Source organism: Bacillus sp. FSL R5-0447 (assembly GCF_038606125.1).
Lineage (GTDB): Bacteria > Bacillota > Bacilli > Bacillales > Bacillaceae > Bacillus > Bacillus velezensis.
Window position 1 is genome coordinate 2,366,594 of record NZ_CP152012.1, and the last position, 55,837, is coordinate 2,422,430.

General features: G+C 44.1%; 63 protein-coding genes, 1 other RNA gene, 7 pseudogenes and 1 riboswitch (2 of these 72 cut by a window edge). Of the genes and pseudogenes, 23 read left to right on the plus strand and 48 right to left on the minus strand.

Annotation, left to right across the window (positions count from 1 at the left end):
• Together NYE68_RS11755 and NYE68_RS11760 are read left to right on the plus strand one after the other, a co-directional pair.
• Positions 1-162, plus strand: a protein-coding gene (locus tag NYE68_RS11755; protein WP_254003395.1) for an IS3 family transposase; it begins 989 nt to the left of the window's first position. Within the gene, positions 1-162 belong to an annotated coding region that runs on past the window's edge; the region does not span the whole gene.
• Between the two features lie 22 nt (positions 163-184).
• Positions 185-304 (plus strand): annotated as a pseudogene (locus tag NYE68_RS11760) (hypothetical protein); the annotation flags it as partial.
• A gap of 59 nt (positions 305-363) precedes the next feature.
• Here NYE68_RS11760 and NYE68_RS11765 read toward each other — a convergent pair.
• From NYE68_RS11765 to NYE68_RS11780, 4 genes and pseudogenes are all read right to left on the minus strand, one after another.
• Positions 364-723, minus strand: a pseudogene (locus NYE68_RS11765) (hypothetical protein).
• A gap of 379 nt (positions 724-1,102) precedes the next feature.
• Complete coding sequence (locus NYE68_RS11770; protein ID WP_094032087.1) at positions 1,103-1,561, minus strand: SMI1/KNR4 family protein; 459 nt, start codon at positions 1,559-1,561, stop codon at positions 1,103-1,105.
• Between the two features lie 2 nt (positions 1,562-1,563).
• Positions 1,564-3,372 carry a T7SS effector LXG polymorphic toxin gene (locus NYE68_RS11775; RefSeq protein ID WP_199021991.1) on the minus strand — a complete coding sequence of 603 codons (1,809 nt, stop codon included), beginning with the start codon at positions 3,370-3,372 and terminating at the stop codon, positions 1,564-1,566.
• 36 nt (positions 3,373-3,408) lie between these two features.
• Entirely contained in the window at positions 3,409-3,843 is a 435-nt protein-coding gene (locus tag NYE68_RS11780) for an SMI1/KNR4 family protein (protein ID WP_094032326.1), read from the minus strand.
• A 264-nt stretch (positions 3,844-4,107) separates the two neighbouring features.
• Here NYE68_RS11780 and NYE68_RS11785 point away from each other — a divergent pair, with 264 nt between their 5' ends.
• From NYE68_RS11785 to NYE68_RS11795, 3 genes and pseudogenes are all read left to right on the plus strand, one after another.
• Positions 4,108-5,073 (plus strand): thermonuclease family protein, encoded by a 966-nt coding sequence (locus tag NYE68_RS11785; protein WP_324636841.1) that lies wholly within the window; start codon positions 4,108-4,110, stop codon positions 5,071-5,073.
• 215 nt (positions 5,074-5,288) lie between these two features.
• Positions 5,289-6,973 (plus strand): annotated as a pseudogene (locus NYE68_RS11790) (recombinase family protein).
• Positions 6,949-7,569, plus strand: a pseudogene (locus NYE68_RS11795) (polysaccharide biosynthesis protein); the annotation flags it as partial. The pseudogenes NYE68_RS11790 and NYE68_RS11795, both read left to right, overlap by 25 nt.
• A gap of 40 nt (positions 7,570-7,609) precedes the next feature.
• On the opposite strand, the gene msrB reads toward NYE68_RS11795, so the two are convergent.
• Positions 7,610-8,044: a peptide-methionine (R)-S-oxide reductase MsrB gene (gene msrB / locus NYE68_RS11800; protein ID WP_007409536.1), complete on the minus strand. Its 435-nt coding sequence runs from the start codon at positions 8,042-8,044 to the stop codon at positions 7,610-7,612.
• Between the two features lies 1 nt (position 8,045).
• Entirely contained in the window at positions 8,046-8,579 is a 534-nt protein-coding gene (msrA, locus tag NYE68_RS11805; RefSeq protein WP_003153641.1) for a peptide-methionine (S)-S-oxide reductase MsrA, read from the minus strand.
• Between the two features lie 128 nt (positions 8,580-8,707).
• Between msrA and NYE68_RS11810 the strand changes: the two genes are divergently transcribed.
• Complete coding sequence (locus NYE68_RS11810) at positions 8,708-9,133, plus strand: MarR family transcriptional regulator (protein ID WP_012117803.1); 426 nt, start codon at positions 8,708-8,710, stop codon at positions 9,131-9,133.
• Positions 9,134-9,183: 50 nt separating this feature from the next.
• On the opposite strand, the gene NYE68_RS11815 is transcribed toward NYE68_RS11810, so the two are convergent.
• From NYE68_RS11815 to ilvA, 5 genes are all read right to left on the minus strand, one after another.
• Complete coding sequence (locus NYE68_RS11815; protein ID WP_061860650.1) at positions 9,184-9,747, minus strand: DUF2140 family protein; 564 nt, start codon at positions 9,745-9,747, stop codon at positions 9,184-9,186.
• Between the two features lie 9 nt (positions 9,748-9,756).
• Complete coding sequence (locus tag NYE68_RS11820; RefSeq protein WP_061890668.1) at positions 9,757-10,512, minus strand: SGNH/GDSL hydrolase family protein; 756 nt, start codon at positions 10,510-10,512, stop codon at positions 9,757-9,759.
• 77 nt (positions 10,513-10,589) lie between these two features.
• Positions 10,590-11,171 (minus strand): SCO family protein, encoded by a 582-nt coding sequence (locus NYE68_RS11825; protein WP_032870010.1) that lies wholly within the window; start codon positions 11,169-11,171, stop codon positions 10,590-10,592.
• Between the two features lie 98 nt (positions 11,172-11,269).
• Positions 11,270-11,521, minus strand: a complete 252-nt coding sequence (locus NYE68_RS11830; protein ID WP_007409532.1) for a DUF2535 family protein — start codon at positions 11,519-11,521, stop codon at positions 11,270-11,272.
• Positions 11,522-11,613: 92 nt separating this feature from the next.
• Positions 11,614-12,882: a threonine ammonia-lyase IlvA gene (ilvA, locus tag NYE68_RS11835; RefSeq protein ID WP_007612085.1), complete on the minus strand. Its 1,269-nt coding sequence runs from the start codon at positions 12,880-12,882 to the stop codon at positions 11,614-11,616.
• Positions 12,883-13,066: 184 nt separating this feature from the next.
• Here ilvA and NYE68_RS11840 point away from each other — a divergent pair, with 184 nt between their 5' ends.
• Complete coding sequence (locus NYE68_RS11840) at positions 13,067-14,059, plus strand: sigma 54-interacting transcriptional regulator (RefSeq protein ID WP_061890669.1); 993 nt, start codon at positions 13,067-13,069, stop codon at positions 14,057-14,059.
• 16 nt (positions 14,060-14,075) lie between these two features.
• Positions 14,076-14,714, plus strand: coding sequence for a hemolysin III family protein (locus tag NYE68_RS11845; protein WP_033574696.1), 639 nt, complete (start codon positions 14,076-14,078; stop codon positions 14,712-14,714).
• A 39-nt stretch (positions 14,715-14,753) separates the two neighbouring features.
• On the opposite strand, the gene NYE68_RS11850 is transcribed toward NYE68_RS11845, so the two are convergent.
• The 10 genes from NYE68_RS11850 to NYE68_RS11895 all read right to left on the minus strand — a co-directional run bounded on the left by NYE68_RS11850 (position 14,754) and on the right by NYE68_RS11895 (position 23,206).
• On the minus strand, positions 14,754-15,377 hold the full coding sequence (locus tag NYE68_RS11850; RefSeq protein WP_040238023.1) for a lysophospholipid acyltransferase family protein: 624 nt from the start codon (positions 15,375-15,377) through the stop codon (positions 14,754-14,756).
• Positions 15,378-15,398: 21 nt separating this feature from the next.
• Positions 15,399-15,884, minus strand: a complete 486-nt coding sequence (locus NYE68_RS11855; RefSeq protein WP_040238022.1) for a dihydrofolate reductase — start codon at positions 15,882-15,884, stop codon at positions 15,399-15,401.
• Positions 15,881-16,675, minus strand: a complete 795-nt coding sequence (locus NYE68_RS11860) for a thymidylate synthase (protein ID WP_015417677.1) — start codon at positions 16,673-16,675, stop codon at positions 15,881-15,883. Before NYE68_RS11860 ends, NYE68_RS11855 begins: the two co-directional genes overlap by 4 nt.
• A gap of 100 nt (positions 16,676-16,775) precedes the next feature.
• The gene (locus NYE68_RS11865) at positions 16,776-17,384 is read right to left on the minus strand and encodes a YpjP family protein (RefSeq protein WP_007409526.1); all 609 of its coding nucleotides are present in this window, start codon (positions 17,382-17,384) and stop codon (positions 16,776-16,778) included.
• A gap of 262 nt (positions 17,385-17,646) precedes the next feature.
• Positions 17,647-18,417 carry a class I SAM-dependent methyltransferase gene (locus NYE68_RS11870; protein ID WP_015417678.1) on the minus strand — a complete coding sequence of 257 codons (771 nt, stop codon included), beginning with the start codon at positions 18,415-18,417 and terminating at the stop codon, positions 17,647-17,649.
• 39 nt (positions 18,418-18,456) lie between these two features.
• On the minus strand, positions 18,457-18,891 hold the full coding sequence (locus NYE68_RS11875) for a BrxA/BrxB family bacilliredoxin (RefSeq protein WP_003153619.1): 435 nt from the start codon (positions 18,889-18,891) through the stop codon (positions 18,457-18,459).
• Positions 18,892-18,972: 81 nt separating this feature from the next.
• Complete coding sequence (ilvD, locus tag NYE68_RS11880; RefSeq protein ID WP_007409524.1) at positions 18,973-20,649, minus strand: dihydroxy-acid dehydratase; 1,677 nt, start codon at positions 20,647-20,649, stop codon at positions 18,973-18,975.
• 252 nt (positions 20,650-20,901) lie between these two features.
• Entirely contained in the window at positions 20,902-22,035 is a 1,134-nt protein-coding gene (locus NYE68_RS11885) for a conserved virulence factor C family protein (RefSeq protein ID WP_229041340.1), read from the minus strand.
• A gap of 68 nt (positions 22,036-22,103) precedes the next feature.
• Positions 22,104-22,712, minus strand: coding sequence for an HD domain-containing protein (locus NYE68_RS11890; protein WP_033574698.1), 609 nt, complete (start codon positions 22,710-22,712; stop codon positions 22,104-22,106).
• An 11-nt stretch (positions 22,713-22,723) separates the two neighbouring features.
• The gene (locus tag NYE68_RS11895) at positions 22,724-23,206 is read right to left on the minus strand and encodes a glutathione peroxidase (protein WP_061860654.1); all 483 of its coding nucleotides are present in this window, start codon (positions 23,204-23,206) and stop codon (positions 22,724-22,726) included.
• Between the two features lie 283 nt (positions 23,207-23,489).
• On the opposite strand from NYE68_RS11895, the gene metA reads away from it, so the two are divergent.
• The 4 genes and pseudogenes from metA (at position 23,490) to cspD (ending at position 26,184) form a co-directional block, all read left to right on the plus strand.
• Positions 23,490-24,395: a homoserine O-succinyltransferase gene (metA, locus tag NYE68_RS11900; RefSeq protein WP_015417682.1), complete on the plus strand. Its 906-nt coding sequence runs from the start codon at positions 23,490-23,492 to the stop codon at positions 24,393-24,395.
• A 224-nt stretch (positions 24,396-24,619) separates the two neighbouring features.
• Positions 24,620-25,762 carry a diglucosyl diacylglycerol synthase gene (locus tag NYE68_RS11905; protein ID WP_022553174.1) on the plus strand — a complete coding sequence of 381 codons (1,143 nt, stop codon included), beginning with the start codon at positions 24,620-24,622 and terminating at the stop codon, positions 25,760-25,762.
• Positions 25,763-25,856: 94 nt separating this feature from the next.
• Positions 25,857-25,968: pseudogene (locus tag NYE68_RS11910) on the plus strand (hypothetical protein); the annotation flags it as partial.
• A gap of 15 nt (positions 25,969-25,983) precedes the next feature.
• On the plus strand, positions 25,984-26,184 hold the full coding sequence (gene cspD, locus NYE68_RS11915; RefSeq protein ID WP_003153604.1) for a cold-shock protein CspD: 201 nt from the start codon (positions 25,984-25,986) through the stop codon (positions 26,182-26,184).
• A gap of 51 nt (positions 26,185-26,235) precedes the next feature.
• Here the strand turns inward: cspD and NYE68_RS11920 are convergent, their stop codons facing one another.
• Positions 26,236-26,418 (minus strand): hypothetical protein, encoded by a 183-nt coding sequence (locus tag NYE68_RS11920; RefSeq protein WP_012117812.1) that lies wholly within the window; start codon positions 26,416-26,418, stop codon positions 26,236-26,238.
• Positions 26,419-26,580: 162 nt separating this feature from the next.
• On the opposite strand from NYE68_RS11920, the gene NYE68_RS11925 reads away from it, so the two are divergent.
• On the plus strand, positions 26,581-26,838 hold the full coding sequence (locus NYE68_RS11925; RefSeq protein ID WP_007409519.1) for a DUF2564 family protein: 258 nt from the start codon (positions 26,581-26,583) through the stop codon (positions 26,836-26,838).
• Between the two features lie 26 nt (positions 26,839-26,864).
• Here NYE68_RS11925 and NYE68_RS11930 read toward each other — a convergent pair whose 3' ends face one another.
• Positions 26,865-27,047: a zinc-finger domain-containing protein gene (locus tag NYE68_RS11930; protein ID WP_033574700.1), complete on the minus strand. Its 183-nt coding sequence runs from the start codon at positions 27,045-27,047 to the stop codon at positions 26,865-26,867.
• A gap of 2 nt (positions 27,048-27,049) precedes the next feature.
• Positions 27,050-27,721: a ribonuclease H family protein gene (locus NYE68_RS11935; RefSeq protein ID WP_015417684.1), complete on the minus strand. Its 672-nt coding sequence runs from the start codon at positions 27,719-27,721 to the stop codon at positions 27,050-27,052.
• 81 nt (positions 27,722-27,802) lie between these two features.
• On the opposite strand from NYE68_RS11935, the gene NYE68_RS11940 reads away from it, so the two are divergent.
• The 3 genes from NYE68_RS11940 to sspL are packed head-to-tail and all read left to right on the plus strand — an operon-like array spanning position 27,803 to position 29,062.
• A complete protein-coding gene (locus NYE68_RS11940; RefSeq protein WP_015417685.1) occupies positions 27,803-28,483 on the plus strand; it encodes a queuosine precursor transporter in 681 nt (226 codons plus the stop codon).
• Between the two features lie 6 nt (positions 28,484-28,489).
• Positions 28,490-28,882 (plus strand): reverse transcriptase-like protein, encoded by a 393-nt coding sequence (locus tag NYE68_RS11945; protein ID WP_025649782.1) that lies wholly within the window; start codon positions 28,490-28,492, stop codon positions 28,880-28,882.
• A gap of 51 nt (positions 28,883-28,933) precedes the next feature.
• Positions 28,934-29,062: a small, acid-soluble spore protein L gene (sspL, locus tag NYE68_RS11950; RefSeq protein ID WP_003153575.1), complete on the plus strand. Its 129-nt coding sequence runs from the start codon at positions 28,934-28,936 to the stop codon at positions 29,060-29,062.
• A gap of 5 nt (positions 29,063-29,067) precedes the next feature.
• On the opposite strand, the gene NYE68_RS11955 is transcribed toward sspL, so the two are convergent.
• The 7 genes from NYE68_RS11955 to NYE68_RS11985 all read right to left on the minus strand — a co-directional run bounded on the left by NYE68_RS11955 (position 29,068) and on the right by NYE68_RS11985 (position 36,136).
• Positions 29,068-29,955 (minus strand): 5'-3' exonuclease, encoded by an 888-nt coding sequence (locus NYE68_RS11955; RefSeq protein ID WP_033574702.1) that lies wholly within the window; start codon positions 29,953-29,955, stop codon positions 29,068-29,070.
• 95 nt (positions 29,956-30,050) lie between these two features.
• Positions 30,051-30,194 (minus strand): hypothetical protein, encoded by a 144-nt coding sequence (locus tag NYE68_RS11960; RefSeq protein ID WP_003153570.1) that lies wholly within the window; start codon positions 30,192-30,194, stop codon positions 30,051-30,053.
• 76 nt (positions 30,195-30,270) lie between these two features.
• Positions 30,271-30,528, minus strand: a complete 258-nt coding sequence (locus NYE68_RS11965) for a YpbS family protein (RefSeq protein WP_007409514.1) — start codon at positions 30,526-30,528, stop codon at positions 30,271-30,273.
• Between the two features lie 68 nt (positions 30,529-30,596).
• Entirely contained in the window at positions 30,597-34,178 is a 3,582-nt protein-coding gene (locus NYE68_RS11970; protein WP_040238007.1) for a dynamin family protein, read from the minus strand.
• A gap of 183 nt (positions 34,179-34,361) precedes the next feature.
• Positions 34,362-34,457 (minus strand): Fur-regulated basic protein FbpC, encoded by a 96-nt coding sequence (fbpC, locus tag NYE68_RS11975; RefSeq protein ID WP_025284905.1) that lies wholly within the window; start codon positions 34,455-34,457, stop codon positions 34,362-34,364.
• A gap of 72 nt (positions 34,458-34,529) precedes the next feature.
• Positions 34,530-35,036 (minus strand): isoprenylcysteine carboxyl methyltransferase family protein, encoded by a 507-nt coding sequence (locus tag NYE68_RS11980; RefSeq protein WP_003153565.1) that lies wholly within the window; start codon positions 35,034-35,036, stop codon positions 34,530-34,532.
• On the minus strand, positions 35,036-36,136 hold the full coding sequence (locus NYE68_RS11985; protein WP_061890673.1) for a 3-oxoacyl-[acyl-carrier-protein] synthase III C-terminal domain-containing protein: 1,101 nt from the start codon (positions 36,134-36,136) through the stop codon (positions 35,036-35,038). Before NYE68_RS11985 ends, NYE68_RS11980 begins: the two co-directional genes overlap by 1 nt.
• A 165-nt stretch (positions 36,137-36,301) precedes the next feature.
• Between NYE68_RS11985 and NYE68_RS11990 the strand changes: the two genes are divergently transcribed.
• Entirely contained in the window at positions 36,302-36,910 is a 609-nt protein-coding gene (locus NYE68_RS11990; RefSeq protein WP_015417690.1) for a GNAT family protein, read from the plus strand.
• Positions 36,911-36,938: 28 nt separating this feature from the next.
• On the opposite strand, the gene NYE68_RS11995 is transcribed toward NYE68_RS11990, so the two are convergent.
• Complete coding sequence (locus NYE68_RS11995; protein ID WP_015417691.1) at positions 36,939-37,247, minus strand: MGMT family protein; 309 nt, start codon at positions 37,245-37,247, stop codon at positions 36,939-36,941.
• A 222-nt stretch (positions 37,248-37,469) separates the two neighbouring features.
• On the opposite strand from NYE68_RS11995, the gene NYE68_RS12000 reads away from it, so the two are divergent.
• Complete coding sequence (locus tag NYE68_RS12000) at positions 37,470-37,733, plus strand: hypothetical protein (RefSeq protein WP_032866282.1); 264 nt, start codon at positions 37,470-37,472, stop codon at positions 37,731-37,733.
• A 776-nt stretch (positions 37,734-38,509) separates the two neighbouring features.
• Positions 38,510-39,028 (plus strand): annotated as a pseudogene (locus NYE68_RS12005) (YetF domain-containing protein).
• A gap of 255 nt (positions 39,029-39,283) precedes the next feature.
• Here the strand turns inward: NYE68_RS12005 and NYE68_RS12010 are convergent.
• The gene (locus NYE68_RS12010) at positions 39,284-39,850 is read right to left on the minus strand and encodes a cysteine hydrolase family protein (RefSeq protein WP_061860659.1); all 567 of its coding nucleotides are present in this window, start codon (positions 39,848-39,850) and stop codon (positions 39,284-39,286) included.
• A gap of 345 nt (positions 39,851-40,195) precedes the next feature.
• Here NYE68_RS12010 and NYE68_RS12015 point away from each other — a divergent pair, with 345 nt between their 5' ends.
• Positions 40,196-40,471, plus strand: coding sequence for a hypothetical protein (locus NYE68_RS12015; protein ID WP_039254755.1), 276 nt, complete (start codon positions 40,196-40,198; stop codon positions 40,469-40,471).
• Positions 40,472-40,716: 245 nt separating this feature from the next.
• Here NYE68_RS12015 and pbuX read toward each other — a convergent pair whose 3' ends face one another.
• The 5 genes from pbuX to NYE68_RS12040 all read right to left on the minus strand — a co-directional run bounded on the left by pbuX (position 40,717) and on the right by NYE68_RS12040 (position 46,763).
• The gene (pbuX, locus tag NYE68_RS12020) at positions 40,717-42,021 is read right to left on the minus strand and encodes a xanthine permease PbuX (protein ID WP_012117824.1); all 1,305 of its coding nucleotides are present in this window, start codon (positions 42,019-42,021) and stop codon (positions 40,717-40,719) included.
• Positions 42,018-42,602, minus strand: a complete 585-nt coding sequence (xpt, locus tag NYE68_RS12025; protein WP_012117825.1) for a xanthine phosphoribosyltransferase — start codon at positions 42,600-42,602, stop codon at positions 42,018-42,020. Before xpt ends, pbuX begins: the two co-directional genes overlap by 4 nt.
• Positions 42,603-42,701: 99 nt before the next feature.
• Positions 42,702-42,801: riboswitch (purine riboswitch) on the minus strand.
• A 133-nt stretch (positions 42,802-42,934) separates the two neighbouring features.
• On the minus strand, positions 42,935-44,437 hold the full coding sequence (locus NYE68_RS12030; RefSeq protein ID WP_324636785.1) for a carboxypeptidase M32: 1,503 nt from the start codon (positions 44,435-44,437) through the stop codon (positions 42,935-42,937).
• A gap of 111 nt (positions 44,438-44,548) precedes the next feature.
• Positions 44,549-46,468, minus strand: a complete 1,920-nt coding sequence (locus NYE68_RS12035; RefSeq protein WP_254003264.1) for an ATP-dependent DNA helicase — start codon at positions 46,466-46,468, stop codon at positions 44,549-44,551.
• Between the two features lie 103 nt (positions 46,469-46,571).
• Positions 46,572-46,763: a hypothetical protein gene (locus NYE68_RS12040; RefSeq protein ID WP_003153550.1), complete on the minus strand. Its 192-nt coding sequence runs from the start codon at positions 46,761-46,763 to the stop codon at positions 46,572-46,574.
• A 165-nt stretch (positions 46,764-46,928) separates the two neighbouring features.
• Here NYE68_RS12040 and NYE68_RS12045 point away from each other — a divergent pair, with 165 nt between their 5' ends.
• Positions 46,929-47,081, plus strand: coding sequence for a YpzG family protein (locus tag NYE68_RS12045; RefSeq protein WP_003153548.1), 153 nt, complete (start codon positions 46,929-46,931; stop codon positions 47,079-47,081).
• Between the two features lie 40 nt (positions 47,082-47,121).
• Here the strand turns inward: NYE68_RS12045 and NYE68_RS12050 are convergent, their stop codons facing one another.
• The 9 genes and pseudogenes from NYE68_RS12050 to NYE68_RS12090 all read right to left on the minus strand — a co-directional run bounded on the left by NYE68_RS12050 (position 47,122) and on the right by NYE68_RS12090 (position 54,496).
• The gene (locus NYE68_RS12050; protein WP_015417697.1) at positions 47,122-48,288 is read right to left on the minus strand and encodes a class I SAM-dependent RNA methyltransferase; all 1,167 of its coding nucleotides are present in this window, start codon (positions 48,286-48,288) and stop codon (positions 47,122-47,124) included.
• 96 nt (positions 48,289-48,384) lie between these two features.
• Positions 48,385-48,766: RNase P RNA component class B (rnpB, locus tag NYE68_RS12055), an RNA gene on the minus strand.
• A 55-nt stretch (positions 48,767-48,821) separates the two neighbouring features.
• Entirely contained in the window at positions 48,822-49,121 is a 300-nt protein-coding gene (gpsB, locus tag NYE68_RS12060; RefSeq protein WP_003153541.1) for a cell division regulator GpsB, read from the minus strand.
• 79 nt (positions 49,122-49,200) lie between these two features.
• Positions 49,201-49,749, minus strand: coding sequence for a DUF1273 domain-containing protein (locus NYE68_RS12065; RefSeq protein WP_033574708.1), 549 nt, complete (start codon positions 49,747-49,749; stop codon positions 49,201-49,203).
• A gap of 88 nt (positions 49,750-49,837) precedes the next feature.
• Positions 49,838-50,074 carry a spore coat protein CotD gene (gene cotD, locus NYE68_RS12070; RefSeq protein ID WP_003153539.1) on the minus strand — a complete coding sequence of 79 codons (237 nt, stop codon included), beginning with the start codon at positions 50,072-50,074 and terminating at the stop codon, positions 49,838-49,840.
• A gap of 83 nt (positions 50,075-50,157) precedes the next feature.
• A pseudogene (locus tag NYE68_RS12075) lies at positions 50,158-50,265 on the minus strand (hypothetical protein); the annotation flags it as partial.
• Positions 50,266-50,386: 121 nt separating this feature from the next.
• Positions 50,387-51,625 (minus strand): ribonuclease H-like domain-containing protein, encoded by a 1,239-nt coding sequence (locus NYE68_RS12080; protein ID WP_113766751.1) that lies wholly within the window; start codon positions 51,623-51,625, stop codon positions 50,387-50,389.
• A gap of 19 nt (positions 51,626-51,644) precedes the next feature.
• On the minus strand, positions 51,645-53,891 hold the full coding sequence (locus NYE68_RS12085; protein WP_014418230.1) for a DEAD/DEAH box helicase: 2,247 nt from the start codon (positions 53,889-53,891) through the stop codon (positions 51,645-51,647).
• Between the two features lie 98 nt (positions 53,892-53,989).
• On the minus strand, positions 53,990-54,496 hold the full coding sequence (locus tag NYE68_RS12090) for a PTS glucose transporter subunit IIA (RefSeq protein ID WP_012117833.1): 507 nt from the start codon (positions 54,494-54,496) through the stop codon (positions 53,990-53,992).
• 138 nt (positions 54,497-54,634) lie between these two features.
• Between NYE68_RS12090 and NYE68_RS12095 the strand changes: the two genes are divergently transcribed.
• Positions 54,635-55,048 (plus strand): hypothetical protein, encoded by a 414-nt coding sequence (locus NYE68_RS12095; protein ID WP_017418017.1) that lies wholly within the window; start codon positions 54,635-54,637, stop codon positions 55,046-55,048.
• A 29-nt stretch (positions 55,049-55,077) separates the two neighbouring features.
• Here the strand turns inward: NYE68_RS12095 and NYE68_RS12100 are convergent, their stop codons facing one another.
• Positions 55,078-55,545 (minus strand): YppG family protein, encoded by a 468-nt coding sequence (locus NYE68_RS12100; protein WP_105937586.1) that lies wholly within the window; start codon positions 55,543-55,545, stop codon positions 55,078-55,080.
• Between the two features lie 186 nt (positions 55,546-55,731).
• Between NYE68_RS12100 and NYE68_RS12105 the strand changes: the two genes are divergently transcribed.
• A protein-coding gene (locus NYE68_RS12105) for a YppF family protein (RefSeq protein ID WP_003153532.1) crosses the window boundary here: on the plus strand, positions 55,732-55,837 show its 5' portion. Its footprint extends 77 nt past the window's final position; 106 of the gene's 183 nt are visible here — the first part of the coding sequence; its start codon is at positions 55,732-55,734; its stop codon lies off the right edge, out of view.

Below are 55,837 nucleotides of genomic sequence, written 5' to 3' on the forward strand. Positions count from 1 at the left end.
TCACTAAAGTCTGAAACGTTCTATCTTAACAGCATTGATCGAACTACGACCGCCATCGTAGAACGCACTGCCATAGAATACATTCATTATTATAACAATATTCGTATTCAAACGAAACTAAACAGCCAATCGCCGATACAATATCGGCAATTGGCTGTATGAAGGTGTTTTGATCCCTGTCTCAAAAACGGGGGTCAGTCCCGGCTATATGGGGATTTTTGATATCCGTACTAAAAAGAAACTTAATGAATTTGATTTGCCTGAAGAAGAAACAAAAGTGCAGGACTTTATGGTTTTAGATTAAACATAAAGAATAAGTTGCAAAGCAAAAGCCCCTCCTGAATACGGGGCTTTAATTTTAAATTAAATAGATGTTTTATACGCGTTAATAGCTTGATTTCTCATAAGCATATTATCTTTCGTCACCATTCCAAGATTGTATGCTTGTTTGATGATATCCAGCACTTGATTATCTGTTTCAGTTACAGCTCGTCCCCCAGTTATTCTGGACTTTCAGTAATCAAACTGGTGATTTAACTCTGAACTGCTCTTAAGGTTTTTATTATCAACTACTTTGCCATTCTCCAGCGCTTCTTTGAATTCAGTAAAACCAATTGAACATTGCTGATTCGAACTAATTCCTGCACCTTCTGTCGCTAAACTGCAAAACGCTAAAAACTTAGGGTCTTTCGTAATGTTGTAAGAGTTATTAAGGCCTTCCATAACATTCACCCTCTCTCGAATTTTACAACGTTGCTATAAATGATTTTCATGTTTTTCCCAAGACCTTCAACTTGAATCTCATTTGAAGGAAGTTCGTTCATTGGAATTTCAATGTATTTGTCCCATCCTACTACTACCCTGTTTTGTCCAAGTATAGCATCATATTTGTATATGTTCGCTTCACCTTTGTATAACAAATTCCTTCCGTTTGGTATTATTTCACATGTTATTTATCGGTAATTCCAGCGAGATATTCAACTTAAATTCGACCAAATATAATAGATGGAAAAACAGTTTCTTTTCAACCAACAGTATCTTACTTCATTATTTCATACAAAAAAGCTCTCAAAAAGAGAGCTTAACTTTGCAATACTTCTACTTAATCGTCCCAATCTTCGTCCTCTTCCCAATTTTCTTTTGCTTCTTCAAGCTCTTCCAAGAAAAATTGCAGAAAGTTATCTGCAACCTTGTCACCATAACCGGCTTCATTTGCCCAAACTATTACTGGACATTCGTCGTTTTCCATTTTGTTTGTATCAAGGCAATAAGAGAATTCATCTACATCTTCTATAACGATAATACCGTCACTTAAATTATAATAAGTTCTATATTCCTCAGTAACTGTAACAACCCTTGCAGAAACTTTCCCATGGCCTAGTATATTTACCCCGTAAATTCCACCGGAGCCATATTTATTTAAAAACCACTTATAACTCTCGGGAAGTTTTACATTTAAACGACTTTGTATCTCTTTGATTTTTTCTTCACTTATTCCGCCTGTAAAATCATCATCTTCAGCGTTTTCTTTAATAAATTCTTCAATTTCATGATAAGTCATTGTTACATTTCTCCTTTCTCAAATTGGCTCGCTCTCCATTTCCAATATCTTCGTTGAAAGCTTTTATACTGATTCCGCAACTCCCTGTCATTTCTAAAACTTTCCCCACCTTTTTTCAATCCATGGAGAACTTTTTTATTATTTTGATGAACAGAAGCTGGAATTTCCACCATCGTTCCTGGCTCTTCTTGAATTAAATGATGTAAGTTGATTTTTGTGCCATCATTAGCAAAAGGAGCGTCACCTTTTTTCATAAGTTGTAAATTTGTTTTTCCGCTTTCAGCATCAACTTTGTTTATATCAATATCTTTCAACGTGTATACTCTTCGACTTACATCTTTAGTTTTACCCGAAGCTTTTACCTTCCCTTTAACTTCAAAGGCGCCATACTTTTCTTTATTTAACCAAGGAAGGTTTATTTCTTGACCAGTAAACGGCTTTCTCGTTCCATCCGGGATTTTCTTTGCATTGGTCAAAAGTTCATTTTTAAGGTTTTGGCTGTCAACCACATTGTATGGTACGTCACCCGACAGAGCAAGATCATATTTAGAGTTATAAGGAAGCAGTTCTGGAAGTTTAACGTCTTTAATTTTCTTCCCTGCCTGTCCTGCCTTGTTTATGACCTTCCCCGCCGCATCAGCTTTGTTAACGGCTCCTGCGCCTTTCGTTCCGACGACAGCCACAGCTGCTGAACCAATTGCATATGTCACCCATCTTGATCTGGAGTAAGCATCTCCATTTACCATATCCTTTTGATACGATTCCTCGATTGCTGCTGAAACAGCATCATATGTTTTAACAGGATGAAGTACTGCATTCTCCAGTGCTGACAAGGTTTCCCCCGGATCGGTTATGAAGTCCCATAAACCGGTTACCGTGTCTTTCCCGACATCATATAAACCAACGCCGGCGCCTTTTAATATATCCCAAGTCACTTCTCCGGCTTCTTCCAGCTGTTTTGCTTGTTCAAGCTGAATGACATATTGCTGCTGGGAAGGTTCAAGGTTTTCATAGCCGATCTTCTTCGCAATTTCCAAATATTCATCCGGATCGGTCACACCGTCAGCGAGCTTTTTCTTCAGATCCTTGATTTCCCGCTCTTTTGCTTCTTCCTTCTTAAACGTTAAATATGTGTCTGAATGTCTTGCAATCTCGCCTTTTTTCTTATGTATGTCACTTTCCCTGTATGCCTTGGCGTTATAGTGAAGCGGAGTGGCGTTTTTCCCTTTTCCCGTAGCGTTTTGGAGCTGTTGAAAATCGGCCTGAATGAAATGTTCGTTTGCCTCGGTTTCTGCGTATTCTTTCGTTAGATCATGATCGAGCTTTCCGAGCCTATTTACGGTATCGTCCCGTTTTTTGTCTGCTGATTCCAGATTTTGATCGACATCTTCTGTAGAGAAAACATCAAGATGAATGATATCGCTGATTTCATTTATGATGTCCTTGAGTTCATTCCGCTGCTCTTGCATGATGGCTTTTGATTTATTCTTCGCATGAATCAGCTCGTGTTCTAAAAAGGACTCTTCCACAAACGAATCGGCCAATCCGGCATCAGCTACTTTTCCTGAAATACTGTTAAGAAACGCAATCTTCATATCGATCAGATCAAGCCAGCTGTCTGTGACGCCGGCGTGGTCTTGAAAGAATGCTTTAATGTTGTCGGCGCCTTTGCCTGAAAACTCACTGTCGTCTAAGTCAGCCATTCCCTGAAACGCTTTTCTGAGATTGATAAATTGTTCTCTAATCTGATCGTATTGTTTTGCCCGCTTTTCTGCGGCTGAAATGAACGAGGCTGCTTCAAATACTTTCATTTAAGCCTCCTTCGCACTTAATCTTATCTAAATTTTCTATTCTGAAATATATTTATAATACTCTTGAATATTTGGATTTACTTCCCAGTATTTAGTTCCGTTTGATGACACCAACATGTCAAACCATATCTCAAAGTTAGAGTCTAAATATACCGCATCTTCAATATTATCAATTGAATTCAGATGCAACATATACCCCAACCCTTTATTTGATTTGTTTACATCAATAACATACCTGCCATCATAATGATACCCAATTAGGACATATCCCTTAGGGAAGTCTTGAACTTCATTAAATTCAATTATCCCTTCTGTACTAAGAAGCTCAATACCATTAAACATTTCCATTCCATTGTGATTGAATAGGAACTCTTTATAATCATTAGGCAAAGTTACCCCTAACATCTTTTCTAAACTATTAATTTCTTGAGGACTGGCTGGGTCTCTGAATTGAAAAGCAGCATCTTCCATGACATGCCCTCCATGTTGGAGCATAGGAAAAGTTCCGTATTTAGAAACAGCTTCCTTTATCCCATCAAGAGTCATGCGAATTAACTTTCCTTCTTCCAATTAAATTTCCCTCCTCTAAGGTGTTTGAGTCACTAAATTTTACCACACAACTGTATTTGAGTGTCTTAAAATGCCAAAATGAAATTTACAATCTTTGGTTTTATACTTATAATTAGGAAGGTTTGTCCGATATAGAGACAGAACAAACAAATTGGGGGAATTACATTGAAGAAATGGCTGTTAGGTATTGGCGCATTATCTCTAAGCTTTTCTTTAGCTGCGTGTGGATCTGATTCTGCTTCTACAGATAAAACAGATTCAGATCAAGCTAAAACAACAGAGCAAGAAGAAAAGGATGCAAAAGAGACAAAGGCAGACACTCAATCAAATGACAAAAGTACTAATGACAAAAATGAAAAAGCCGAAAATGCTTCAAAGAAGGATTCGTCGGATAAAAAGGCGTCTGACAAAAAGAAAAAGCTGGTCGATGTAACACTTAACAGAACAGTTGATGGGGATACGATTAAAGTTAACTATAAAGGCGAAGTCAAAACTGTTCGTTATTTACTTGTTGACACGCCTAAAACTAAGAACCCAAACTCTTGCGTACAACCATATGGTGAGGATGCTTCAGCAAGAAACAAACAGCTGGTTAACAAGGGAAAACTTCAACTGGAGTTTGATAAAGGAGATCGTACAGACAAGTATGGCAGAATGCTGGCTTACGTTTATGCAGATAGCAAATCAGTACAAGAAACACTGCTTAAAGAAGGATTAGCACGAGTAGCTTATGTATATGAGCCAAACACGAAGTATTTAGACACGTATAAGAAAGATGAGCAAGCTGCGAAAGATAAAGACTTGAAGATTTGGAGTAAGAATGGATATGCGACTGATAAAGGATTTAATGGCTGCGTAACGAAACCGAAGAAATCAGTAAGTGTATCTAAGCCGGCTCAAAAGTCAGTTACAACACACCAATCCGAGACACATAAATCGAACTCAAGCGGTTCAGCATCAAGCAGCTCTTCTAACTCTGCACAAGCCTCCCCTTCTGCTGGAGGAACAGAACACTTTGCAAACTGCACAGAGCTGAGAAAGAAATATCCGCATGGAGTACCAAGCACTCACCCTGCCTATACATCTAAAATGGATCGGGATAATGACAACTTTGCATGTGAGAAGAATTAATTATTTTGAAGTCCTCTGAGGCTTCTTTTTTTATTTGAGTATTTTCTCAGGCTAACAAAAAACATAGAGCGTATGAGCGAGCTCTTTAGCCCAACACTTAAAGAATACAGCCCCTACAATATTTATTACGTTATTTTCGTATTCAATGTCAGACAGCATATTGTATGAATACTTCTGTTTTTACAGCAAATACAATAAAGAGGAGGTGCTGATTTTTGGAGTTAAAAAACATCGTTCATTCTTACAACATTACAAATATTTTGGGTTATCTTAGACGCTCTCGTCAGGATATGGAGCGAGAAAAAAGAACAGGCGAAGATACGCTAACAGAACAAAAAGAACTCATGAATAAAATACTGAAGTCGATTGAAATCCCCTATGAATTAAAAATGGAAATCGGGTCTGGGGAAAGCATTGAGGGCCGCCCTGTTTTTAAAGAATGTCTTAAAGACCTCGAGGAAGGCAAGTACCAGGCAATTGCTGTTAAAGAAATAACAAGACTCAGCCGCGGGAGCTACAGTGATGCGGGACAAATTGTTAACCTGCTTCAAAGCAAGCGATTGATTATCATTACACCATATAAAGTTTATGACCCTCGAAACCCTGCAGACATGCGTCAGATTCGTTTTGAATTGTTTATGGCCAGAGAAGAATTTGAAATGACCAGAGAGCGTATGACAGGCGCTAAATACACATATGCGGCACAAGGGAAATGGATTTCCGGACTAGCGCCTTATGGATACCGGTTAAACAAAAAAACATCCAAACTAGTCCCAGTCGAAGAAAAAGCAAAAGTCGTTCAATTCATCTTTAACATCTTTTTAAATGGGTTGAATGGAAAAGATTATAGTTATACAGCGATTGCTTCTCACTTAACAAAATTACAAATACCGACTCCATCAGGAAAAAAGCGCTGGAATCAATACACAATTAAAGCAATTCTGCAAAACGAAGCGTATATCGGAACTGTTAAATATAAGGTTAGGGAAAAAACAAAAGACGGTAAACGAACAATTAGACCTGAAAAGGAACAAATTGTAGTATCGGATGCACATGCCCCTATAATAGATCAAGAACAATTTCAACAATCACAAGATAAAATTGCAAACAAAGTCCCCCTGCTGCCTAATAAAAATGCATTGGAATTAAGTGAATTGGCAGGCGTATGCACTTGTTCTAAGTGCGGTGAACCATTATCTAAATACGAAACTAGGAGAACGCGAGAAAACAAAAACGGCACGGAAAGTGTGTATCACGTTAAATCACTCACTTGCAAAAAGAATAAATGCACTTATGTAAGATATAACGATGTTGAAAATGCCATTTTGGATTACCTCTCTTCTTTAAGCAACTTAGATAATAAGACTTTAACAAAACATATCACTTCAATGATTTCTAAATACGAAGACGTAAATAGTAATGTGAAAACAAAAAAGCAAATGTCTGAACATCTTTCACAAAAAGAACAAGAGTTAAAAAACAAAGAGAATTTTATCTTCGAGAAATATGAGAGCGGCATTTACACTGATGAACTTTTTTTGAAAAGAAAAGCTGTTTTAGATGAAGAATTTAAAGAACTCCAGATTGCCAAGCATGAGCTCAATGGAACTCAAGAAGCGCAATCAGAAATAGACAGTAATACAGTCAGAAACAACATAAATAGGATAATTGATCAATATCACATTGAATCAAGCACAGAGAAAAAGAACGCGCTATTAAGAATGGTCTTCAAAGAAGTTATCGTTACGATGACACAAAAAAGAAAAGGACCAATTCCGGCTCAGTTTGAAATTACCCCTATTCTGAGGTTTAATTTTTCGTTTTCGACCTCACCGTCACTGATAGTCCCTCAAAATGCAGTAAATATCTTAAAAAACCGATAAAGCTGTTTCCCCGGTAAACACAATGGGAGCTACGAAGCTGTTGTCCGAAAAGCTGTTTCATCAGGCGAATCATCATGTTCAAAACCGCGGTACGGTATTTTGTTCGGTCCGCTTCGGCAATGTGCTCGGTTCACGCGGTTCTGTTATTCCTATTTTATTTGAGCAGTTGATGGCAGGCGGTCCGCTCACCATTACGGATAAAAACATGACGAGGTTTTTTATGTCGATTGATGACGCCGCAACGCTCACCCTGCAATCTGCGGCGATCACAAAGGGCGGAGAAACGTTTATTTTTAAAATGGAGTCCCTGAGGCTTGAAGAACTGCTTCACGGGTTTGAGGAGTATGCGTTCCGGCACGGACTGCCGCGCCCCGCCGCTGTTGAAGTAGGAAAACGCCCCGGTGAAAAGCTTCATGAAGAACTGACCTCTCCGCATGAGACGGAATCTTTATATGAATGGGGCAATCTTTACGCAATATTGCCGGAACCCGCCAAACATCCGGAATTTCGGAAGGTCAATCTCCCCAGATATCAATCCGATCAGGCGCCGCTCATCACAAAAGACACAATCGTAAAGATTATTGAACGATTACATGAAGAAAAAAAAACATAGAAAAAAGGCCTGTCTGATAGGCAGGCCTCATTGCTGAGCTCTATTTTTCAAATAAATGCAGGCAGGCTTCATAGCCCTCTTCCTTCAGCTTGTCTTTCGGAATAAACCGGAGTGCCGCAGAGTTAATGCAATAACGGAGACCGCTTGGCCCCGGACCGTCATTAAATACGTGGCCTAAGTGGGAATCCGCTGTTTTGCTTCTCACTTCCGTCCGGATCATCCCGTGGCTTGTGTCCAGTTTTTCGTCAACCTCTTCTTCCTCAATCGGTTTTGTAAAACTGGGCCAGCCGCAATGAGAATCGAATTTATCCAGAGAAGTAAACAAGGGCTTTCCCGATACGATATCAACATACAGCCCCTCTTCTTTGTGATCCCAGAATTCATTTTGAAACGGCGGCTCCGTTCCGTTATTTTGTGTGACTTCATATTGCATGCGGTTTAATGATTTGATTTTTTCTTCTTTATTAAAAGCCATCTTATCTGTCCCTCCAATGCTCATCCAGAAAGCCTTGACGTCCGGAACCTACACGGTAGCGCCCGTAGTGATCAGGGTTTTTCTTATAAAAGTGCTGATGATAGCCTTCCGCTTCATAAAAAGGCTCAGCCTTTAAAATGTCTGTGACGATCGGCTTTTTAAATATGCCGCTTTCTTCAAGCTGTTTTTTTGAGGCTTCAGCGATTTGTTTTTGTTCATCATTATGGTAATATATCGCCGCCCGATATGAACTTCCGCGGTCTGCAAACTGGCCGCCTGCATCAGTCGGGTCGATCTGCTGCCAAAACAGCTCGACAAGCTTTTCATACGGATAAATGTCAGGTTGAAATGTGATTTGAACGGCTTCTCTGTGTCCGGTCGTTTCACTGCATACTTCTTCGTAAGTCGGATTCTCAGTATGGCCTCCTGTATAGCCGGACACCACCTTTTCAATCCCGGGCTGTTCGTCAAACGGCTTCACCATGCACCAAAAACAGCCGCCTGCAAATGTGGCGATTTCTTTTTTTTCTGACATACGGGTGCCCTCCTTTGTTCATACGTGGTATTATTATATTATAGCATGTATAAACAGAATAAAAATAATTCTGCTTTCAGGGGAAGCTGAACGAATGCCACGCTGACTACATATTGGAGGTTCATGATTTGAAAGTAAGGACACAAATGATGTATGATATGGAAGCTTTGCTTCGAAAAGTGTTTAAACAAATCAGAAATGAAGTTAATGAAATTCTAGATAAAGAGCTGTCCAGGAATGAATTTATCATTTTGCGGATTCTCAGTGAACAAGGACCTAAAAAAGTAACGGAATTCGCCCCCATTCTTGAGGTCTCCGCAAGCCACATTACCGCAGTGACCGACGCTTTAGTAGAAAAGGAATGGATCACCCGCATCCGTTCCAAAGAGGACAGACGAATTATCAGAATCCATATTACGGAAGCCGGGGAGAAAATTGTCGATCATTTCAACCAGAAAAAAACAGAATACTTTTTTAAACGGTTTGACTGCTACTCTGATGAAGAGCTCGCAACGTTAATCAAACTGTTCAGCAAGCTGGATAAAAAACGCTGACACGAAAAAACACAAATCCCTGAAAGGATCTGTGTTTTTTTTATGAAAACTTATTGTTTCGGATGGTAATAGGAAAATTCAATTTCATCCGTGTCGAGATTGATTTTATCCGCTTTTACATACATGCCGTTGTCTAAAGGCATTTCCGACAGACGGATCTCGATGCTTTTATCCCCGGAATGAACGTGCACAAATGACGGGAGTTCATAAAAGCTGTCCATATAATTCAGCACAAAGCTGATCGGCAGGCTTAATTCGCCTAAGGAAAACTTCGTCACTTTCAAAACCACATCTCCGTTCTCCTCTACGGACGGTTCAAATGTGACGACCGCATTAATGGAGGTTGAGAATGCTTTGATTTTACCTGCCACGTGCACATCGTTATTGATGTCCACTTTGTAGTCAAGCTGATTCGATGCCTTCTCATTTAAGTACGCATTCACAAACCTGGCAAGAGATTCTTTGGAGCTTGTGATATGAAAGCCGTACTCACTTTTTGTCTGATCTTGTATTTTCGCCTGCTCTCCCGGCATAACCAATAATGTCACAATTACCGCGGCGGCAATCACATTGAGTGCGAGAAGAACAAAAAACAGCGATTTCCACTTTTTCATCATTTCACCCTATTCTGCTGGTAACCCTTGTTTTTCAATGATGCCGTACAATCGATCGGCGATGAGTGCATACCCTTTTGCGTTCGGATGAAAATCATCATCCTTTGAAATCCGTCTGCTGCCGCTTTTTTGACTGAACAAGTCTTCAACATTCACCGCGGCGGCGTGAGGATCTTTTTCCAGCTCTTTTGCGGCGATCTTGTTCCAATCCGTTACAACCCCATTAATTTCTTTTAATTCAGGCAGCGTAAACGTGAATGGATTATACATGCTGACATACACCAGCTCTGCGTTTTCATTATATTTGCGGATTTTTGAAACGATCGCCTTGAATCGTTTTTCAAAAGGTTTCTCTTCCTTTTGGAACGGCTGAACCGTCAGCTGCATCATATTCTGGCGGAGCACCTTCATTAAGTCATTACCGCCGATGGTAAAAAAGATATAGTCGGCGCTCTTTAATGATTTCTGAACTTTTTTATTATCAAGCTTTTCCAGCAGGTCAGACGTTTTGTCACCCTGCACCGCATAATTTTTAATATCAACCGTTTTCACATGTCCCTTTTTCTTAAGAGACTCCGCTGCCCTGCCGACGTATCCTGAACCGCCAGGATCTCCTACTCCTTCAGTCAATGAATCACCGACCGCAGCTATGACAATATGATCTTTCGTTTTCGGTTCTTCAGCGTCAGAACCGGTGCGCTGGACAGAACAAGCTGATAAAAGCAAAGCCAGTCCGGCGATCAATGAGAACATTCGCAGCTTCAATCTGGTTGCTCCTTCCCCGTCTACTAGTGGAAAGTGTAACATGTTTTTTCAGATTTGAAAATGTCTAATCTGCCAGTTTACTTGAGCTCCTCAGCCGCTCTGACATCTGAGAGGATGTCATCATACGGAACCTTCTGCACGCCGTCATAATCTTTAAGCACCTTGCCGTCAGGTCCGACTAAATAAAAAGAGGTTTGATGTATGACCTGGTCCTCTCCCTCCGGCTTTTTGACGATTGCTTTAAAGCTGTTCAGCGCAAAATCTTCAATGTCCTTTTGGCTGTAACCGGTCAGAAAATCCCAGTTGCGAAGCGAAAGCGGATATTTGGCAGCAAATGCTTTCAGCTGTTTCGGCGTATCCTTTTCAGGATCTACACTGAACGACACAATCCGCACGTCCAGATTCTCAGCCTTCAGTTTTTTTTGCAGTTCGGTCATGTGGGCCGTCATCGGCGGACAGACCGTATTACAATTTGTAAACATAAAGTCGGCAATCCAGACATGCCCCTTCAAGCTTTTCAGTGACACTGTTTTCCCGTCTTGGTTCTGGTATGAAAACGGTTCAATCTGATAGTTCAGCGGGTCTTTTATCGTTTTCCCCCCGCAGGCGCACAAGAGCAGCAAACAAAAGACGGCAGCGAAGATTTTCATTTTTTTCATTTCCATTCCCCCCATGGATAAAACGCTTACAGCATTCATCATAAAAAAATTCCCGCACCCTCCCTTATCAAAAGGAAGGCGCTAAGGAATATGCACCGTTATGCGTTATGTTTTAAAATCTCTTGGTTGAAAACGGCCTCGTAATCTTTCCACTTCATACGGCGCTTGACATATTGTCGGAATGAATACACTGTTCTCACACTTTGTGAAGCAAAAACCTCTCTCAAATAAAGCTCAAGGTGCTGATGAATTTGAAAAAAATAATGTTCACCTTCCGTGACAACCGGTATTTCTGTCACTTTTACCTGAATCCCGTCCTGTCGTTTGAACTCTAGGCTTTTGAGTAACAAGATATCAATCCTTCTTTTTCGATTGTTTTCTTTTTATTATATACAATCTGAGAAAGCGTGTCTGTCATTTTGCGCGGCCGTTCTAAAAAAAGTCAGATTAACAGGTGGAACAGATCCTGATCTTTATTCACCTCTACGTAATGAAATCCTTTTTGATTCATCCGGGCAATGAGCGCGCCGTAATCTTCCCGATGCTTGAGCTCAATGCCGACCAATGCGGGGCCGCTGCTTTTGTTATTTTTTTTCGTGTATTCAAACCGGGTGATGTCATCATCAGGCCCAAGCACTTCATCTAGGTATTCGCGAAGCGCTCCCGCCCTTTGCGGGAAATTAACGATAAAATAATGTTGCAGCCCCTCATAAATCATGGAGCGCTCCTTCATCTCCTGCATTCTGCCGATGTCGTTATTCCCTCCGCTGACCATGCAGATGACGTTTTTCCCTTTAATCTCTTCCTTGTACAGATCAAGTGCTGACACGGACAATGCCCCCGCCGGCTCCGCTACGATGGCGCATTGATTATATAATTCGAGAATCGTGCTGCACACTTTTCCTTCCGGGACAAGCACAACGTCATCGACGACGGTTTCGAGCGTTTGAAAGGTTTCGGCGCCGATTTTTTTTACGGCCGCCCCATCGACAAATTTATCAATTTTCTCAAGTTCAACCACTTGTCCGGCTTTTTTCGATTCAAAATAGGAGGCTGCGCCCTTCGGCTCTACCGCTATGATTTTTGTATCCGGCGAGATGTTTTTCATGTACGTGCCGAGCCCGGACAGGAGTCCTCCTCCCCCTACGCTTGCAAAAAGAAAATGCGGTTCAACGTCAATGTCATTTAAAATTTCGATGGCAGCCGTTCCCTGTCCGGCCATGACATCGGGATCGTCAAACGGATGAATAAACGTGCGGTTTTCTTTTTCACAGCATTCCGCAGAACTCTTATACGCATCATCGAAAGTGTCACCCGTCAATATGATTTCTACAAATTCTTTTCCGAACAGTTCCACTTGGGATACTTTCTGTCTCGGTGTGGTTGACGGCATAAAAATCTTGCCGTGAATGCCGAGGTGTTTGCATGAAAACGCAACCCCCTGCGCATGGTTTCCCGCACTTGCGCATACAATTCCGTTTTCAGTCTGCTCTTTTGAGAGCTGCCTCATTTTATTATAAGCCCCTCTGAGCTTAAATGATCTGACCACCTGCAGGTCTTCCCTTTTCAAATAGATGTTGCAGCCATACCTCTCAGAAAGTCTGTCATTCCTCTGCAAAGGCGTATGTATCACAACGTCCTTTACATTTTGGTGCGCTTTTAAAATGTCTTTTACCTGGATGAGAGAGTCTTCTTTAAGCAACGGTTTCATTTACAGAGTCCTTTCTTATTTAAATCCCTATTTAATATGCCATTATAACATGAATATTCAAATAATAAGACAATTATTTTAATTTTGTAAATAAAATTAAATGAACCGATACAAGAGAAAAAGATATTTTCGATCGCATAAACGTGTTATACTTAAACCAATTAGAACCAAAAGGAGCCAATTCATGAGTGTAATTGAACAAACTGATCCTTTTTATCAGCTGGCCGGCGAACATCACACCTTTTCAGAAGCGAAACGATTGGCCTCGCAATTTGCCTTATCTGATTTGCCGGTCTTCATAACAGGTGAAGTCGGAACCGGAAAAAAACAAATGGCCAGAGCGATCCACCATAAATCCCGCAGAAACAGCGAACTATTTATTACCGTTCACTGCAGCCAAAGCGAAGAGCGGCTCGAATATGAACTGTTCGGCGCTGAAGGCGCATTAAACAGGGCCCGCCGCGGAACATTATTCTTATATGAAATCGGAGACTTGCCGCTCTCGGTACAGGCCCGCCTTCTTTCCGAGCTGGATGCCGGGCTTTCCGCCCGCATCATTGCAAGCAGCACGGCGGATCTTGGTGATACCGGCGCAGAAAATACGTTCAGCCAAGATTTATTTTACAGGCTTCACGTGTTATGCCTTCCGCTCCCTGCTTTATCTGAACGAAAAAGCGATATACCGCTTCTTCTGCAGCATGTGCTGACAGCCTCGGGGCAGCATGTTCATATCGATCCGTCCGTTTATCCGCTGTTTGAGCGGCACACCTTTAACGGCAACATCAGAGAACTTCAAAATGCGGCGTACTATATGGCCGCGGCAGCATCCGGCAACACGATTTATCCCGATGATGTCCCGCTGTATATCAAAAACAGCCAGAAAGCGAAAACAGCTAAGAAAAAAGAAAAACGGCTGACATTGATGGAGAAAGAAGAGTTTTTGTTTATTTTGGAATCAATTAAAGACTTAAATACAAAAGGCGAACCCGCCAGCAGACGGAGCATATCCGAATTAAGCGAAAACAGCACAATGACATTATCGCCCCAGCAGGTCAGAAACAGGCTTGATTACTTAGAAAAGATGAACTATGTGACAAAAGGCCGAGGACGCGCTGGAACAAAAATTACATTAGAAGGGTTGAGCTTTTTGCAGTCACTGCAAAAACAAATCCTTTAAAAAGGAGGACATTTGATTGTTCACAATAAAAGAAGAAATCGCAAATGCCGTCACACACGGAATCGGTGTATTGCTGTCGATTCCGGCGCTTATTTTTCTCATTCTCTTCGCGGTGAAATACGGCTCGCCGACAGACATCGTCAGCTTTTCAATCTTCGGCGCTTCAATGCTGCTGCTGTATCTCAGCTCGACTCTTTTGCACAGCATTCAGCATAAAAAAACGAAAGACATTCTTGAGATTGTGGATCATTCCGCGATATACGTATTAATAGCCGGAACATATACGCCATTTTTATTAGGACCCCTTAAAGGGGCGCTCGGTCTGACCCTTTTAATTATTGTTTGGTCGCTTGCCATCGGAGGCATCGTGTTTAAAATCTTTTTCGTGAAGCGGTTTATCATTTTTTCAACGCTTGTCTATTTAATGATGGGCTGGCTGATCATCGTCGCCATTAAACCGCTGTACGCTTCGCTGTCAGGCCCCGGTTTCGGCCTTCTTCTTTTCGGCGGCTTATTGTATTCCGCCGGCACAATATTTTATATTTGGAGAAAGGTTCCGTATCATCACGCCATTTGGCACAGTTTTGTTTTAGGCGGCAGCGCCTCGATGTTTTTCTGTATTTTATTTTATTGCGTCAAAGTCCCCTTTATCTGAAATAAAAAGCACAGCCTCTCTATAGAGACTGTGCTTTTTTTATGCACGGAGCCGTTTCTGACCGGCCGGATAATAAGCGGGCTTTATATGTAATTCAATGTCAGCCGGTTTCAGCCGTTTCAGTAATCTGCCCCGCAGCAGCCGGTCTGTTCCCGAAGTGCTGACAGGCACAATCGGGAGATCGAAACGAAGGGCCAGTTCCTCCGGATTGATTTTGCCGTCTTCGGACAGAATCAGGCTTTGCCCTTTTTGCAGACGGACTTCTGCCTCCTGCAACACGGCATCCCGGCTGTCTCCGTCACAAATGACACCCATCAGCCGCAGCCAATTTCCGAGAAACGGCATCCGGAAAGCTTTCTCGCCAGCGATAAAACCAGCCGGCTCTTCAAGATGTCCCGCAAGCAGCAGAAGATCAGCCGGGCGCAATCTGGGATGCACATACAATACGGGGCCGTCCGGGAGCGGCTGATCATGATGAATGCCGATTGCCGATCCCGACACGTCAATGCAGCCTCTCATAAAGGCTTTCGGCCGCTCATACACCAGCCTCATCTGTTTTTGAAAAGAAAGCCGCGGGTCAAGCTCTTTTTGATTGATATACTCCTGAATATTTTTCATGAACATAAATACAACGTACATCACAAGGCAGCCGTAACGAATCAATTCTTGTCCCCCTGCTTAAACTCAATTCTTTTTCTCGTATACAAGGTACTCATAATCGTAAGGGTTTTTTTCATCTTTTACTCCCTGTTTGCGGGATGTCAATTCCCATTCAGCTTCATTAAATTCCGGAAAAAAACGGTCTCCTTCAAAGACATGGTGAATTTTTGTCATGTAGAGTCTGTCCGCATAAGGAAAGAGCGCACTGTACAGCTGGGCGCCGCCAATCACAAAGCATTCTTCATCTGCCGGGATCAGCTTGAGCACTTCCTCAGCCGAGTCAGCGATAATACAGCCCGGGAATGAAGATTCGTCCCGTGAGGTTACAACGATGTTACGCCGGTTCGGAAGCGGGCGTCCGATTGATTCAAACGTTTTCCGCCCCATTACAATGGTGTGGCCCGTCGTCACTTTTTTGAAATATGCGAGATCATCGGGAAGGTGCCAAGGCAGATCGTTATCTTTTCCGATCAGCCGGTTTTCATCCATCGCAAAAATAAACGAAATCATACGCTGACAGCTCCTTTTATGTGCGGATGCGGGTCATAATCCTCAATGATAAAGTCTTCAAACGTAAAATCAAAAATAGAATCAACATTTCGCGCAAACCGCAGTTTCGGCAGCGGACGGACATCCCTTGTCAGCTGCAAATTCACCTGCTCCACATGGTTTTGGTAAATGTGGACGTCTCCGAATGTATGAACAAACTCACCCGGTTCAAGCCCCGTCACATGCGCGATCATCATTGTTAAAAGCGCATAAGACGCAATATTAAACGGCACGCCGAGAAAGACATCCGCTGAGCGCTGATAAAGCTGACACGACAGTTTTCCGTCCGCGACATAAAACTGAAACAGGCAGTGGCAAGGCGGAAGCGCCATATGATCAATTTCGCCGACATTCCAGGCGCTGACGATTAAACGTCTGGAATTCGGGTTTGTCTTGATGTCATGAATCAGCCGGGAGATTTGATCGATGGTCTCGCCGTCCGCTCCGCGCCATGAACGCCATTGAGAACCGTAAACCGGTCCGAGCTCTCCGTTTTCATCCGCCCATTCGTTCCAGATGCGGACTCCGTTATCCTGAAGGTAGCGGACATTCGTATCTCCTTTTAAAAACCAAAGCAGCTCATGCGCGATGGACTTAAAGTGGAGCTTTTTCGTCGTAAGCATCGGGAAACCTTCCTGAAGGTTAAACCGCATTTGGTAGCCGAACGTGCTGATCGTACCCGTTCCCGTACGGTCTCCTTTTTTTTCTCCGTTTTCTAACACATGACGGCACAAATCTTTATATTGTTTCATTTTTTTTCATCCTTTTAAAGTAGTCTTTTAGTAGTGTAACACAATAAAAAATCATTTCTGCAAAATTTCTCAGAAATGATTTTTTTATTTCTTCTCGCTATTACACGCTCATCCAGTCAGGCGGCGTATTGCGGTCCCAGTAAATGCTGCCGAGCTCATGATGTGACTGAAATCCGTCTTCAGCGGTATGGTAATGAAAATTAAACCAGTAGCCGTCTTGCGGGGGATGATCCCGGCGGACGTGGAACCTTAAAAGATCTTCACCCGTCAGCCTGTTATACACATGAAAAATTTTTTCAGTTTTTCCGGCCGACGGTTTGCTGGAAATAACCACATCCTGATACGCTTCATCATCTTGAAACTTGGCTAAATGTCCTGTGATCACATCTTCGATTTTCGGCAGAATTTCACTTCTGTAATCATCTTCAATGACCGGAGAAATTTTGCTGCCGAATTTTAAAAATGATTGATTTTCAGCATCACCGAGAAGCTGCTGCTGATACGATTGAAACAGTAATTCAGGCTCCCGCCCTGCCTTCTCTTCTCCCGGCAGGGCGTGTTCATCATAAAAAGCGGTGTAATCATTCTGCTCAAGACTGCTCGACTGTCCTGAAGGCTTGTCTGTCATCAAAGCAGCCGGAGGAGACACGAGTCCGAATGTTACAATGGTAAACAGAACCACAAGGGTCTTTTTCATCCACAATTTCATGACAGATTGTTCCCCTCTGTTTTATTGTCCTCTTTTCCTTTATTTTAGCATAGATGAAAGCGCGGCGTCATGTCCGGCAGCGTATTATCATGCAATATGGGAAATTGGTAACTGTGACCGAGCGGATAAACCGCTTACAATAAGAAGGAGAAAAAGGAGGGGATGAGATGATTAACGCTTTATTTGCGACAGTATCACTTCTCACGCTGCTTTATTTTGTCGTTATGGAAATCACTGATTAACGAAAAAGAAGCCCATGATATCATGAGCTTACATGGATGACACCGAAGTGGAAAAGCGCCGTCTTTCTTTTCAGCACCTTGAAGCCGTATCGTTCAAACCGCGGGCTTTTCCAATGGTCTTTAAGCACTACGCATTTTTTCGCCGCCCGGACGGCTTGCGTGATGCACTCTTCGTTAAAACCCTCTTCTGCCAGCGCGCGGAGCGGTGCAATGCCGTCTGACGTTTCAACAGGTTCGTGAAACATCGGGTCAAAATAAATGACATCTACCGATGAATCAGGAAGCTCCCGCAAATAATCGGCGCAGTCGGCATGTTTGACCTGAATGCGTTTCATGGCGATTTGGAGCTGCTCCATTCCGGTTTCCCACGTTTGAAGTCCTGTTTCAACAAGCAATGAGACAAGCTTGTTTTTCTCCAGGCCGATGACTTGTCCGCTTTTTCCGACTGCCAGGCTTGCCAAAATCGCATCGGATGCCAGGCCGAGCGTACAATCTAAAAAGGAATCCCCTTCGCGTAATCCGGCTGCTTTTAACAACGGCTCGGCTTCCCCTCTCAAAAACCGCTTTGCGCGGAACATCGCTGTATTCGGGTGAAAAAAGAACTTCTCCCCTTGCTTCGTGTAAAGTTCGAACCGTTCCTTTCCGATGACTAAAAGATCGCCAGCCGCTCGTTCCAGCATTTTTTCAATGGGCTGTTTATTGCGGCTGCAGTAAGTGTCACCCAGCCTGACACTGAGTGACTGCGCTGTGTGTATCGTATATTCGCTTGGTCGGTAACTCGTTGTGATCATCTTTTTCTCCAAAAAGAAAATGCCCGGAATTCGGGCATTTCAGCAGTGCGCATCGAAGGCATCCGTCAGATTTTTCATAATTTCCTCCATGTCATGCCCTTCGATTTCGTGACGGGGAATAAAATGAACGACCTCTTTACCTTTTAACAGCGCCATTGATGGCGAGGAAGGTTCCTGCCCTGTAAAGTATTCACGCATTTTTGCAGTTGCGTCTTTATCTTGACCGGCAAATACGGTAACCGTATGATCAGGCGCTTTTTCATGCTGTAAAACAGCCTGAGTCGCAGCCGGACGGGCAAGACCTGCTGCACAGCCGCACACGGAGTTGACAACGACCAATGTCGTGCCCTCTGCCTGTTCCATAAAGCTTTCTACTTCTTCAGCAGTCGTTAATTCCTGAAAACCCGCACCCGTCAGCTCACGGCGCATCGGCACGACCAGCTGGCGCATATATTCTTCATAAGCCATTGACATAAAAAAGCCCCCTCTAAAATCCTTATATGAAGTCAAGGATACTATAGAGGGGGCCGGAATTCAATTGTTCAGGCCTCTGTTTTATATTTTCATGATTCCGCCCGTATTGGCGCTTGTTACGAGTTTGGAATACCGGGCCAGATATCCTGTTTTTACTTTCGGCTCGAAGCCTTTCCATTCGGCCTTGCGTTTTTCCCATTCTTCTTCAGGCACTTGTACGTCCAAAATCCGTTTTTCTATGTCAACGATGACATGGTCACCGTTTTCTACGAATGCGAGCGGGCCGCCTTCAGCCGCTTCAGGCGATACGTGCCCGATTGAAAGGCCCCGGGACGCTCCTGAAAAACGGCCGTCTGTAATAAGCGCCACTTTCGGGCCAAGCCCCATTCCGACAATCTGAGACGTCGGAGCGAGCATCTCCGGCATGCCCGGGCCGCCCTTTGGCCCTTCATAACGGATAATGACAACATCTCCTTCTTTTACTTTGCGGTTTATAATGCCTTCAAGCGCGGCATCCTGGGAATCAAAGACGACAGCGGGACCTTCATGTCTTGTAATCCCGTCCTGTACGCCGCCTGTTTTGATAATGGCGCCGTCCGGAGCCAGATTCCCAAACAGGACGGCCAAACCGCCTTTTTCGGTAAACGGATTGTCAAGCGGATGAATCACGTCATAATCCTTTACTTCATGACCCGCAATTGTTTCTCCGAGTGTGCGGCCTGTTACAGTCAGCGCGTCAAGATGAAGCGCCCCTTCTTTTTTCGCTAATTCATTAAGGGCCGCCGAGACTCCGCCCGCTTCGTGCAGATCTTCAATGAAGACGTCCGAGGCCGGCGCCAATTTCGATAAGTGAGGCACTCGTTCAGCCACTTCGTTAATGCGTTCTAAAGAGTACTCAACCCCAGCTTCATTGGCAAGCGCAAGCGTATGTAGCACTGTGTTGGTTGAGCCGCCGAGAGCCATGTCTAACGCAAATGCGTTGTCAATCGCTTTTTCGGTGACGATATCGCGCGGCTTAATGTCTTTTTTGATGGTCTCCATCAATTGGGCCGCTGATTTTCTCACAAACTCTCTTCTTTCCGGTGAAGTTGCAAGAATTGTTCCGTTGCCCGGAAGCGCCAGACCGAGCGCTTCAGACAGACAGTTCATGGAGTTTGCCGTAAACATGCCCGAACAAGATCCGCACGTCGGGCAGCCGAACTGTTCCAGCTCCTGCAGGTCGCTTTCACCGATTTTCCCGGCTTGATATGCGCCGACGCCTTCAAATACTGAAGAAAGCGAAATTTTGCGGCCGTCGCTTGTGCGGCCGGCTGCCATCGGCCCCCCGCTGACAAAAATGGTCGGAATATTAATCCGCATAGCCGCCATCAGCATTCCCGGCGTAATTTTGTCGCAGTTCGGAATGCAGACCATTCCGTCAAACCAGTGCGCCGAGACGACCGTTTCAACTGAATCGGCAATGATTTCGCGGCTCGGCAGCGAATATCTCATGCCGATATGCCCCATTGCGATTCCGTCATCTACTCCGATCGTGTTAAATTCAAAAGGCACACCGCCCGCTTCCCTGATTGCTTCTTTTACGATTTTTCCAAATTCCTGCAGGTGAACATGCCCGGGAACGATATCGATGTATGAATTACAGACCGCGATAAACGGCTTGCCGAAGTCCTCTTCTTTTACGCCGGCAGCGCGAAGAAGGCTGCGGTGCGGCGCTCTGTCAATTCCCTGTGTGATCATGTTGCTGCGTAATTCTGCCATGGTGATCCCCCTACTGTTTTTAGACTGTGCACTATTTTTAAAATTTTCAGTTTATTCTAGGGCGCGTTCTGCAAATTTTACAGTGTCTTTGCCCTGTCTCGCTTTTCTATTCTTTCTGTATTTCGATAAAAACCCTCCAACAATTAATATTGTACTTACTATATAGAGTTTTGAATCATTTTTCAACAATATTCTAAATAATTTTTATAAAAAGTGAATTCAAATAAAAAAGGTGCATGGCGCACCTTTTTGTTATAACTGTTCTTTTTTTCTGCTTTCAGTCATCTGTTTCCAGACTGAACCTTTCGCCTCTTCTCCGTCCTCAATCCGTTCAATCGCCATTTTGACTTGCAGGCTGACTTCGAATTCCGGATCGTCTTCCGCCGCTTTTAATGCTTCCAGCGCGCTTTCATCGCCGACTTCATATAAAAACATGGCCGCGCGCCAGCGCACGAGCTTGCTTGAGTCACTGAGCGATTTCATCATGGCCGGGATGGCGCTCGCATCGCCGAGATCCGACAGACAGTCACCCGCCGTCCTTCTGACCGTCACCGTTTTATCTTCAAGCGCTTTGTATAACAGCGGAAGCACAGACGGCTTTTCGATCATTCCCAAATAAACGACGGCTTGTCTTCTGATCGAAGTCTTCGGATCATGCAGCGCCTTTTCCAATACTGGTAAATCGTCTTCAGCCGGATCCATTTGCTCAAGATGGGCATAGCGCTGTTTCCAGTCTTCATCATCAAGCATGTCCAGTGTCACTTTATAAGCTTTCCGCTGCACTGCCGGTTTGGCCTCACCCTTTTGCTGTGCGGCTGCTTCTGTCAGACGTTTGAGCCGCTCATCACTGTAGGCGGCCTGAAGCTCTTCTGTGACATCGTGTCCGATTTCGGTAAAATCCCCGAAGCGCACGCCTTGTTCTTTCCAAGTCCGCTCAAATACAACATTTGAAGCTTCGGAACGCAGCTTTAAAATGGCTTCTTGGAAACGTTCCGGAAGGCCGAAGCGTTCTTCACGTTCGCCGTCCGTCAATTTGACCTGCATCGGGATTCCGCTGAACATTTGTACGAAAACTTTCACTTCACCGAACGATTCCTGTTCAGAACGGCTCTCAGTCTGCTCCGTATGTTCCATTCCGAAGGCGGAACGGACCTGAGGCAGAATTTCCTTCCAGTCAAAACGTGCGTTTCTCTCCACAGCAAGGAAATCGGCAACGTGATAAACGCCCTTTACTCCTTCAATGTTTAAAATATCACGTACGACGGCCGGAGCATCATCTGCCTGATCGGGCTTGTAATTGTTGCTTTTCCCTGCCGGAAGCTCTTCAGTCAAAATCACTTTCATCGTGTTCGGACTCGGCGTCGGTTCTATTGATTTAATCTTCATATTGGTCCTCCTATGCACAATCTGACACTTATTCTAACATAGTCGGCACAAGCGTTCTATTGCGCCGCTTAGCTTTTGCAAATGCCGGCCTCTTTTTGGATACGGGCGGCGAACTGTAAAAGAAATTGATGCCGCTCCTCTGCTAAACCGGCCCCCGCTTTTGTATTCATTAAGCCTTTAAGCTTGATTAATTTATCCTCTATATGGGCCAGCACACTTGTTTGAGTTCCGTACATCGGATGACCCTTCGCCCCGGCAAACATAAAAGCCCTGCCGATGCCCGCTGCGCCGATCGCATCAAGCATGTCTGCATCCTGAACAACTTTCCCCTCCAATGAAAGCGGCCGCTTTATCAGCAGTTCCCTGTGTCTGAATGACATTCTCGTGATAATATCCGCGATCTCCTGAATGGAGCCATCCGCAATGTTGAAAGCAGCCAGCCGTTCTGTCACTTCGCCTGCCGTCAGCCTTTCACTTTTTTCGAGCTTGTCGTCAATCAGATCATGAACCAGCGCGGCCGTCTCAGTGATAAATAAGTCGGCGCCTTCTTCTTTTGCCATATAAACAGAAAGTGTTGCGACCCGGGAAATATGAAGCCAGTCATGGCCCGTTCGTTCATTGATAAGCTTTTCTCTGACCCAATTCCTGACGCTTTCCAGCTGCTCTTTTTCGTTCACCGTATCACCTCTTATCGGGCCAAAAGCCTCTGCACCGTATCTTCAAGCTCTTTTGGGTTGACGTTCGGTGAAAAACGCCCGGTGACTTTACCGTTTCGGTCCACGATAAACTTAGTGAAATTCCATTTGACCGCTTTTGTGCCGAGCATCCCCTTCGCCTGCTCCGTCAGATATGTGAAGAGAGGATGAGCGTCTGCTCCATTGACATCAACTTTCGCAAACATCGGGAATGTGACTCCGTAGTTTTTCACACAGAACTCTTGAATTTCCGCTTCGTTTCCAGGTTCTTGGTTCATGAATTGGTTGCAGGGAAATCCCAATATTTCAAGACCTTCCTCCCGATATGTATCATAGAGCTCCTGAAGCTGCTTGAGCTGGGATGTGAACCCGCATTTGCTTGCTGTATTCACAATGATCATCACCTTGCCTCTGTAAGCCGATAGCGTCATGTCTTCGCCTGTTATGGTCCGTACGTTTATATCGTAAATTGTCATCTGCGGCCCTCCTTTTTACATTCTTCATTTATTTTACCTGTTTTACACTGCAAAACAAACGGCAACCGCTTTTTCCTTCCACTTAACGGAAAATGTTTTTTTCGAGGAACCAAACGGCTCTTTACCCGTCATAATAAAGAGCCGCTCCGAATTTATGCCTATTTGCCGCTTTTATCCCCGTCATTATGCGTTAAATGCGGTTTATTACGCCGGGATGGATTGAAAAATGGCTTAAAAATTTCTATAATGAAGAAAATTAACGGGGAATAACGGAGGTGGCATGTTGCCTATTAATATACCAAATCACCTGCCCGCTAAGCAGGTGCTTGAAAGTGAACACATCTTTGTAATGGATGAAAGCCGGGCTTTTCATCAGGATATCCGGCCGCAGAAGATCGTGATTTTAAATCTGATGCCGAAAAAAATCCAAACGGAAACCCAGCTCCTCAGGATGCTTGGGAATTCACCTTTACAAGTTCACTTTACGTTCTTAATTCCGAGCACACATACTCCAAAAAATACGGCAAGGCAGCATCTGGATGAATTTTATACGGATTTTTCCAGCATCCGCCACAAACGGTTTGACGGAATGATTATTACCGGGGCTCCGATTGAGCACCTGCCGTTTGAAGATGTTTCTTACTGGGAAGAATTGAAGGAAATCATGGAATGGAGCAAAACGAACGTCACTTCAACCCTCCATATCTGCTGGGGCGCTCAAGCCGGTTTATACTATCATTACGGCATTGAGAAAGTGGAGCTGCCGAAAAAAATCTTCGGTGTGTTTGAGCATACCGTTCTTAAAAAACATGAGAGATTGGTAAGAGGATTTGACGAGCTATACTATGTGCCCCACTCACGGCATACAGATATTAATAAGGAGCAGCTGCAATCGGCTTCGGATCTGGATGTGCTCAGCGTTTCAGAGGAAGCGGGGGTCTGTTTAATCGTTTCAAAAGACGAAAAACAGATTTTCTTAACGGGTCATCCGGAATATGATACCGATACGCTACTTCAGGAGTATGAGAGAGACATAGAGAGAAATCTTTCAAACGTAGAAGCTCCTAAGCACTATTTTGCGCCTGGCGGGAAAGAACCTGTTAACCGCTGGAAAGCTCATGCAACGTTATTGTTTATGAATTGGCTGAATTATTACGTATATCAGGAAACCCCGTATGAATGGGATTAATTTTTGTTTTGAGTGATACGGTGACAAAAATATGATAAAATACTCTTGATTCAGTATGCGTATAACAAAACTTTAAAATAATGGAACATATCAATTAAATTTAGTTTAAATATGTTGCCGCGCTTATTATAAAATGATGCACTTGTGTTATGTTTATCTATAGACAATAACTCCTTACGATGCATGAAGCTTGCTTGTTGTTGATTACATTGAGGTGAATTTACTTGAATACCAATAAAAAAGTATTAATTTTGACTGCAAATTACGGAAACGGGCATGTTCAAGTGGCCAAAACGCTCTACGAACAATGTCTGCGTCTCGGCTTAGATGTGACGGTTTCCAATTTGTATCAAGAGTCAAATCCGATTGTTTCAGAGGTTACTCAATACCTTTATTTAAAAAGCTTCTCAATCGGAAAACAGTTTTATCGTTTGTTTTATTACGGAGTTGACAAAATCTATAATAAACGCAAATTCAATATTTATTTTAAAATGGGAAATAAACGTTTAGGCCAGCTCGTCGAAGAGCATAAGCCGGACATTATTATCAATACATTTCCGATGATTGTCGTACCGGAATACAGACGGAGAACCGGAAAAGTGATCCCGACGTTCAACGTTATGACCGATTTCTGCCTTCACAAAATCTGGGTTCATGAAAATGTTGATAAATATTATGTCGCCACAGATTACGTGAAGGAAAAACTGATTGAAATCGGCACTCACCCGAACAACGTAAAGATTACGGGCATTCCCATCAGGCCTCAATTCGAGGAATCGATGCCGAAAGAGGCGATTTACAAAAAATACAATCTCTCTCCCGACAAAAAAGTTCTTCTTATTATGGCGGGAGCGCATGGTGTGCTGAAAAACGTAAAAGAACTGTGCGAAAATCTCGTTCATGACGATCAGGTGCAGGTTGTGGTGGTATGCGGCAAAAACAGCTCGCTGAAAGAATCCCTCAGCAGCTTGGAAGGTGACAATGCCGACCGGCTGAAAGTGCTGGGCTATGTAGAAAGAATTGACGAGCTGTTCCGTATTACGGACTGCATGATCACGAAACCGGGCGGCATCACACTGACGGAAGCGACGGCGATCGGAGTACCCGTTATTTTGTACAAACCGGTTCCCGGACAGGAAAAAGAAAACGCCATTTTCTTTGAAGATCGCGGTGCGGCTGTCGTGGTCAACCGCCACGAAGAAATTTTAGAGTCTGTCACCTCCCTTCTTGCGGATGAGGAGAAGCTGAACCGGATGAAGGACAATATTAAAAGCCTTCACCTCCCCAACTCTTCTGAAGTCATTTTGCAGGACATTATAAAAGAATCTGAAATGATGGCCGGGAAGGCGGATATGGCATTATCGTAAAAGAAAAGCACACGAACGGTTCGTGTGCTTTTTGTTTTTTTCCGGTTAAGCTTTGTTACTGGAAAAATAAAGATAAAAAATAGGGAGCTGCCGCTTGACGCCCGCTCCCATATGGTGTATAGTTGAACCATCATTTAACAACGTTTACATACGTACGGTTGGATGATGACAAAATTTTTTTTAGCACGAAGGTGCTACAGTACTAGGAGGAATTAAGCAATATGCAAAACGGTAAAGTAAAATGGTTCAACAACGAAAAAGGATTCGGCTTCATCGAAGTTGAAGGCGGAGACGACGTATTTGTTCACTTCACTGCTATCGAAGGAGAAGGATACAAATCATTAGAAGAAGGACAAGAAGTTTCTTTTGAAATTGTCGAAGGTAATCGTGGACCTCAAGCTTCTAATGTTGTAAAACTCTAAACTCAATACATGTTGATCAGATGACAAATAGAGGAGAGGCGTATGCCTCTCCTATTTGATTGCCGTCTGAATCTCAATGGCGACAAGATTCTGCTTGCAGCGCTGCTCGATTTCTTCAATTTGTTTCTCCATTGACGGCATTCCCTTTTTTGCCATTTCCGCTAAACTTCCCAAATCACCGTATATTTCTTTAAATGTCTGCTGAAGGATTGTTTTTAAATCTTTATCATTCACGGCTGGTTTTTCCCTTCTCTCCCAAGATACCCTGAATAATAGTAAATAAGCCCTAATTAATCAGGTTCAATAGTTATATCGGCTTATTTTCTATATTTTTTTCTATTTTCCGTACATATTTCTAAAAAAAATCTCCAAACTATTTGCGGAGGTGTTTTTTTAATGGACTCTGAATTTTTCCCAAACGGACTGACGGATAAACGCCAGCTTGAATTAGCGGTGGAAACGGCCCAGAAAACAACGGGAGCGGCTACCCGGGGCCAAAATTCAACTTTGGTGGAATCTGCTTACCAGGCGATTCAGGATGCCAGAACAATGTCACAATCCAGTGAACTGCAAGCTCTCGACCAGGATTTTCTGCAAAAGCAGCGAATGCTTCTCGACGATTGCCAGCATCAGCTCGATGAATTCGAAAAATAAAACCGCAGAAGCTGCGGTTTTATTTTTTATTGATTTGTCAGCACCTTGCCGTAGGCTTTCAGCTTCTCCCCCACCGTGCATTGCTTGATGCAGAAAGAATGAGCGTGCGTTTTTCCAAACTCTTTGCGGAAATGCTTTTTTACGAAACAGTCTTTGCAATATTCATCCTGAAGCTCTGTCAATTCTTTATAAATGCTTTTTTTATCCAATATCAGTCATCTCCGTTACCTTCTAATGTTATGCGGCTTTCAATCTGCCGGTCCGAGAGAATTTTTCTGGCAAGGTCATCCGCTTCTTGATTTTCCTTTCGGTTTACGGCTTCATATGTCGGTGTCAGCTTTAAGGATTCGAGCAGCGCTTCAATTTTATCCAGCCATTCGTTTTGCGTTTCATCATAACACGGCCAGCTGCCGTCAAGCTGATGCAAAACGACGAGGGAATCCCCTCTTATCGTGATTGAATTTCTGCTTGCGCCAAGTTCCTGCACTTCCTTAAGCGCTTCGTATAAAGCGGCATATTCCGCCTCATTGTTCGTCTGAAGCGTTAAGCTTTTGTTTTTCCGTATGCGGTATCGCTTACCGCCGAGAGAATAATACACGACAATTCCGAGTCCGGCGCGTCCGCTTGTTTTGTCAAAGCCGCCGTCGAAATACACTGTAATGTCGTCAGGTTCGTGCGCAAGCTCTTCAGTAAGCTTTTCTAATTCTTTAAGCGTCCAGCTCGCGCCTTTTTCATCCTCAAAATAAATGTCTTTTATATAAGGAAAGCGGCTGACTTCTCTTGCAAGCATGCGCGCTTTCGGAACGGTCAGCCAATCTTCGGAAAAAAACGCGACAGGGCCTGTTCCTTTTGCTTCTATTTCGATATACGGCTTTAGATTCATTGAAATCACCTTACCATTCATTAGTTGACGGGCGTGTGCTATAATCAAACCATTCTCAAATTGAAAGGAAGTCAGCAGGTTTTGTTTAACGATGTGTTATGGATCTTATTTGCGGTCATTCATTTTATCATTGTTCTTCTGTTTTATAAAGGATTTGGCAAAACGGGCCTATTCGTATGGATCGGTTTCGCCACGGTGTGCGCCAACTTGCAGGTTGTCAAAACAGTCGAGCTGTTCGGGCTTACGGCGACACTGGGAAATATCATGTACGGCACCGTTTTCTTCGCAACGGATGTGCTGAATGAAAAATACGGTCCCAAGGAAGCGCGCAAAGCCGTCTGGCTCGGGTTTTCCACTCTGCTCGCTTTGACATGCGCCATGCAGGGGGCTCTTTTATATAAACCGGCTGCGTCAGATATCGCACAGCCTGCCCTTGAGACGATTTTCGGTTTTCTGCCGCGTGTTGCGCTCGGGAGCCTCTTGGCTTTTATTTTCAGCCAAACGATAGATGTTTATGTATATTCAGCCATTCGGAGAATCTTTCCTTCAGACAGGCTTCTCTGGCTCAGAAACAGCGGAAGCACGGCGCTCAGCCAGCTGCTGGATACATTTATCTTCACTGCCGTGGCCTTTATCGGCGTTTATTCCGCGGGCGTATGGTTCAGCATCTTCATTTCAACTTACCTGATTAAATTTGCGGTATCACTCATTTCTGTCCCTTATGCGTATGCGGCAAAACGAATGACACCGAAGGGAGAGTGACGGATGATGCCCGCTGAAATTTACGTGGACGGTGCAAGCGCCGGAAACCCGGGCCCGTCCGGTATCGGTATTTTTATTAAACATGACGGGAAAACAGAATCTTTCTCAATTCCGATCGGCGACCATTCAAATCAGGAAGCTGAATTTCTCGCTTTAATTGAAGGAATGAAGCTGTGTGCCGCCCGCGGATTTGAGTCCGTGTCATTCCGGACGGATTCGGATATCGTGGAGCGGGCCGCAGATCTTGAAGCGGTTAAAAACAAGGCTTTCCAGCCGTTTGTTGACGAAATCATCCGCTTAAAGGCCGGATTTCCATTGTTTTTCATTAAGTGGATTCCCGGCAGACAAAACCAAACAGCCGATCAGCTTGCAAAAAAAGCGATTCGGCTGAATAAATAACCGGAATGAAATTGCGTCTCACTGTTCATCCTACAAATGAGGTGAACAGCTATGAGAAAAGAAAATAAAGGCCGGCTGACCGGGGGCGTGAATCCTCAGGGAAATATGGAAGGAAATGCGCATAAAGACCCGAAATCAGCCCTTGAAAACAACGCAAAAAAAAGCAATACAAAACGCTAGAGGGATCAGCTGATCTCTCTGGCGTTCAGCTTTTCGAGCATCCTTTCAATTCCTTTTATCTGATGACGTCTGAGCATTAATGCCGCCTCTTCCATCTTTAATGAAAAAAGCGCTTCTTCCAGCGTACAGACTAACGGCACCTCGCAATGTATTTCAGCAAGCTGCCTTGACATCTCCAATTCTTTCAAGCTTTGCTGAATTTTCGTTTGCTGGCCCTTCGGCAAGAGAGCGAGGCTTTCTAATAACCGGTCTATGTTTTGATATTCACGGATCAGCTTGTACGCCGTTTTTTCCCCGATCCCTTTAACGCCGGGATAGTTATCGCTCGTGTCTCCCATCAGCGCCTTAATGTCAATCAGCGCTTTTGGAGGAACTCCCGTTTCTTCTCTGAATATCTCATCTGTATATACCTTATAATTACCGATACCCTTTTGCAGCAGCGCTACTTGAACTTGATGATTCAGCAATTGAAGCAGATCTTTATCACCCGTTACAATCGTAATTTCCGCTTCCCCGGAAAATAGGGCAGAAAGCGTACCGATACAGTCATCCGCCTCATAGCCTTTTATGCCGATGTTTAAAAAACCGAGCTCTCGCGCTGCTTCTTTCGCTAGATCAAATTGCGGAATCAGCTCTAGCGGCGGTTCGCTTCTGTTGGCCTTATAATCTTGAAACAAATCATTGCGGTACGTTTTGCTTCCCATATCCCAGCAGCAGACGACATGTGTGGGCTGAAACGTATCAACAGCCGTAATAAGATGCTTTAAAAAACCGTTGACTCCGTTTGTGGGAATTCCGTTTTCATTTATCATAAAATTGCGATGAACGGCCGTCGCGAAAAACGAGCGGAACAAAAGCGCCATGCCGTCAACGAGCAGTAATTTATTATTCATATATCGAAACTCCTTTTTTATTCAATGTTCCTATTTTACCAAAGAAGGCGGTAAAAAAACAGCATCCCCCCATTTGGAAGATGCTGCCGTCACGTTTACTCACCGTGTCTTTTATTGCTTGCCATCAGCTTTTCAGCTTCACGGCCGGCATAAGAATCAAATTTCTGTCCGAACCCGTTTTTCTTTTTGGCATTGTTATTCTGCTGAGCATTTCTGTTTCCCAGTTTTGTTCTGCCCATGGTCATATCCCCCTTTAGAGAAGATACGGATAGTATGTACAGCAAGCGCTGATGACACACGCGGCAGGTTCATCCATTACTGTCTGCTGACGAATTCTTTCACCATCTCTTCACTTACGAATTGTCTTTGCGGCACGATGCCCTTTTTCGCCAGCTGGTTCATTTTTGCGGTGATGCCATTGATGGCATCTGTCGTGAACGGTTTATTCTGTCTGCATTTTACAATGGCTTCTTCAATGGCCTGTTCACGCTCATAATCAAGCTGTACAAATGTTTTGACGTGCTGATGCTGTTTTGCGGAATGTGCTGAAATTGCTTTATGGACTTCTGACATAAAAGGTTTCATCTCGCTTTTTTTCATTTTAGTCTACCACGACTGTTATCTGCCCGCCAACCGGATTTTTAAATTTTCAGCATTTCATCTTTCTTTTTCCATGCTTTTTCGGCTTCATAAAGGTGTTCAATTTCCCTTGCACTCGTATTTTCCGCAAGACCTTGTAAATAAGTGTCCCGCTGCTCGCGGATCTGGGACAGGCTTTTATCCGCCATGTCTTCTTGCAGACGGCGCACCTGCTCAGCATATCGCTCTGAAAGGCTTTCTTTCTCCTGCTCAAGCCACTTTTCTGTCACTTTTTGCAGGCTCAGCCTGAGCCCTTCTACAAACGCTGCTTTTCCGTTCTGTTCAAAAAACTGCTTCGGTGATTTAACTTCCTTTACGTGATGTGAGAATGCCGAGACGTCAATGACCGGAGCGACCTCTTTCAGCTGAACGGCAAATTCGTTTTCGCCGCTCACATAAATGGAGAAATCTCCGTCTTCCATAAGCTTCTTCTGACAGTTTTCCATCCATTCCTCAGTCATATGGCGCTCAATAAAACCGGTCATTCGGATATCGAGCGTTTTCAGCTCTTGAATATATTCAAAACGGAATTCCTTGAGCGCTTCATTCAGCGCCGCTGATATATTTCGTTTCCAATCACCGTTTTGAAGACCCGGATGGAAGGCGGTTTTCAGCATATCATTCGCATAAAACGTCAGGCGATGTTTAATGTGGTAGAGCTGTTCTTCCGTATCTTTCATCACTTTTCGAATGATGACCTCAGACGTACGGCGCTTTGAAATGTCAGCGAGAGCTTTTTCATAGGAGAACTCCAGACGCTGTTTCTTTTTCTCTTTTTCTTCTGCCGACTGGTGAAGAGATTCGTGAAGCTGTTCCACCATATCGCACAATTTGTCCGCCTCTGTTTTCAGCTGGGCGCAGCTGGCCCTCATTACATCTTCCTCAATAAAGTGCTCAAGCCCGGTTCTTACATCAGAGAACCTGTTATAAAAAGCTGCTTTTTTACCCGCAAGCTCTTCTTTACTTGAGACATGATATAATTTCGGCCGGTTAATCCCCTCTTTTGAGAGTTCTGAGCGGACATAGTCTTTGACGGTTTCCAGTTCGCTTTCGGTTTTGGCCAGATCGGCGGCGTTAATGACAAAAAACATTTTATCCATGCCGAATGATTCTTTGACGAGGCCGAGTTTCTTCAGAAAGGACCTGTCTCCTTTTGAAAAAGAATGCTGATAGTACGTCATATAAAAGAACGCGTCAGCATCTTTTATATATTGAAAGGCAAGTTCCGTATGGCGCTTGTTTATACTGCTTGCTCCCGGCGTATCAACAATGGTGATGCCTTTTTGCGTGAGAGGCGAATCATAATACACGGTGACTTCTTTTACGCAGCAGGCCGTTTTTTCTTCGGCTGCGTACGGTTTTAAATCTTCAACCGGCACCGACAGTGTCAGCCTTTGACGGATCTGTTCTTCATACGCATCAAACGCCTGCAGCATCGTCTGAATCACCGGGATGAGTTCATCCGGAATTTTTCCCTTTTTAATGGCATAATTCCATCTCTCTTTCAGTGAACGCCCCTTTACATCAGCATCTTTCAGCTCAGTCAGCTGAAGCATTTCAGCATCCAGCTCCTCTTCCGTTTTAAAAACGATCTCCGCAGATTTATGCGGTTTGCCGTCTTGCGGTTTCGTTATTTTGTTGATCGTAGCCGTTGTGGGCGTCGGTGATGACGGAAGCACGTATTCACCGACCAGCGCATTTGCAAATGATGATTTACCGGAACTGAATCCGCCGAATAACGCCAAGGTAAACTGGCGGTTTTCAAGCCGCTCAATCCTGCTTCGAAAGGCTTCTGCCTGTTTTCCTAATATGTTCGAGGATTCAAGAATCCCGGCAAGCTCATAGAACCGATCAGTCTGCTCTTTTATAGGGAGTTCCTTCATCGCATTTTTTTCGGGCTTGCTTACTTCATGCTGTACAGCCTCTTTTGGTTTCTCTTTTTGGACGGGCACTTTCGCAAGGCGTTTTTTTCGCGTATACCAGTCGCCGCTTCCCGTATCACAGGTCAATTCTTCTTCCCACAAAGCGCGGACGCGGGCTGCTTTTTCCAAGGCATTGCGTTCTTCTTTTGCCGATTGCGCGAGCTCATCCCTTATTTTCTTTTCTTTTTCGAGCCGGTTTTTCAAGTTCTCAATGAGCGGTCCGTTTTTTGTCTGAACATAAGCGGTCAGCTCCTCAATGAGTTCCGCTGTCTGTCTTTTGGCTTCCCTTCTGATCATTTCAGCGAGGTCTTTCGTATAAGTTAATACGTATTCAGATGAAAAGGCCGCTCCCTGCTTAAGGGCCTGAGCGGTGATATCATCAGAAAGCGGTGTGCGGTACGCCTGGATTTTCTTGATCAGTTCGTCCGAATCCGCTTCATACCGCTTGGCCGCTTTCGTAAATGTGTCGATAATATGCCAATCCGCTTCCCCTTCCGTTCTTTTTTTAATATCGGCAAAAAATTCAGCATGCCTTCTTTCTTTTTCCGAAGCCGTTTTCGCTTTTGAAAAGAATAATCCGGTTTTAAATGAGGGCTGCTGTGATTCAATATAAGCAGATGCAAGCTCCCTCATCTCAAAGGGTGTCAGATTAGCGTTTTGCAATATGTTCTGCACGTCTTTTCTGATGTCTTTCTCTGCTATTTCAGCCTGTTGAACGGCTTTTTTAAGCTCATCTTCAACAGAACGGACAAGTGCTTCTTGTTTGTCAAACTGCTCTCCGCTGCCGTTTTTATCATCTTTTACGAGCATCTCTGTATGCTCTTTGACTAAGTGTGCAACTTTTCTCTCCGTTAAGGACCATAAATTTGTTTTTGCCTGCTGTTTCAGCTTCTGCAGATGTTTTTTCAGCTGTTCCATGCCGTTTAAAGGATGGTCAGGCTCAGTGACAGACGTAAAGAAAAGCGATTCTTTCGGTATTCCTGCGCCTTCAAGCATATCTTCCACCTGCCTGCGGTACTCTTCAAACTTCGTTTCGGTTTCATCATGCCTATCAATTTGGTTGACGATCAGAAACAAATTCGGAATACGGTCTTTGATGGAGCTGAGAAACAGCATATTTTCTTCTGAATGAACGTGATTATAATGAACGACGTAAAATAAAGCATCAGCCTGATGGAGAACCGAAGCGGCAGATAAAAAGTGCGCTTCGTCCGTCGAATCAATTCCCGGTGTGTCAATGTAGGCCGCATAAGGCTCTGACTCCTTAAAGCCGGCATAGACTTCCACCGTTTCAATTTGCTCACCGTCTTTACAGAATTGCTGCACTTGTTCTTTATCGTAACTTCCTTTAATTTCTGCATAAGCCCCCCCCGTCGTATGAAGCACGACTTTATCTTCACCGTGCCGAATGACAACGAGGTTGGCGCTTGTGGGAATCGGGCTTGTCGGCAGTATGTCTTCACCGAGCAATGTGTTTAATAAAGAGGACTTTCCGGCCGAATAATGCCCGGTAAACGCGATATAAACCTCTTCATCAGCCGCTTTTTTCATAATGGCCGCGAGCTGATCGGCCCGTTTTTCATCCTGATGATCCAAAAATTGTGCGTATAAGGCACCCGTTCTGCTGAAAATCTCCCTGTTATGGCGTTCTTCTTCTGTCATGTGTCTTTACCCCTTTGTGTCTGTCGCATCAAATGACGTTTTTCATTTTTAGAAAGCTCTGAAAAAAACCTCTCCCCCATTTTACACAAGAATGGCTCACTTTTCTTCAGGAAACGCAAAAAAGCCGCCGATATCGGCAGCTGATAAAGAAAAAACACCCGCGGCAGGAAAAACCGCAGATGTTTAAGAAGACATCGATTTATTCGAAACTTTTTTCAATACGAAACCAATTAAAACACTGTATGTACAAACGGCTGCAAATAAAAATAACATTGTCATTTTCGGCACCACCTTGAATGAGAATCATTTTCATATTTACATCTTATCATGAGTGAGAATGATTTTCAATCTCTATTTTGCGGTGTTTTCTTCTAGCGCTTTCTCTTCGGCGCGAATCCTCACAGTGAGCATGCAGGCATTGAGAATCGAAAAGAGAAACAGTGTCCAATACGCTCCGTATAACAGCGGCAGAAAAATAAATTCTAAGATGACGACCGCGTAGTTCGGGTGCTTCATCCACCTGTACGGCCCCTTTCTGACAAGCTCCGCATCCGGCACGACAAGGATTTTCGTATTCCAATACCGCCCTAATGATAATAGCGCCCAATACCTGATCCCCTGTACAAATAAAATAATACATATAATGGCGGCCCACCTTGGAGAAAGCGTTTTTTGAAACGCCGCCACCTCAGCTGTAAGAGAGACGAAAAAGAGCACGTGCATCAGGACGAGAAAGGGATAATGTCCTTCTCCGTATTCGACTGCGCCTTGCTTTTTCACCTTTTGCTCATTGCGCCGGGCCACGATCATCTCCGCAATCCGCTGGGCCGCAAGCAGCATGATAAACAGCCAAAACATTAAGAAGCCCCCTTTTCCCAGCTGAACAGCAAAAGCTCAGACGAAAATCCCGGCCCGAGAGCGCCGATCAACCCTTTTTCGTTTTCTTTCTGCCGTCCGCGGAGCAACTGTTCTTTTATCACATGAAAAATAGTTGCGGAAGACATGTTCCCGTGTTTTTGCAGCACCTTCCGAGATGCCGCAAGCTGCCCGGTGTCCATTGAAAGACTCGTTAAATAGGCGTCAATGACCTTTTTCCCGCCTGGATGGGCAAGAAAGGTTTTAATGTCGTGAGGACTGACGCCATATGCAAATAAAAATTCATCAACATTGTCCTTCAGCCACTGTGAAACCAGGGTGGGAATGTCTCTTGAAAAAATGACTTGAAAACCGCTGTCGGTGAATTCCCAGCCCATCACATCTTCCGCATCCGGCATCATCACCGATTGAGTGGCGAATATCCGCGGAAGAAGCGGCTGTTTGACGTCGTTTCGGTTCGCCTTTTCTCCTCCGATTAGTACTGCGGCAATTCCGTCCGCAAACAGAGAAGTTCCGATTAAGTTGCTTTTTGACTTGTCGTTAGGCTGAAACGTTAAACTGCAGAGTTCAGCCGCGATGACAAGCACGTATGCTTCAGGATACGCGCGGCAGTATTCGTACGCCCTGGACAGGCCGGCCGCTCCGCCCGCGCATCCTAAACCCCAGATCGGTATCCGTTTTGTTTTCGCAGAAAACGGTAGCTGATTCATCACTTTCGCTTCAATGCTGGGTGTTGAAAGCCCGGTGCTGGAAATAAAAAAGATCGCATCGACTTTTTCATATGGAAAGGGATTTGTTAAACAATCCGGGTTTGTTAAACAATCAAGTGCCGCATCCGCACTGTGCTTTACGGTTTCTTCCGTATACAGCCGGTTTTTTTCTGAAAAACCCCGTGCCGTTTTATACCATTCAATCGGCCGGACAAACTGCCTTGATTCAATTTCGCCGTTTTGAAAGGCTTTTAACAGCCGATCAATATCCTTAAATGAATCGGCAAACATCCCTCTCGCAAAATCCGCCGCCGTTTCTTGCGAGACATGATACTTCGGAATGCTCGTTCCGACAGATAACACATATGCCATGACCATCACCTCTTTACATAAAGGTTTCCGCTTTTTTCCTGAATGTATGCATAAGTTTGAATCGAGGATTTCACTGACCCGCCATTTTAATAGGAAATTGGCCCTTTTGAATAAGAAACTCTTCGACTATACTTAATCCATTCATAAAAAAAGGTTGTGATAGGAATGCTGAAGCCTGTCATTCTTAAAGGATCACTCGTTCAGTTAGAGCCGCTGGCGATTGATCACACTCAGGCACTCTGTGACGCTGGTTCAGAAAATAGGACGACTTACGCTTACACCCATGTTCCTGACGGAATCGAAGAAACAAAGCGTTATATTGAGCGCGCGCTTTCCGATTATGAAAAAGGACTTGCATTGCCATTTGCAGTACGGAGTCTTGAAACAGACCGAATCGTCGGAAGCACGCGGTTTATGGATGTGAAAGTGTTTACGCGGCCGGCGGACGCAGCTCCGGAAGTGTGTGAGATCGGCAGCACATGGTATGCCTCTGCCGTGCAGCGGACCGGTGTCAATACGGAATGTAAACTTCTGTTGCTGACCCATGCGTTTGACGTGTGGCAAGCTGTCAGGGTGACGCTAAAAACCGACGTTCGCAACCAACGCTCACGGACTGCGATTTTGCGGATCGGAGCCCAATTTGAAGGGATCCGCCGCGCACACATTCCGGCTGTCGACGGCGGCCTCAGAGATACCGCCTACTACTCCATCCTTCGGGAGGAATGGCCTTATATCCGGCAAAACCTTTCTGGCCGGCTCAAAGCATATAACTGAAAAACCTGCCGATATATGGCAGGTTTTTTTACATATTCGGATCATATACGTATAAATTGAGATCGATCCGTCCGTCTGACGTGACCGCTACCCCCTCAGCTTCAAGAGACAGCTTCTGTACAGAAAACATCTCTTCGTCTCTCAATCCGATTTCGCCCTTTGCATTGATGACCCTGTGCCAAGGAAGACGATGCTTTTTACTCATGGAGTGAAGAATCCTCACAACCTGCCTCGCTCCCCGCGGACTTCCCGCAAGATCGGCAATTTGACCATACGTCATCACTTTTCCTTCAGGAATCTGTTTGATAATGGCTACGGCCCGTTCCGTAAATGTCATGCAACTCCTCATTTCGCAAGAGCAGATGATTTTTGAGAAAATCAGCCACTTTCTGATCTTATATTTATAGATGATAATTGCTTCATCATCATACTTATTTCATCTCTGCGTTTAAATAGATTATCTGTTTGTTCACAAAAAATTAACAAAGATAAACATGTACATATTTAACATAATATGTAATAATACAGTTGTATCAAAAAAAGAAAAGGAGTGTTTACAATGAAAATGAAAAAAGCTTTAGCCGGCTCAGCCCTATCACTCGCTTTACTCTGTTCTGCCGCCCCTGCTTTTGCCGCAGGTCCTGCTGATACACCTTCTGCAGAAAGTAAAACGAAGGAAGTATCTGCTTTGGCGACGTTCATACTTAATGGTTCCGGCCCTGATTATCCTACTTCAATTTACCGGAATGGAATCACCTATTATTTAGACAACATCACCTTCCATGGTGCTGATGGCACTTGGACAGCCGTCTACAAAAGCTGATTTTTCATGACGCGGAATGTTTGTTCTAAGCAACAACTAAAAATAATCCGTATGTTACCGTGCCGATAAGAGAATAAATGATTGCTAACATGTACCTAAAAAGTGTCAAAATTAAAAATTGTGACAGATTCTGAATTATCTCTTGCTCTACTTGTATCAGCACCTTCTGCTTTTGCAACTGCTGGACGATATCAACAATTGGTATCTAAAAGGAGTTTCTTTCCGGAACGGAATCTGGTATGGGAATGATGAGCGCTGTTACTAATATGAAGGGGCTTTGCCCCTTTTTCTAGTTTCACTTCCTTTTATAATTGATCCAACATACGGCACCTAGGTGCGTAATTTCATTTCACCCGATGATCATTATCAGTCGTACTGTTTTCTGCTTTTAGACGCAAAAACACATAATCTAAAATTCTCTCCTGCCATAGGTTTTTTGATCGGATCCTGCAGCACTTTAGTGAATCACATGTCTATCCAAAAGCCGAGCCTCAACTCTTTACGAAGAATCAATCCAGATCCTTCAGAACATTTCTATGGACGCTTGAGTTCCCCAGCTCATGTTAAGGTAACTCTATTCTTGATATATGCTGACGTAAACAAAAGGCCATGGAATGTTTTTCCTCCCCTCTTTAGTTATCAAATGTAAGGGCAATAATTCTTCGTAAGCAAGTACCCCATAAAACCTCTTACTTGCTCTTTTATTTTTGATAAAACACAATCCAGGGTGATAACATGAGATTTGCTGGGAAGAATTAATTATAATTGCATTCGGAATGATTTTACTGAGAATTTCAGGGAGAAAATCCATTGCACAAATGACCATCGCACAGACAATGGTGATGATGTCAATCGGTACGATTATCGTTCATCCCATTGTAGAAACCAGTGAAAACATTAATCGCTGCGTCTATTCTTTCTAGCGCTTTGATTATGATGGAATGGTTTCAAGTAAAAGTAAACTGGATTGAATTTTTTTAACCGGAAAATCTAAATTCGTTATAGAAGACGGCCAACTCAATATAGAAAACTTAAAGAAGCTGAGACTGACAGCAGATCAACTCGAAATGCGTTTAAGACTTCTTGGCATTTCAAATATAAACACAATTAAATATGCCACTTTAGAAGCTAATGGACAATTAGGCTACGAATTAAAAGATGACTGTAAGCCTTTAACCATCAAAGACCTTAAAAATGTGATCGATCCAAAATGTCATAACAAAGAGCCTCAGCCTCAAAAAGATGATCAAGCCAATCTATTCGAGGAAATCAAAAAACACCAGACTCAGCACTGAATAATTCGCTGATTAGTAAAGCCTTTTGTTATTCAAACCGAAGCCGAATCAGACCGTTAACCGCCGATCATTTTTTACCGAAACCGGTTTACAAGAAACAAAAAAAAGCATCTGAAGCAGATGCCTTTTTAAAATTGATATTGCGACGATGAAAAAGAGTCGGCAACCCCCGTATTTTCCGAAGAGGTCCTTGTATGCGCCTGAATATGCTTTTCAGCCGCCTATCCCTACCGCCGGCCTTAGCCATAATGTTAATCAGTTTGTTTTTATAAAATCATTGATTAATTGATCAGTCGTTAATATTGTGGCAAATTCATCATGCAACGTGGCCAGAGATATATTGTGAATAGTCTCTGCATCATAATATGTATCATTTTGGTCTCTCATTCCAAAGGCTGCTGTTGCATCTGAAATCAGGTATGTATCAAATCCTAAATTACCGCTCATCCTTGTGGTTGTTGAAACACAGTGCGGCGTAGTCAAGCCAGTGATTACGACAGTTGTTATATCATTTGCTTTTAAAAGCTCTTCTAGATTAGTCCCAATAAAGCTGCTGTTTACTTTCTTGGTTATAATGACTTCTTTATCCATAGGTTTAACGATTTCCTTTATAGCAACCCCCTCATTTTTTGGATAAAATAAAGAACCAGGTTTATCAGAAATATGTTGTATGTATATGACTGTCCATCCTTTTTCTCTCCATAATTTCAGTATTTTGCTGATATTTTCTTCCGCCTTTACGTTATTTCGTTCTCCCCACTTTTTATCATCAAAGGCTTTTTGTACATCCACAATGATTAAAGCTTTTTTCTTTTCTGCCATCAGATAACCTCCTATATTGAAAATTCGTATTTATAACATTTTAAATAAAGATTTTACTTTTGTACAATTGTTTCAGTGTTAAATTTCATATCGCACCTTCCCCGTTGGAAAAGCGCTGGAATAGCTAAAAGCAAGCACTCAAAAGCTGCAGCTCACCAGAAGCCAGCAATATTCAACTCTTTTTCTCTATATACTTATCAATATTCTGAAATAAGCCGCAATAGTGAATGAAAGGACTGCCCCTAACTACATTCACGCTCACAAAATATTAACAAAAAAACCCTTGGTTATTTTTGTATTGTATGTAATAATACAAGTGTATTAAAAAACAAAGGAGTGTTCAAAATGAAATTAAAAAAAGTTTTAACTGGTTCTGCCTTGTCTCTCGCTTTACTCGTTTCCGCTGCCCCTGCTTTTGCATCTAGCCCTGGTCATACAAATAGCGACTCAACTCAAACAAAAATTTCGACACAAGCGACCAAAGATTCTTTTACAATAGATTACCTTCATAGATGGGATATCCCAAATACAACTGTTAAGAATGGTGTTACATATTACCTTAAGAAAGTAGAGATAATCGAAGGGTTCTATCGCGCAACTTTTGAAGGATGGATTAATTAAAAAAAGGGGCTTTCCCTTCTTTTCACTCTCATTTGTAAGGATCCGTGCACAAGATACTCGTTCACGTACATATAGTCCGGGACGGTTTTTCGGCGAAATAAGGCGGATGCCTCATCACTCAATTTGTTTCTTTTCAAACAATGAAACTAATAAAAAAAGAGAATGCCTCGCAAAAAGTTCATCAACTTTCGGAAGCATCCTCGATCTGGATAAAATAAGATGTTATTTTAAAGAAGAACGGATAACTAACCCTCTTGAACCCTTGTCACATCAAGGGTTTTTTTCGTTTTAGGAATCATATTATAAATAATATTCAAAAGGACGGCGGTAAAGCTTCCGGCGACGATTCCGTTTGTGGTCAGCAGATTTAAGTAAGACGGCAGGTGCTTAAACATATCGGGAACGACGGTTACACCGAGTCCCAATCCGACCGAACACGCGACAATCAGAAGGTTTTCCTGCTTTTTAAAGTCAATTTGACTGAGCATTTTAATGCCGTAGGAGATGACCATGCCGAACATGGCCACCATCGCGCCTCCCAGTACGGAAGACGGGATGATGGTCGTGAAGGCTGCGATTTTCGGAAAAAGGCCGAACAGCATTAAAAGTGCGCCCGTGACACCGATAACCGCGTTTTTCTTAATTCCCGTCAGCTGCACGAGGCCGACGTTTTGGGAATAAGCCGTGTACGGAAAAGCATTAAAAATGCCGCTGATGAATACCGCCAGGCCTTCCGCACGGTAGCCTTTTGCTAAATCACGTTCAGACAGGCGCCGGTTTGTCAGATCACCGAGAGCGAAATAGACGCCGGTTGACTCAACAAGGCTGACAATGGCAACGATGGACATCGTAATAATCGGTGCCGCATGAAATGTCGGCGTCCCGAAGTAAAACGGTTTAATCATTTGAATGGCATCAGCATTCGCCACATTGTCAAATTGCACTTTTCCCATAAAATATGCGATGGCCGTCCCGATGACAATGCCGATTAAAATCGAAATGGATTTCAAAAATCCTTTTGTAAACCGATAAAGCAGCACGATGATGACGAGCACCGTAAATCCGAGGGCAAGGTTAGCCGGATCACCGAAATCCTTGCTGCCTTCCCCGCCGGCAATATGATTCATCGCGACCGGCATTAAGGTCATCCCGATAATCGTCACGACAGATCCGGTTACGACAGGCGGGAAAAAGGATACGAGCTTGCCGAAGAAAAACGACAGCAGAATGACAAGCAGACCCGATGCCAAAATGCTTCCGTAAATGGCTGAAATCCCGTACTCCTTACCGATGGAAATAATCGGCGCTACCGCGGTGAACGTACAGCCGAGCACAACGGGCAAGCCGATGCCGAAACATTTATTCCTCCATACTTGAAGCAGCGTAGCCGCCCCGCACATAAAAATGTCAATTGATACGAGATATGTCAGCTGTTCTGCGTTCAGTCCCAATGCCGCTCCTACAATTAAAGGAACGACGACGGCGCCGGCATACATGGCAAGCACGTGCTGGATACCGAGTGAAAGTGTTTTGGCATAGCCGTTTTTCATGAACGGACCTCCTGTACAAATGTCACTTTTCCGTCTTCAAGCGATTGAATTCTCGCCAGTGATTCGACCCGGCATCCTTTTTTCACCAGCTCATCTCTTCCCGGCTGAAATGACTTTTCAATGACGATTCCGATCCCGCAAACCGCTGCGCCTGCTTGTTTTACAATGGATAAAAGTCCTTCTGCCGCCTGTCCGTTCGCTAAAAAGTCGTCAATGATTAACACGCGGTCATCTTTCGACAGATGATTTCCGGAGATTGCAATCTGACTTTCTGTTTTTTTCGTGAAAGAATAGACGGATGCCGTCAGCAGATCATCCGTTAATGTGAGAGACTTCCTTTTTCTCGCAAAGATGACGGGAACGCCGAGTTCAAGGCCGGCCATCACCGCAGGGGCAATGCCCGAAGATTCAATTGTGACGATTTTGGTTATCTCGTCTTTTTCAAAACGGCGCGCAAATTCCCGGCCGATCTGCTGCATGAGAACCGGATCAATTTGATGGTTTAAAAAAGAATCCACTTTCAGCACTTGATCAGAAAGAACAATTCCGTCTTCTGCTATTTTTCGTTTTAATGCTTCCACAATGATTACCCCCGCTTATAAAAAAATAAAAAAGCATTGCCCGCTCTCAATAAAAAGAGCAAGCAATGCCGAATGATCTACACGCAACGGCCGAATAAAGCCGTTCCATTGCTCACTCATAGTCGGACATTTACGGTGACCGGTAGAAACTTGCGTGCCATATCCACGCGATTATATGAGTGTTCGTATGATATTAATCAAATTATAACAAGATACACTTCTTTTGCATAGTGAAATTTGAATATTTCCGAACTTTTACAAAGAATTGGTTTTCGATTATTCGTGTTTTTAGAATTTTTAGAAAAACACCCGGTGTATGCCGGGCGTTTCGTTTATAAATATAAATTTGAATATTTGCCGACGAGATACTCAATGAGATATTGAACGTTCAGCTCTTCTCCCGTTGCATCTTTTATGATGTCAAGCGGCATTTTGCGTCTTCCGTGCTGATGAACCTTTTCTGTCAGCCATTGTTTGATCGGCTCAAAATCGCCCCGTTCTATTAATTGGTCAAATTCAGGCAGATCCTCAAGCATGGTATACTTCAGCTGTGCCGCATACATATATCCGAGCGCATAGGAAGGGAAATAGCCGAAATCGCCGCCCGCCCAATGTACGTCCTGCAAAATGCCTTTTGCGTCAGATGGCGGCGTAATGCCTAAATAATCATGATATTTTTGATTCCACAATGCAGGCAGTTCTTCCACTGTCACTTCATTGCTGAAAATCGCTTTTTCAATTTCATAACGGATAATAATATGAAGCGGATATGTCAGCTCATCGGCTTCAATTCGGATAAATGTCGGTTTCGCCTCATTTACGGCGCGTACAAAGTCCTCTCTTTTCACATCTTGAAATTGATCAGGCGAAGCCTCAACCATTTTTTCATAATAGGCGGTCCAGAAATGTTGATTTCTGGCGATAAAGTTTTCATAAAATAATGATTGGGATTCATGAATTCCCATGGATGCACCGTCAGATAAGTTCGTTCCGCTCAACGCTTCGTCAATATTCTGCTCGTAGATCGCATGCCCGCATTCATGAATCGTTCCGAAAATTGCCGTGCGGAAATCGTTTTCGTCATATCTGGTCGTCACCCGCACATCGCCCCGGTTGATTGTCGTCGCAAACGGATGCACCGTCTCGTCCAGGCGGCCGCCGTCAAAATCATACCCGAACTCTTTTAAGAAATACAAGGAGAGGGCTCTTTGTTGTTCTTTCGAAAACGTTTTCGTTATAAAGGAAGTGTCCGGTTTATTGCCGGATTCCGTCACTTTTTTGATAAGCGGAATAATCGCTTCCTTCAATTCAGAAAACAGCTGATCCAGCACCTTTACCGTAACACCCGGTTCGAAAATATCGAGCAATGCGTTGTATGGATGATCTTCATAACCCCAATACGAAATAAACCGCTTATTAAAATTAATCAGCTTCTCAAGGTACGGAGCAAACATAGAAAAATCAGAGGCAGCCTTTGCATCCTCCCAAGCCGTTTCAGCTTTCGATGTTAAAATGACATATTCTTTATACTCATCTTCAGGAATTTTTTTATTATGATCATAATCTTTTTTCGCAAGTTGCGCCGCTTTCACTGTATCTTCAGGCAGCTCTTCTGCATGTGCGAGAAGGATGTCGATCAGCTCTTTCATCCGGTCGGATATCTGGATTTGAAAAACGTCAGCCGACAGCTGTCCGATGCTTTCCGCCCGGTCATCAGAGCCTTTTTTCGGGGCTCCCGTTCTTAAGTCCCAGTGCATAAGCGCAATGGCTTCTTCATAGTGGGACACCCTTTTTAACAGATCAAAAAACTCTTTTTCATATGTATGTAAATCCATATCCGTTCCCCTCCCTTTTCACTATCAATTACAGGCTAATGGAACGCCGTGATAAAGTCAACTTCCCGGATTTAAAAAAGCCGCAGGATAAGAATCCTGCAGCTTTTGTTTTTATACGATTTTCGGTGTAACAGGCAAAACCTTTTTGACTTCGGCCAAGACCCGCTCACTTTCTCCGCCCGCATAAATGGATATGGTTCCGCTGTCCTGATTAGAACGGATGAGGCGGCCGATTCCCTGCCGGACTCTTAAGAGCATGTACGGCAGATCAACTTCCTCAAACGGATCTTTTTTCGCTCCATTCCGCTTTGCGGTAAACACGGGATCATGAGGCGGATACGGCAATGCCCAAATGGTCACATTCCGGAGCGAGTCACCGGGAATGTCAAGACCTTCCCATAAGTGGACGGAACAAAGCACGGATTCTTCATCCCGCTGGAATTTTTCGACCAGACTGCTGATCTCTTCGTCACCTTCGTAGTATATCGGATACGGCAGCTCCCACGCGGCAGCCTGTTCTTTAAATTCCTTCATGTCTTCAAAGGAAGGGAAAAGAACGAGGGTGCGTCCTTCATTCTTCTTAATGGTTTCAATCGTTTCGGCTGTTTTCTGCTCAGACGTCATGTCACCGTGAAGCGCAACAGACATTTGCTCCTCGTAATCGTACGGAGATTCAACGGTGAATGATAAAGGATCACGGATTCCGAGGCTGTCAGCGATATAATCAAATGAACCGCCCTCAGAAAGAGTGGCCGATGAGAAAATATAAGGGATCTTTTTAGAAAAGACCTTTTCTCCCAAAACTTCGGCTACTGTTCTCGGCATAACGACAAACGTTGAGTCTGTATCCCGCGTTTCAAGCCAGCTGATGGCATCCTTTTGATACAGCGACAGCGAATATGCCATTTGTTCGACGTATTCTTCTACAACTGACAGCTCGTACTTATCGATCGTATACATTTCCGATTCAAATACGAGCGCCTCGCCGATTTTATCGAGCAGACGGCACAGTTCGTCAGCCGCACGCTTAACACGCTGGTCGTTTTGGATGTCCAATCGGTGAGAGCCGGCGATTTCCTTCGATTCCTCTGACAGCACATAGAAAAACTCATCGTTTGCGGCAAGGGCATCTTCAATCAGTTCGGCGAATTCCTCTCTGATATCATTTTGAAGCAGACGCTCTAAAAACAGCTCAAGCGTCGACTGCTTCACACGATACGTTAACGCTTTTTGCGCGGCGAATTCCAGCAGATGTCCTTCATCAAACACGACGGCGCTGTGATCCGGCAAAAGCGGCAGCTGTCCTTCCCTTTTGCGTGATTCTTCCGTCCATACATGCTCCATGTAGAAATCATGGGAGCAAACAATCAGATCCGTTGATTTTCTGTAATGATCTCTTGAAAGTGTTAAACCGCATCTATGTCTCATATCACATGTTAAACAATCTTGGAAGGAATCATAGCTGACGCCTGCCCACTCTTCATTTGTCAAATCAGCGTACTGTTTGCGGTCGCCGTACGGATAAAAGCGCTGCATCGCTTGTGACTCGTGTACGAATGAAGGCAGCGACTCATAAAGATCCAGCCACTTTTCATCATCAGAACGCTGTATCGTTTTCTCAAGCTTTTTCAGACACAAATACTGCTCATGGGATTTGGACAGCCGTGTATCAATCTGCAGATCCAAATGTTCTGTCAGCTTGGAAATGTCGCCTTCTTTTTTGACAAGCTGTTCAATTAACGTTTCATCGGCGCAGGCGATAATGGCCGGTTTCCCCGTATATCTGGCATAGCTGATGGCAAACAGCAGATATACCAGCGTTTTCCCCGTACCGACTCCTGCCTCAGCGAACATGACCTTTTTCTCTTTAAATGCCCGTTCAAGCTGAAACGCCATAAATACCTGCTCATCCCGAAGGTCAAAGCCTTTCTCGGGAAGGATATCGTAAAACACGTCACCAATCCAATTGTTCAATTCTTCGTAAAAATTCTTTTCTTTTGTTAAAGCAAAAGGCAAACGTGATGTTGTCACCCAACTCCAACCCCTAACTATTCGGCATTCAGACCATCTATAATATCATTTAACCCTTTTCAATACAACAAAAAAACTTGGCCTCGCCAAGTTTTTGCCATTATCATTTCCGGTTAATGATATGTGTACATAGGAACGGATGGTCTGTTGAATGTGTATGTTTTACCGCATTTTCAAGTTCTTCCTGTGCGTGTGTCATGGCGGAAGGACCGAACTCCGCTCCGGCTTCCTCCAGCCGGAAAGCAGTTGCGTCTAACGCCTTTTGTATTTTACTGAAGTGCTCGCTGTTCAGCATAAAATAGATCACCTCTCAAATAGAAATAATCATCATTCTATGCCGATGCTTCACTTTCTATACATGCCATTCTGAATGATCCGCACCTGACCTGCACAAACTACAACAGATATTCGATCGAATATCCATCTTCACAAAATTATTCTATCCGGGAGTGATGGTTACATGAGTTATAAAGATCGATTAGATCAGCATTCTGAATTGTTTCATCACAATTGGACGCGGCCGAAACGCTCTAAATCGCAAGTGAACGGCCACACCGAAATGTCCCAGACCAACATTATTTTACGGAGCAACGCAAAAGCGCACCGCTGGTAATGGCAGAATAAAACGTAAAGATGCCGGAGAAGACGCTGTTTCAGGCGTCTTCTCTTTGTTGCGGCTTTTTCCGTTGCGGCCGCACTTTAGCCCAGTACTGATAATAATCCGTTTTGATAAAACCGTTAAAGAGCTTCCGTTTTTTGGTTGCTTTTCTTCCGTAGACCTCTTCAAATTGTTCATTTGACGTCAACATGTAGACAGACCATGTATCAAGAGATTCAAATGCCCGGCCCATTTCTTTATACATCTGCTCGACTTCCCTTTTTTCGCCGAGCCGTTCGCCGTACGGAGGGTTTCCGACGATTACGCCGTATTCGAGTTTCGTCGTAAAATCCTGCACCCGCATTTGCTTGCATTCGATCAGGTCACCGAGTCCCGCTTCTTCTGCGTTTTCTTTGGCGATGTTTACCATCCGGTGATCCACGTCACTGGCAAAGATCTGCAGCGGCTGATCATAGTTCGCCTTTTCTTCCACTTCAAGACGCGCCTTGTCCCACAGTTCTTTTCCGATCCATTCCCAGTCTTCTGAAACAAAATCACGGTTAAAACCGGGAGCAATGTTTTGTCCGATTAAAGCGGCTTCAATGGCGATCGTGCCGGAACCGCAGAACGGATCGACGAACGGACGGTCAGGCGTCCAGTTGGTTAACTGAATTAACGCGGCAGCGAGCGTCTCTTTAATCGGAGCTCCTCCCTGATCAACCCTGTATCCCCGTTTGTGAAGGCCTGTTCCTGATGAATCCAGTGTAAGCACGGCTTTATCTTTTAAAAGGGAAATCTCCACCTTATACTCGGGGCCCGTTTCTTCAATCCATTCATTTTGTTTTCCTGATTGCAGTTTCAGCTTTTCCGCTATCGCCTTTTTGACGATCCGCTGGCAGTCAGGCACACTGGCAAGCACTGATTTCACGGATTTTCCGATAACGGGGAACTTTGCGTTTTCCGGAATGTACGCGCGCCAGTCAATCGCTTTTGTTTTTTCAAACAGCTCATCAAACGTTTTCGCCTGAAACTCGGCGACCTGTACTTTAATGCGGTCAGCCGTCCGCAGCCATAAGTTAGCGCGGCAGATCGCAAGCGCATCTCCTTCAAAAATGACTTTTCCGTTGTCTACTTTGCATTCATAACCTAAATCACGCACTTCTTTGGCGACGATCGCTTCGATTCCCATCGGCGCCGTCGCTATTAGTGTGTACTTCTTCATCGTATCACCCTGTCTCTTTTAAGCTTTCGTTTCATTCAAGATAAAAGCTCCCCTTTAAAGGAGAGCTCTAATTTGTCATATCAATAATGTTTAACGTTCTGTAAGCCATGTTTTGTTCCGTCGTACTGCAATCGGCTCATCACCTCGTACTCAGGCGGCAATCATCTATCTACAGAAAGTATTCTGTCCTTCTATCTGTTCAGTTCCTTCAAGAAGGTTCCCCTACCAAAATTTGGGTTTCTCGCTCGAGGGGTTTACCGCGTTCCACTCTCACCATTTCTGATGAGACTTCGTCACTGTGGCACTTTCAAGGATACTCAGCCATATCCGGAGACGTAGGCTTTTTTCCTGCCGTCAGCCTATCAAGGCTGCCCTAGCTTATTTCTTCGCTAGGCACGAACACTACGGGCATCTCAGCACCGTGCGAGCATGGACTTTCCTCTACAGATTCAAAGATCTGCAGCGATTACCCGAACGTTAAGAACACTTGTTCATTATAAAGCAACTTGTCTCATTTGACAAGTGCATCTGCCCTATTCGTCATAAAGTTTGCTGCCGAATACATGTTTCTCAAGGTTGGACAGCCTTTTCAGAATGTCAAAGTTGGTCGTATTGGACTGCACCGGCTGTTTTTTGCTTGCTTCTTCAAGCTGTTTTTTCAGCTGCAGATTTTCTTGCTGCAGTTCTTCAATTTCTTGATGAAAGGTTTCATAATCCTTAATAATCATATCTAAAAATTTGTCAACGTCTTCTTGTCTGTAACCTCTAACGCCTGTTTTAAATTCTTTTTCCAAAATGTCTTTCGCAGAAAGCTTTACTTTATCAGCAAGCATCTTTTTCACCTCATATCGTGAATCATCATGTTATATTTTATTCAGAAACACGTCCCGTTGTCAAATATTCTCTGACGTGTTATGTAAAGAAATCTTCTTCTTCAACGGCGGCACGGAGATCATCCATCGTAATCGAATAAATCGGATATCCGTCTGTTTCACGGCGTTTTTCTGCCTGCTGCAGCATATATTTCGGCGATCCTTCCATTTCAGGATCATATAAAAGCAAAAGCGCATCTGACTTTTCAATAAAGAACGCGTTTTTCTGCCGGAATTGGAGCGGACTTTCGTACGGCCGATGCGTCAGGCTCTCCTCATAATCTGCCTGAGCAAGCACCGCTTCATACATTTCTTTATTCGGTTCCTTCCACTTTTCCTCCTGACCGTAGAAAGGCGTGATAACGGCAACCTTTAATTCCGGATACTCTTCTCTGAGATCGTACGCCGTTTCTGCCGCCCAAAGCTCAGTCCCCAGCTGTCCGGATATGAGAATCCATTCCAAGCCTTCGTCAATAAAGCTTCTGAGTCTGGTTTCTAGCGCCTTTTTTATATAAACAAGCGCCCGGTCATCCTGTTTAAAAATCCCGAGTTCAAACGGCTTGTATCCTGTTACGGCTAATACTTTCAATTGATCACCTGCTTAAAAAATGGGGCTCCCCATCGGGCCCCATTTTGATTTGCTGATATCCTAACCGATCTTGCTTAAGCGTTCAATACTAATGATCGCAGCAAGGGCTTCCGCACTGAAAATGCTGGTGAGTTGTCGGGTCAACATTTGAAAAAGTGTGCGGATAGTAATGAACGTGCTCAAAGTTGTGGTGATTTACGTTAGTTGTATGTTGCGGATGAATATGCGGCACAACCGTGTTAGAAAAGCAATGGTGTTCACAGCAATGAGTCGGATGGACAATCGGCGGCATCACGTTTGGTCTGCAACAATGATGATGAAACATGCTAAATCCCCTCTCCATTAACTTTTATTACACTGTTAGGTTATGAAGAAAAGAGGGTGCATGTTCTAATTCAATCACCCAATTTAAAAGTGTGTCAGCAAGCTGTCTTTAAAATTCGAAAATACAAACGCAATCAAAAAAACCACGACAAAGAACAAGTAAAAAACACCTTTATACATACCAACTCTCCCCTATAAATAACTAACGCTATTTTACAAGATGCGGCACCATTCTACAACAAAATCGATGCGGATTCAGAAAAAAATATTTTTGGCGAAACAGCTCGGCTTTTGCGCTTTCCCGGGCAATATTTCAAGAAGAATATTTCCTCTTAAGCCGGGCAATTCTCACATGGAGCTTCTCGGCTTCTTTTTCCGAAATTTCCCCGTCTTCTGCCGCCTGCTGCGCGGCCTGCAGAGCTTTTTTATAATTTTTTGCGTGATGCTCAAAATAGATCGCCAGCTCTACCGCTGATTGGTGTCTGCATATGTGAAGATCAGAGCCCGTCAGTTTCTCCCAAAGGGGCACGGCGTCTTGCCTGCGGTTTTGTTTTTTATAAAGCATTGCTAAGTCAAAAAGGGCCCGATCCGAATCTTCAAAGGCTTTGCCTTGCAGCGCTTCCAGCTGTGAAACAGCCCGATCGGTTTCTTTATGAGCGATAAACCATTTCGCCATGGCGTATGCTTCCTGACGTTCTGACGTCTGATCAGAAGATGCAAAAATCTTTTTTGACATATGGATGTAAAGAGCGATGAGGGAAAGCACATCTTGTTCATTATGCGAGAGCACTCCCTTTAAAAGAGCCGGATCCTCCGCCTTTAAAAATTGAAAATACAGCATCGGCGCCAAATAACCAGGTGTGTCTTCGTCCCTTTTAAAAGCAAGCTCTTCATTTTCAACCGCCGAAAGCGATACACGCTCTAATTTATGTTTCCAAAGCCGTCTCGCCCCGTGCAGAAGATCAAAGTGTCCGAAGTCAGGAAGTTTCGGAAGCCTGTCCCGCAGCAATGTATGCCTAGTTTTTACCTGCGGCCAGTCAAAGGCTTTTCCGTTATACGTAACAAGAGACGTAATGTCAACCTCACTTAAAAAGCTTTTGTAAAGAGCCGTCTCGTTTCCCGGTTTAGGAAGCAGATGCTGTTTAACCGCGACACGGTCTTCATACACTCTTGCATGACCGAGCAAAAAAATCATATTGCCGGCCCCGCCGCCGAGGCCGGTCGTTTCAGTATCAAAGAAGAACAGCTGGCTTTTTTCGTATCCTTCTGCTGATAAAGTATGCGTCAAACCGCCTTTATTCCATAATGCCATGACGTCATCAAGTTCACTGAAGCTGTACCGTCCGTGGCGGTGCGAAAGCGGATAGACGGTTTCGCGGATAAGACAGTATTCATCCTCAAAAAAGAAAGGCTTCACTCCGAATGCCTCCCATTCTTCTCTAAATGGGACTTGAATATCCGAGACCGAAAGTTGTGAAGCTGCCGGCTTTTTTTCAGCTTCCGGCACATTCAGGTGGTTTTTCATCCGCTTTAATTTATTTTTCAAGGACATCTTTCGTCCCCCTTTTCTTTTACACGTAATTCAAGAGCCGGAGTATCGCTTTCTTTGCATCTATTCCTTCTATTTCGGAGCCGATGCAGGAAGGACATCCGTCTTGACATGGACATTGTCTGATCAGGCGCTCAGCCCCTTCATTGATTTCATCAAATCGCTTATATACTTCATCGGCAAGTCCGATTCCGCCCGGATAATGATCATACAGAAAGATTGTCGGAAGTCCGGTATGTGCGGCTTTGATTTGCGGCACGACATGCACGTCATTTCGGTCGCACATGACGTATACAGGCACGATATGCTGCAGGACGTGGGCAATGCCTAAAAGCAGCTGTTCAAGCGTTTTTTCGCCGATCTCCGAATCCGTCTCTTTCAATTCAAGCCAGGCAGCACTGGTATGCAGTTCTTCTTCTGGAAGATGAATCGGCCCTGATCCTATATTTTCAAATGTCGTCATTTTAATTTTTTTAAATATTGTCGGAAGTGCGTTCACGGTTACATCGCCGAAATGTAAGGCCGTTTTCTTTCTGCTGTCCGTTCTGTCAATGTCCAGCACTTTCAGCTGCACCGCTAAATTGGCATCTGTATAATATTCGACATCGACCTTTCGTACGTACGCTTTTTTATGGTCCCAATCAAGCTTTTCAACCTGGTACTGCACCCCTTCATGAAGATAAATCGCTTCATCATGAAGAAGCGTCATCGCGCTGAAACGGTCCATTTCTCCGATGATTTTTACATCAGCCGTCTCTGACCGGTCAACGATGACCACGTTTTCCTGTGACGCCGAACGGAGACTGATGTTGGAGGCGGGAAAAGATTCGCTCGCCCAGTGATAGCGTTCGCGGTTTTCGTGAAGCACCCCTTCTTCTTCTAAATACTCGAGAATGTCTCTTGCATCATTTTCTCCGAATGTTTCATCGGCTCTGAAAGGCAGCTCATACGCAGCGCATTTCAGGTGATCGACCAATATAATGAGATTATCAGGATTAATCCTTGCAGATTCAGGCGAGCGTTTAAAGAAATAATCAGGATGGCGCACAATATATTGGTCAATCGGATCAGAGTTCGCCACCATCACGATAAGCGCCTCTCCCTGCCGCCGTCCGGCCCGGCCCGCCTGCTGCCATGCGCTCGCGACACTGCCCGGGTACCCCGTCATCACGCAGACCTGAAGCTGGCCGATATCAACGCCAAGCTCCAGCGCGTTTGTGCTGACAACCCCGAGAATGCTGCCGTCTCTTAACCCCCGCTCTATATCTCTTCTTTCTTTCGGAAGATATCCGCCGCGATAACCTCTGACAGACTTCGCGCCGATTTCCTTTTTTACGATCTCCTGAATGTGGCTTAAAATAATTTCAACCCGCACACGGCTTCTTGCAAAAACAATCGTCTGGATCTTATTTTTCAAAAAAGTTTTGGCAAGTTCGTTCACTTCCACGGTGGCGCTTTTTCGAATATGCAACGGTTTATTTATAATCGGAGGGTTGTAAAAAGCAAAATGCTTTCTTCCGGCCGGGGCGCCGTTGTCGTCAATCAGGCGCACTGATTTTCCCGTCAGCTGCTCCGCCAATTCCATCGGATTGGCGATTGTGGCGGATGTGCAGATAAATGACGGCTTGCTTCCGTAAAAAGCGCAGATTCTCATTAAACGGCGGATGACGTTCGCCACATGGCTGCCGAATACGCCGCGATACGTATGTAATTCATCAATGACGATATATTTCAGGTTTTCAAACAGACTCACCCATTTTGTATGGTGGGGAAGAATGGCTGAATGAAGCATATCGGGATTTGTGATCACAATATGCCCGGCTTTTCTGACTTTCTGCCTGATGGCCGGAGACGTATCTCCGTCATAGGTGAAGCTTTTAATGTCCATGCCCGTCTCGTCTATGATTTCGTTCAGCTCGCTTTTTTGATCCTGTGCGAGCGCCTTTGTCGGAAATAAATAAAGCGCGCGGCTTGAGGCATCTTCCGCGATAGACTGAAGAACCGGAAGATTATAGCACAGTGTTTTTCCGGAGGCCGTCGGTGTGACAGCCACAATGCTTTCTCCGTTTTGAACCGTCTGAAAAGCGGAGTATTGATGTGTAAAGAGCCGCTCGATCCCCCTCTTTTCGAGAGCCGCCCGAATGTTCGGATCTACTTGCTCCGGCATCGGCATGGTTTTCGCCTCCCGCGGTTCCTCTTCATGCCAATGCACAATATTTTCATGATTTTTTAATTCCTGTATCAGTTCGCTCAGTGATTTTTTCTTCATCGTTCACACCTCTTTATGAGGTACAGTTTACCGAATATTTGTTTGCCTGGCTAGATGAAAATCCTGCACAAGAAAAAAAGCAGGGAATCAGCCCCTGCCTACTTCATTTTTATCGTAAAAAGCTCTGTTTGTCCTTTTTTCGCTTCATTTGCGCCTGCAAATTGCAAAGGTTCTGCGGCATCGCCATTCATAATCACCATAGGGATGACGGTGCTGCTTGCTTTTTCTTTTATTAAATCCAGCCGGCACGTTAAAAGCAGATCGCCTGTTTTCACTTTGTCGCCTTCTTTTACATGCGCTTCAAAGCCTTCACCGTTCATATTGACGGTATCCAAGCCGACATGTATCAAAAGTTCCGCTCCGGAAAGGGTGCGGATGCCGACAGCATGTTTTGTATGGAACAGCTGAATCACTTCTCCCTCAACCGGTGAAACAATGTCTCCGTTTGCAGGCTCGACGGCGATCCCATCCCCCATCATTTTTTGTGAAAATACAGGATCCGGCACTGAAGCCAAATCCATCACCGCTCCGTCAGCCGGAGAAAAAATCACTTCTTCGGCCGGCTTTTTCCGGCTGTCTCCCAATCCAAATAATTTTTTCAGCAATGTGTTGTGCTCCCCTTCCTAAATGTGAATCCGTTACCAGTTTATTCTCCACTATTTAACCATACTTTCTTTTTTCCTTCAATTCTTAACCATACGGCATAACATCGCATAGTCTGTTTGTAAAAAGGCGGTGGTCATATGGATCAATCACAAAACGATAAACTTGATCCGCAAAGAAATGAGGACATCATCAGCCATGCGATGGACCAATTTTTTCACTCAGGTCCCTTCGCAGAATTGATGCAGGGTTTTCAACACCTTGTCAATTCGGCTTTTACTGAAGCGCAAGTGACGATTGACGTCAGAGAAGAGCCGACGGGCCTCGCGGTTGATATCAGCGTTCCCGAGACATTCCGTGACGGGGATATGCTGGTGGAAACGAAAGGGTGCTACCTTCACGTTACAATCCGCTACGATCATAAACAGGCTCATTCATCCCACGTGTCTTCAAGCATGACAAGAACCGTTGTCCTCCCGTATAAGGTGAGTGAAGAAGATATGGAAACATCCTGGAATGAACAGACGCTTACCCTCTTTTTCCCTAAAAAATAAGCATGAATGATGGATATCATTCATGCTTTTTATTTGAAGATACTGGTGAGGCCTTTCACCAGCGATCCGACCTGATTTACGGCGCTTACCATCTGCCCCGTTGTATCCATCATTTTATTAAAGTCAAACTGTCCGTTCGTTTTTTTAAACTGGGAGAGTATGCCTGAGAATTGGGAAGACTGCTGCTGATTCGGTCTGGGAACAGGGTAAGGATTCACAAACCCCGGCTGCCCCCCGGGCATGGCTGCCTGAGGAGGAGGGGGAGCAAACGGCTGCTGCATATGACCGTATTCCTGATTCGGATAAAATTGCTGCGGGTACTGCCCTTGCTGTTGATATGGCGGCGGCTGCAATGGCTGTATCTGCTGCGGATACGGCGGCTGTAATGACTGTATCTGCTGCGGACTCGGCTGCTGTAATGGCTGTATCTGCTGCGGGTAGAAATATCCCGCCGGCTGCTGGTACATATTTTGATAGGGCTGCGCTCTCCATTGCATATGACATTCCCCCTTGTCTCTCACTAAGTTTCTGCTATATATGTATGAATTCCGCCTTGGTTATGTGCTTTCGGAGATTCTGATCTTTGTCAAATGCTGTCGAAAGTCTTAATTTTTTAAAAACAGAAAAAAGTCGAATCGTTATGTTACCATAATCTCAACATACATGAGAGGGGATGCACCATTATGAACGTATCATACTTAAGAAAGCGTTTTGCTGAAGTGAAAAAATATGAAACAGATTGTGCAGATAAACTGATGGACTTTGCAAAATTCCTCTATATTCAAGGCC

Excerpts from the sequence above, each read along its gene's own strand:
- NYE68_RS11770 (WP_094032087.1), bottom strand. The coding sequence starts at position 1,561 with ATGACTTATCATGAAATTGAAGAATTTATTAAAGAAAACGCTGAAGAT.
- NYE68_RS11775 (WP_199021991.1), bottom strand. The coding sequence starts at position 3,372 with ATGAAAGTATTTGAAGCAGCCTCGTTCATTTCAGCCGCAGAAAAGCGG.
- NYE68_RS11780 (WP_094032326.1), bottom strand. The coding sequence starts at position 3,843 with ATGGAAGATGCTGCTTTTCAATTCAGAGACCCAGCCAGTCCTCAAGAA.
- msrB (WP_007409536.1), bottom strand. The coding sequence starts at position 8,044 with ATGGCTTTTAATAAAGAAGAAAAAATCAAATCATTAAACCGCATGCAA.
- msrA (WP_003153641.1), bottom strand. The coding sequence starts at position 8,579 with ATGTCAGAAAAAAAAGAAATCGCCACATTTGCAGGCGGCTGTTTTTGG.
- NYE68_RS11815 (WP_061860650.1), bottom strand. The coding sequence starts at position 9,747 with ATGAAAAAGTGGAAATCGCTGTTTTTTGTTCTTCTCGCACTCAATGTG.
- NYE68_RS11825 (WP_032870010.1), bottom strand. The coding sequence starts at position 11,171 with ATGAAAAAAATGAAAATCTTCGCTGCCGTCTTTTGTTTGCTGCTCTTG.
- ilvA (WP_007612085.1), bottom strand. The coding sequence starts at position 12,882 with ATGAAACCGTTGCTTAAAGAAGACTCTCTCATCCAGGTAAAAGACATT.
- NYE68_RS11840 (WP_061890669.1), top strand. The coding sequence starts at position 13,067 with ATGAGTGTAATTGAACAAACTGATCCTTTTTATCAGCTGGCCGGCGAA.
- NYE68_RS11855 (WP_040238022.1), bottom strand. The coding sequence starts at position 15,884 with ATGATTTCGTTTATTTTTGCGATGGATGAAAACCGGCTGATCGGAAAA.
- NYE68_RS11860 (WP_015417677.1), bottom strand. The coding sequence starts at position 16,675 with ATGAAACAATATAAAGATTTGTGCCGTCATGTGTTAGAAAACGGAGAA.
- NYE68_RS11865 (WP_007409526.1), bottom strand. The coding sequence starts at position 17,384 with ATGAAATTGTGGATGAAAAAGACCCTTGTGGTTCTGTTTACCATTGTA.
- NYE68_RS11870 (WP_015417678.1), bottom strand. The coding sequence starts at position 18,417 with ATGATCACAACGAGTTACCGACCAAGCGAATATACGATACACACAGCG.
- NYE68_RS11875 (WP_003153619.1), bottom strand. The coding sequence starts at position 18,891 with ATGTCAATGGCTTATGAAGAATATATGCGCCAGCTGGTCGTGCCGATG.
- ilvD (WP_007409524.1), bottom strand. The coding sequence starts at position 20,649 with ATGGCAGAATTACGCAGCAACATGATCACACAGGGAATTGACAGAGCG.
- NYE68_RS11885 (WP_229041340.1), bottom strand. The coding sequence starts at position 22,035 with ATGAAGATTAAATCAATAGAACCGACGCCGAGTCCGAACACGATGAAA.
- NYE68_RS11895 (WP_061860654.1), bottom strand. The coding sequence starts at position 23,206 with ATGACAATTTACGATATAAACGTACGGACCATAACAGGCGAAGACATG.
- cspD (WP_003153604.1), top strand. The coding sequence starts at position 25,984 with ATGCAAAACGGTAAAGTAAAATGGTTCAACAACGAAAAAGGATTCGGC.
- NYE68_RS11925 (WP_007409519.1), top strand. The coding sequence starts at position 26,581 with ATGGACTCTGAATTTTTCCCAAACGGACTGACGGATAAACGCCAGCTT.
- NYE68_RS11935 (WP_015417684.1), bottom strand. The coding sequence starts at position 27,721 with ATGAATCTAAAGCCGTATATCGAAATAGAAGCAAAAGGAACAGGCCCT.
- NYE68_RS11945 (WP_025649782.1), top strand. The coding sequence starts at position 28,490 with ATGCCCGCTGAAATTTACGTGGACGGTGCAAGCGCCGGAAACCCGGGC.
- sspL (WP_003153575.1), top strand. The coding sequence starts at position 28,934 with ATGAGAAAAGAAAATAAAGGCCGGCTGACCGGGGGCGTGAATCCTCAG.
- NYE68_RS11955 (WP_033574702.1), bottom strand. The coding sequence starts at position 29,955 with ATGAATAATAAATTACTGCTCGTTGACGGCATGGCGCTTTTGTTCCGC.
- NYE68_RS11960 (WP_003153570.1), bottom strand. The coding sequence starts at position 30,194 with ATGGGCAGAACAAAACTGGGAAACAGAAATGCTCAGCAGAATAACAAT.
- NYE68_RS11965 (WP_007409514.1), bottom strand. The coding sequence starts at position 30,528 with ATGTCAGAAGTCCATAAAGCAATTTCAGCACATTCCGCAAAACAGCAT.
- NYE68_RS11970 (WP_040238007.1), bottom strand. The coding sequence starts at position 34,178 with ATGACAGAAGAAGAACGCCATAACAGGGAGATTTTCAGCAGAACGGGT.
- fbpC (WP_025284905.1), bottom strand. The coding sequence starts at position 34,457 with ATGACAATGTTATTTTTATTTGCAGCCGTTTGTACATACAGTGTTTTA.
- NYE68_RS11980 (WP_003153565.1), bottom strand. The coding sequence starts at position 35,036 with ATGTTTTGGCTGTTTATCATGCTGCTTGCGGCCCAGCGGATTGCGGAG.
- NYE68_RS11985 (WP_061890673.1), bottom strand. The coding sequence starts at position 36,136 with ATGGCATATGTGTTATCTGTCGGAACGAGCATTCCGAAGTATCATGTC.
- NYE68_RS11990 (WP_015417690.1), top strand. The coding sequence starts at position 36,302 with ATGCTGAAGCCTGTCATTCTTAAAGGATCACTCGTTCAGTTAGAGCCG.
- NYE68_RS11995 (WP_015417691.1), bottom strand. The coding sequence starts at position 37,247 with ATGACATTTACGGAACGGGCCGTAGCCATTATCAAACAGATTCCTGAA.
- NYE68_RS12000 (WP_032866282.1), top strand. The coding sequence starts at position 37,470 with ATGAAAATGAAAAAAGCTTTAGCCGGCTCAGCCCTATCACTCGCTTTA.
- NYE68_RS12010 (WP_061860659.1), bottom strand. The coding sequence starts at position 39,850 with ATGGCAGAAAAGAAAAAAGCTTTAATCATTGTGGATGTACAAAAAGCC.
- NYE68_RS12015 (WP_039254755.1), top strand. The coding sequence starts at position 40,196 with ATGAAATTAAAAAAAGTTTTAACTGGTTCTGCCTTGTCTCTCGCTTTA.
- pbuX (WP_012117824.1), bottom strand. The coding sequence starts at position 42,021 with ATGAAAAACGGCTATGCCAAAACACTTTCACTCGGTATCCAGCACGTG.
- NYE68_RS12030 (WP_324636785.1), bottom strand. The coding sequence starts at position 44,437 with ATGGATTTACATACATATGAAAAAGAGTTTTTTGATCTGTTAAAAAGG.
- NYE68_RS12040 (WP_003153550.1), bottom strand. The coding sequence starts at position 46,763 with ATGCTGAACAGCGAGCACTTCAGTAAAATACAAAAGGCGTTAGACGCA.
- NYE68_RS12045 (WP_003153548.1), top strand. The coding sequence starts at position 46,929 with ATGAGTTATAAAGATCGATTAGATCAGCATTCTGAATTGTTTCATCAC.
- NYE68_RS12050 (WP_015417697.1), bottom strand. The coding sequence starts at position 48,288 with ATGAAGAAGTACACACTAATAGCGACGGCGCCGATGGGAATCGAAGCG.
- gpsB (WP_003153541.1), bottom strand. The coding sequence starts at position 49,121 with ATGCTTGCTGATAAAGTAAAGCTTTCTGCGAAAGACATTTTGGAAAAA.
- cotD (WP_003153539.1), bottom strand. The coding sequence starts at position 50,074 with ATGTTTCATCATCATTGTTGCAGACCAAACGTGATGCCGCCGATTGTC.
- NYE68_RS12080 (WP_113766751.1), bottom strand. The coding sequence starts at position 51,625 with ATGTCCTTGAAAAATAAATTAAAGCGGATGAAAAACCACCTGAATGTG.
- NYE68_RS12085 (WP_014418230.1), bottom strand. The coding sequence starts at position 53,891 with ATGAAGAAAAAATCACTGAGCGAACTGATACAGGAATTAAAAAATCAT.
- NYE68_RS12095 (WP_017418017.1), top strand. The coding sequence starts at position 54,635 with ATGGATCAATCACAAAACGATAAACTTGATCCGCAAAGAAATGAGGAC.
- NYE68_RS12100 (WP_105937586.1), bottom strand. The coding sequence starts at position 55,545 with ATGCAATGGAGAGCGCAGCCCTATCAAAATATGTACCAGCAGCCGGCG.